This is a genomic window from Segatella sp., assembly GCF_977051555.1.
The window spans coordinates 1-46,217 of record NZ_CDRSSE010000025.1 but is presented as its reverse complement, the minus strand read 5'-3'; the positions used below and the strand labels follow the sequence as shown (position 1 = coordinate 46,217).

Annotated in this window: 33 protein-coding genes, 2 tRNA genes and 1 pseudogene; 10 read left to right on the top strand and 26 right to left on the bottom strand. The window is 44.2% G+C overall.

Annotated elements, in window-relative coordinates:
- Positions 1 to 441 precede the first annotated feature (441 nt).
- The 3 genes from ACWJAO_RS07635 to ACWJAO_RS07625 all read left to right on the top strand — a co-directional run bounded on the left by ACWJAO_RS07635 (position 442) and on the right by ACWJAO_RS07625 (position 6,756).
- The gene (locus tag ACWJAO_RS07635; protein ID WP_449139810.1) at positions 442 to 3,519 is read left to right on the top strand and encodes a SusC/RagA family TonB-linked outer membrane protein; all 3,078 of its coding nucleotides are present in this window, start codon (positions 442 to 444) and stop codon (positions 3,517 to 3,519) included.
- Positions 3,520 to 3,541: 22 nt separating this feature from the next.
- Positions 3,542 to 4,999, top strand: a complete 1,458-nt coding sequence (locus ACWJAO_RS07630; RefSeq protein ID WP_449139809.1) for a RagB/SusD family nutrient uptake outer membrane protein — start codon at positions 3,542 to 3,544, stop codon at positions 4,997 to 4,999.
- Positions 5,000 to 5,193: 194 nt separating this feature from the next.
- The gene (locus ACWJAO_RS07625; protein ID WP_449139808.1) at positions 5,194 to 6,756 is read left to right on the top strand and encodes an AAA family ATPase; all 1,563 of its coding nucleotides are present in this window, start codon (positions 5,194 to 5,196) and stop codon (positions 6,754 to 6,756) included.
- 125 nt (positions 6,757 to 6,881) lie between these two features.
- On the opposite strand, the gene ACWJAO_RS07620 is transcribed toward ACWJAO_RS07625, so the two are convergent.
- The 11 genes and pseudogenes from ACWJAO_RS07620 to ACWJAO_RS07570 form a co-directional block, all read right to left on the bottom strand.
- Entirely contained in the window at positions 6,882 to 10,037 is a 3,156-nt protein-coding gene (locus ACWJAO_RS07620; RefSeq protein WP_449139807.1) for a glycoside hydrolase family 2 TIM barrel-domain containing protein, read from the bottom strand.
- 32 nt (positions 10,038 to 10,069) lie between these two features.
- Complete coding sequence (locus tag ACWJAO_RS07615; RefSeq protein ID WP_449139806.1) at positions 10,070 to 12,061, bottom strand: glucosamine-6-phosphate deaminase; 1,992 nt, start codon at positions 12,059 to 12,061, stop codon at positions 10,070 to 10,072.
- A 67-nt stretch (positions 12,062 to 12,128) separates the two neighbouring features.
- A complete protein-coding gene (gene nagB, locus ACWJAO_RS07610) occupies positions 12,129 to 12,920 on the bottom strand; it encodes a glucosamine-6-phosphate deaminase (protein WP_144155680.1) in 792 nt (263 codons plus the stop codon).
- A 102-nt stretch (positions 12,921 to 13,022) separates the two neighbouring features.
- Positions 13,023 to 13,172: pseudogene (locus ACWJAO_RS07605) on the bottom strand (ROK family protein); the annotation flags it as partial.
- Positions 13,173 to 13,246: 74 nt separating this feature from the next.
- On the bottom strand, positions 13,247 to 14,326 hold the full coding sequence (locus tag ACWJAO_RS07600; RefSeq protein WP_264901783.1) for a cyclically-permuted mutarotase family protein: 1,080 nt from the start codon (positions 14,324 to 14,326) through the stop codon (positions 13,247 to 13,249).
- 94 nt (positions 14,327 to 14,420) lie between these two features.
- Positions 14,421 to 15,971, bottom strand: coding sequence for a SusD family outer membrane lipoprotein NanU (gene nanU / locus ACWJAO_RS07595; RefSeq protein ID WP_288576595.1), 1,551 nt, complete (start codon positions 15,969 to 15,971; stop codon positions 14,421 to 14,423).
- Positions 15,972 to 15,989: 18 nt separating this feature from the next.
- A complete protein-coding gene (locus tag ACWJAO_RS07590) occupies positions 15,990 to 19,310 on the bottom strand; it encodes a SusC/RagA family TonB-linked outer membrane protein (protein WP_449139811.1) in 3,321 nt (1,106 codons plus the stop codon).
- A gap of 67 nt (positions 19,311 to 19,377) precedes the next feature.
- Positions 19,378 to 20,607: a sialidase family protein gene (locus ACWJAO_RS07585; protein ID WP_449139805.1), complete on the bottom strand. Its 1,230-nt coding sequence runs from the start codon at positions 20,605 to 20,607 to the stop codon at positions 19,378 to 19,380.
- A 12-nt stretch (positions 20,608 to 20,619) separates the two neighbouring features.
- The gene (locus tag ACWJAO_RS07580; RefSeq protein WP_144155694.1) at positions 20,620 to 21,807 is read right to left on the bottom strand and encodes an AGE family epimerase/isomerase; all 1,188 of its coding nucleotides are present in this window, start codon (positions 21,805 to 21,807) and stop codon (positions 20,620 to 20,622) included.
- A 25-nt stretch (positions 21,808 to 21,832) separates the two neighbouring features.
- The gene (locus ACWJAO_RS07575; RefSeq protein ID WP_287832501.1) at positions 21,833 to 22,750 is read right to left on the bottom strand and encodes a dihydrodipicolinate synthase family protein; all 918 of its coding nucleotides are present in this window, start codon (positions 22,748 to 22,750) and stop codon (positions 21,833 to 21,835) included.
- A gap of 44 nt (positions 22,751 to 22,794) precedes the next feature.
- Positions 22,795 to 24,030, bottom strand: coding sequence for an MFS transporter (locus ACWJAO_RS07570; RefSeq protein WP_287829936.1), 1,236 nt, complete (start codon positions 24,028 to 24,030; stop codon positions 22,795 to 22,797).
- Positions 24,031 to 24,374: 344 nt separating this feature from the next.
- Between ACWJAO_RS07570 and ACWJAO_RS07565 the strand changes: the two genes are divergently transcribed.
- On the top strand, positions 24,375 to 25,577 hold the full coding sequence (locus ACWJAO_RS07565; RefSeq protein WP_144155703.1) for an ROK family transcriptional regulator: 1,203 nt from the start codon (positions 24,375 to 24,377) through the stop codon (positions 25,575 to 25,577).
- Between the two features lie 453 nt (positions 25,578 to 26,030).
- Here the strand turns inward: ACWJAO_RS07565 and ACWJAO_RS07560 are convergent, their stop codons facing one another.
- Positions 26,031 to 26,480 (bottom strand): AAA family ATPase, encoded by a 450-nt coding sequence (locus ACWJAO_RS07560; protein ID WP_449139804.1) that lies wholly within the window; start codon positions 26,478 to 26,480, stop codon positions 26,031 to 26,033.
- 347 nt (positions 26,481 to 26,827) lie between these two features.
- Here ACWJAO_RS07560 and ACWJAO_RS07555 point away from each other — a divergent pair, with 347 nt between their 5' ends.
- Positions 26,828 to 27,532 (top strand): porin family protein, encoded by a 705-nt coding sequence (locus ACWJAO_RS07555; RefSeq protein WP_449139803.1) that lies wholly within the window; start codon positions 26,828 to 26,830, stop codon positions 27,530 to 27,532.
- A gap of 92 nt (positions 27,533 to 27,624) precedes the next feature.
- Here ACWJAO_RS07555 and metG read toward each other — a convergent pair whose 3' ends face one another.
- The 12 genes from metG to prmC form a co-directional block, all read right to left on the bottom strand.
- On the bottom strand, positions 27,625 to 29,691 hold the full coding sequence (gene metG, locus ACWJAO_RS07550) for a methionine--tRNA ligase (RefSeq protein ID WP_144155712.1): 2,067 nt from the start codon (positions 29,689 to 29,691) through the stop codon (positions 27,625 to 27,627).
- A gap of 882 nt (positions 29,692 to 30,573) precedes the next feature.
- Complete coding sequence (locus tag ACWJAO_RS07545) at positions 30,574 to 32,124, bottom strand: YifB family Mg chelatase-like AAA ATPase (RefSeq protein WP_449139802.1); 1,551 nt, start codon at positions 32,122 to 32,124, stop codon at positions 30,574 to 30,576.
- Positions 32,125 to 32,166: 42 nt separating this feature from the next.
- The gene (locus ACWJAO_RS07540) at positions 32,167 to 33,174 is read right to left on the bottom strand and encodes a DUF4369 domain-containing protein (protein ID WP_449139801.1); all 1,008 of its coding nucleotides are present in this window, start codon (positions 33,172 to 33,174) and stop codon (positions 32,167 to 32,169) included.
- 17 nt (positions 33,175 to 33,191) lie between these two features.
- A tRNA-Leu gene (locus ACWJAO_RS07535) sits at positions 33,192 to 33,277 on the bottom strand.
- A gap of 20 nt (positions 33,278 to 33,297) precedes the next feature.
- Positions 33,298 to 33,370 (bottom strand) — tRNA-Gly (locus tag ACWJAO_RS07530).
- Between the two features lie 103 nt (positions 33,371 to 33,473).
- Positions 33,474 to 34,100 carry a hypothetical protein gene (locus tag ACWJAO_RS07525; RefSeq protein WP_264910410.1) on the bottom strand — a complete coding sequence of 209 codons (627 nt, stop codon included), beginning with the start codon at positions 34,098 to 34,100 and terminating at the stop codon, positions 33,474 to 33,476.
- Positions 34,101 to 34,118: 18 nt separating this feature from the next.
- Positions 34,119 to 35,456, bottom strand: a complete 1,338-nt coding sequence (gene argH, locus ACWJAO_RS07520; protein ID WP_287798138.1) for an argininosuccinate lyase — start codon at positions 35,454 to 35,456, stop codon at positions 34,119 to 34,121.
- A gap of 14 nt (positions 35,457 to 35,470) precedes the next feature.
- On the bottom strand, positions 35,471 to 35,932 hold the full coding sequence (locus tag ACWJAO_RS07515) for an SRPBCC family protein (RefSeq protein ID WP_117587246.1): 462 nt from the start codon (positions 35,930 to 35,932) through the stop codon (positions 35,471 to 35,473).
- A 19-nt stretch (positions 35,933 to 35,951) separates the two neighbouring features.
- Complete coding sequence (gene pyrE / locus ACWJAO_RS07510) at positions 35,952 to 36,584, bottom strand: orotate phosphoribosyltransferase (protein ID WP_006848066.1); 633 nt, start codon at positions 36,582 to 36,584, stop codon at positions 35,952 to 35,954.
- 112 nt (positions 36,585 to 36,696) lie between these two features.
- Positions 36,697 to 37,338 carry a ComF family protein gene (locus ACWJAO_RS07505; RefSeq protein ID WP_449139800.1) on the bottom strand — a complete coding sequence of 214 codons (642 nt, stop codon included), beginning with the start codon at positions 37,336 to 37,338 and terminating at the stop codon, positions 36,697 to 36,699.
- A 139-nt stretch (positions 37,339 to 37,477) separates the two neighbouring features.
- On the bottom strand, positions 37,478 to 38,005 hold the full coding sequence (locus tag ACWJAO_RS07500) for a regulatory protein RecX (protein ID WP_181975270.1): 528 nt from the start codon (positions 38,003 to 38,005) through the stop codon (positions 37,478 to 37,480).
- A 40-nt stretch (positions 38,006 to 38,045) separates the two neighbouring features.
- Positions 38,046 to 38,924 carry a peptide chain release factor N(5)-glutamine methyltransferase gene (gene prmC / locus ACWJAO_RS07495; RefSeq protein WP_449139799.1) on the bottom strand — a complete coding sequence of 293 codons (879 nt, stop codon included), beginning with the start codon at positions 38,922 to 38,924 and terminating at the stop codon, positions 38,046 to 38,048.
- 88 nt (positions 38,925 to 39,012) lie between these two features.
- Between prmC and ribD the strand changes: the two genes are divergently transcribed.
- Complete coding sequence (ribD, locus tag ACWJAO_RS07490; RefSeq protein WP_449139798.1) at positions 39,013 to 40,050, top strand: bifunctional diaminohydroxyphosphoribosylaminopyrimidine deaminase/5-amino-6-(5-phosphoribosylamino)uracil reductase RibD; 1,038 nt, start codon at positions 39,013 to 39,015, stop codon at positions 40,048 to 40,050.
- Positions 40,051 to 40,150: 100 nt separating this feature from the next.
- The gene (locus ACWJAO_RS07485; protein WP_022121547.1) at positions 40,151 to 40,309 is read left to right on the top strand and encodes a hypothetical protein; all 159 of its coding nucleotides are present in this window, start codon (positions 40,151 to 40,153) and stop codon (positions 40,307 to 40,309) included.
- Positions 40,310 to 40,818: 509 nt separating this feature from the next.
- On the opposite strand, the gene ACWJAO_RS07480 is transcribed toward ACWJAO_RS07485, so the two are convergent.
- Complete coding sequence (locus ACWJAO_RS07480) at positions 40,819 to 41,697, bottom strand: sensor histidine kinase (protein ID WP_449139797.1); 879 nt, start codon at positions 41,695 to 41,697, stop codon at positions 40,819 to 40,821.
- A gap of 54 nt (positions 41,698 to 41,751) precedes the next feature.
- Positions 41,752 to 42,270 (bottom strand): DNA-binding response regulator, encoded by a 519-nt coding sequence (locus ACWJAO_RS07475; protein WP_117664044.1) that lies wholly within the window; start codon positions 42,268 to 42,270, stop codon positions 41,752 to 41,754.
- 184 nt (positions 42,271 to 42,454) lie between these two features.
- Here ACWJAO_RS07475 and ACWJAO_RS07470 point away from each other — a divergent pair, with 184 nt between their 5' ends.
- The 3 genes from ACWJAO_RS07470 to ACWJAO_RS07460 form a co-directional block, all read left to right on the top strand.
- Positions 42,455 to 44,797: an ABC transporter permease gene (locus tag ACWJAO_RS07470; protein ID WP_449139796.1), complete on the top strand. Its 2,343-nt coding sequence runs from the start codon at positions 42,455 to 42,457 to the stop codon at positions 44,795 to 44,797.
- A 48-nt stretch (positions 44,798 to 44,845) separates the two neighbouring features.
- On the top strand, positions 44,846 to 45,526 hold the full coding sequence (locus ACWJAO_RS07465) for an ABC transporter ATP-binding protein (RefSeq protein WP_294717034.1): 681 nt from the start codon (positions 44,846 to 44,848) through the stop codon (positions 45,524 to 45,526).
- Between the two features lie 173 nt (positions 45,527 to 45,699).
- The coding region (locus ACWJAO_RS07460) for a TolC family protein (protein ID WP_449139795.1) at positions 45,700 to 46,217 on the top strand (518 nt) is incomplete at its 3' end.

Below are 46,217 nucleotides of genomic sequence, written 5' to 3'. Positions count from 1 at the left end.
CTACACTCTATCACATACTGCATATCATTGTTGAAAAAGCTTCAATGGACCACGGTTACGGTTTCATGGTATGAAACATTTTGTTTTATACCATGAAACTGTTTGTTTCAAGCGGAGAAACACTTCGTTTCACCCTGTGAAACGAACCGACACGTACTTAATCTATTTGTTCTACGTATTTAAGCAATACGCTCTACCCGTCAGATGTCGGTATAGATAACTTAAGAACCTTATTGTTTCTGTTCTTACAAATCGTTGTCTTATTGTAGCAATAATATTCATTTTGCAGCAATATGGTAAGGTGAAAGTGTTAAAAACTGACTTTTTTATGTGCGTTATTAAATTTTTCTTTCAAAATATTTGCAAATATCCGAAAAATAATCTAATTTTGCAGCCGATTATTATAAATTTATAAATTATTATCTAATAAAGAGAGAGATTATGTTTAAAAGAATCGCTTTATTTGTGGGGGGGGCAATTCTCAGTTGTGGAGTAGCCTTTGCCCAAACATCTGTTACCGGTAAGGTAGTAGCTTCAGAGGATGGTGAGCCTGTTATTGGCGCATCAATCAAAGTAGCTGGTACTAATACGGGTACTGTTACGGACGTCGATGGAAACTTCAGTTTGAATGTTCCAGCCGGCTCCAAGTTGGAGATTACCTATATAGGTATGAATCCACAAACTGTTAAAGCAAGTTCTAACATGAAGATTGCTTTGACTTCTGATAACAAAACCCTGGACGAGGTCGTAGTTGTAGCTTATGGTACAACCACTAAGGCTTCCTTTACAGGTTCTGCAGCTGTAATGAAGGACAAGGATATGTCTGCAGCAAAGTCTTCACTTGTTAAGTCACTCGAGGGTAAAATGGCTGGTGTCAATCTTGGTGCTTCTACAGGTGACCCAGGTTCTGACCAGAGTATTTTGATTCGTGGTATTGGTTCTATCAATGGCTCTACTCAGCCTTTGTTTGTCATTGATGGTGTTCCTGTATCAAATAGTGATATGGAAAATGCTGGTGGTCATACCCGTTCTCAGTCTATTTTGTCTTCTATCAACCCAAATGATATTGAAAGCATGACCGTATTGAAGGATGCTGCTGCATCTTCACTCTATGGTTCTCGTGCAGCCAATGGTGTCATTATCATTACTACCAAGAGAGGTAAGGAAGGTAAGACACATGTCAACTATGATATGCAGATGGGTTGGAGTAATATTGCCAAAAAGAGTGCATTCGAGACCATGAATAGTGCTGAGTTGAAGGAGTATTGGACTGATGCAGTCAAGAACTATTTTGAAATGTATCCAAATGTATTGAATATATATTATCCTGGTATGGATGCTTCTTCAGCTGCTTTAGCAGAAATTAAATCTGGTTATTTTAATAATTATGATTCTAATGAGACAACTGACTGGTTTAAGGAAATTTACCGCACAGGTTTCACCACAGACCATCAGATTTCTATTGATGGTGGTAATGACCGTACGAAATTTTTCACCAGCTTTGGCTATAATAAGGTGAATGGTACTGTAAAGGGTAGTTCTTTTGACCGTTATAGTGGTCGTTTGAATTTGGAACATAAAGTAACAGACTGGTTCAAGGTTTCTGCAAAGGAAATGCTTTCATTTACCAATACTTCTGGTTTCCGTGATCAGGGTGACCAGAAACAGGGATTTGGTACAAGTTCACCAATGTCTGTTCTTTTCTCAATGGACCCTACTGCCAAGGTAAAGAATGAAGATGGTTCATATAATGCAAGTGCTTCTTTCTCATCTACAATCTCTAATCCAAACTTGATGTTTGGTGATGTAAAAGATCAGGGCGATCGTTCAGAGACATTGGATGCAGAATTGATGCGTAGTTTGACTAATGTTGAAGGTGAATTGAAGTTGCCATACGATTTGACTTTACGTTCAGTCTTTGGTTTCGACTATATGAGCAACAGTATCCGCGAGTTCTGGGCTCCAAAGAGTGTAAATGGTAAGGCTCAGAATGGTATTGGTTCTCGTAGCGTTTATACAAGTAAGACTCTTACTTCTTCTACAACATTGAATTATAATCATTCATTTGGTAAGCATAATCTTGCTGCAATGGCTGGTTTTGAGACAGAGAAGCGCGACCTGTTGATATTGTATGCTTCTGCTCAGAATTATGCAGCTGCATTGCCAGAGTTGTCTAATGGCCAGTCTAATAGCAACTCCAGCATGAGCAATACTGCTGCAATGATGTCATGGTTGGGTAGCTTAAACTACAACTATGATAATAAGTACTATTTCTCTGCAAGTTATCGTCGTGATGGTTCTTCACGTTTGGCATCAGACAACCGTTGGTCTGACTTCTTCTCTGTATCTGGTGCTTGGCGTATCAGCAGTGAGGAATTCTTGAAGGACAATGATTTGTTCAGCGATTTGAAGCTTCGTCTTTCTTATGGTACTAATGGTAACCTGCCTACAGATTATTATGGTTATATGGGTACATATTCTACTTCCGGTGGTTATGGCTCACAGCCAGCAATTTTCTGGGGTCAGATGGCTAACGAAAAGTTGAGTTGGGAAAAATCTCACAACTTCAATATCGGTTTGGATTGGACTTTGTATAATCGTGTTACATTGACTTTCGATTATTACAACAAGTTGACAAAAGACCTTCTTTTCCAGATGCCAGTATCATACGTAACTGGTTTCAATAGTTATTGGAATAATATTGGTGAGTTGAAGAACCAGGGTCTTGAGTTCTCTATCAGTTCTCAGAATATTCGTACCAACGATTTCTCTTGGACAACAGATTTCAATTTGACAAAGCAGAGCATCAAGGTAAACAAGTTGCCTAATGGTGACGATGTTCAGTATGGTGATGGTAATATGTACTTGCTTCGTGAGGGTGAGTCTATGCATACATTCTATTTGCCAAAAGCTAAGGGTGTAAACTCTGAGACTGGTTTGATGGAATTCTGGATAGACCCAGAGGATGAGTCTAAGGGTGTAACACCTGAGTATTCAAAGGCAGGCAAAACTATTGTCGGTAAAGGTGTTCCTGATTGGATTGGTGGTATGACCAATACTTTCCGTTACAAGGACTTTGATCTTTCATTCATGATTTCTTATCAGTTTGGTGGTGATTTGTTCGATTATCCAGGTTACTTCTTGACTTATAGCGATGGTGTTCGTATGGGCACATTCAATATGTCTAAGCGTGTAGCAGGTAATTATTGGAAAAAGCCAGGTGATGTAGCAGAGTTCCCTAAGCCAATTATGAGTAATCCTTATCGTTCAGATAAGTTCTCTTCACGTGAAATTATCTCTACAGATAACATTCGTATGCGCGATATTACTATTGGTTGGACTGTGCCATATTTCAAGAAGTATATCAGCAATTTGCGCGTTTATTTCCGTGCAACCAATCCTTTCTTGATTTACAATGCAGCCAAGGATTTGGATCCAGATGTAGATGTCAATGGTTATCGTCAGACTGATACTCCAACAACACGTCAGTTCCTGTTCGGTCTCAATTTCAGTTTTTAAACAATAATAGAAGATTATAAATATGAAAAAGATATATTTAGTATTGGGTATTGCTGCAAGCATGATGTTCTCTTCATGCAGCGACTTCCTCGATAGAGAACCTTCTACAGAACTACCTGCCAACTCTGCTATTAAGAGTACTTCTGATTTGCAGAATGCCGTCAATGGTATTGGCTATGTCCTCTCTGGTTCTTTGGTTGGTTATGATAAAATGTCATACGCCTCTGAGTTTACTCTTTTTGGTGATTTGCGTACTAACGATTTCATGGCTCCTTCTTCACAGGGACAGACAGATGAAATCCGTCAATATGTTTATTCTCCTAACGGAACATATCCTGATGCAGGTTATCAGATTTTCTATAAGGCATTGTCAAATGTAAACAGTGCTTTGGAAGCTGTTCCTAATGTGGAAGGTAAACAGGCTACAATTGACAATCTCAAAGGTCAGTTGATTGCTTGGCGTGGTTTGCTGCATTTCGACTTGGCTCGTATGTTCTGTTACATTCCAACAACAGTGGATAATCCTTCAAACTCTTTGGGCTTGGTTTTGGCAGACAAAACTTTCCCACAGGGTTATAAGGGCGTTCGTACTGATTTGAAAACAACTTACGACTACATTATTCAGCAGTTTACCGATGCACTTCCTTTGCTGAGCAAAACTTCTGATGTAGGTTACTTTAACTATTATGCAGCTTTGGCTCTTCGTGCTCGTGCTTACCTTTATGCTGGTGAATACACCAAGGCTCTCGCTGATGCTAAGGAGGTAATAGACTATTCCAATGACAAGAATTCCGCATTGGAACTTCTTTCAAGAAGTAATTATATTTCTTCATGGGCTAGCGAAGGCGCAGCAGAGTCTCTTTTTGAGATGAAACTTTCTTCTGAGTATAATGCTCAGCGTTATGGTCCTGGCTATTATACAGATGCAACAGGTTATCCTGAGTGCGCTTTCAATACTAAGGGCTATTTGTATAAGTATCTTTCTACTCATCCAAAAGACATACGTTCTCGTTTGATTAAAGATCAGACAGATGCTAAAGTGTATGCGGCTGCAGCAGGTTATTATCCTGCCAAGTATCCTGGTCAGAATGCTAATATCTACGTAAATAATCCAAAGATTATTCGTCTTTCTGAGGTTTATTTGATTGCTGCAGAGGCTCAGTGGCACATTGACAATCCTGGTTCATACACTTTGACTGGAACAAGTGCTGCCGCAGCTAAATACATCAATGCTATTCAGAAAAATCGTATTGAAGGATATGAGGATGTTACATCTGTAACTCTTCAGGATATTCTTCATCAATATGAGATTGAGTTGTTCTGCGAGAACCAGATAACTTATGCATATTGGCGTAATCACCAGAGTGTAACAAGTAGCAATGAGGTAGAAATCAAATATAACGATTATCGTACGATTTTACCAATTCCTCAGGCTGAGCGCGACTACAATAAGGAACTGCAGCAGAATCCTAAGTATTAATATTGCAAAAGGATAAGCTAAGTTTCATAGATTTTGATAATATTTTTAATCAAGATATAGGAATGCCATGAGTGGCATTTTCTATAAATCTCTCGGGAGAGGCTGGCTGTGAAGCTCGCCTCTCTTTTTTTGTCTTTTTATTTGCGTATCTGATATTTTATTCGTAACTTCGCACCGTCTAAAGAAATATGGCTATGGAAGAGATAAGAAAATACCCAGTAGGAATGCAAACTTTCTCTGATATACGAGAGGGTAATTATGTGTACGTAGATAAGACAAGGTATATTGTCGATTTCTTGCGTAATGGTTCTAAATATGTGTTTCTGAGTCGTCCAAGACGATTCGGTAAGTCGCTTTTTGTCTCTACGCTCCAGGCATATTATGAGGGCAGGAAGGAACTGTTTGATGGTTTGGCACTTGGCGAATATGAGAAAGAATGGGTGAAGCATCCTGTTCTTCACTTCGACATGAGTACTGCCAAAAATCAGACACCCGAAGGGTTAGAAGAGATGCTGGGCTACATGCTTTCAGAATACGAGCAGGTCTATGGACGTGACGAATTGGCGGTGCAGCCGAGCCAGCGTTTGCAGTCTTTGGTAAAGCGTGCCTATAAGAAGACGGGTCAAAAGGTGGTCGTTTTGATAGACGAATATGATGCTCCTCTCTTGGATGTCGTACATGAGAAGGAAAGTTTGATGCCATTGCGCTTGGTTATGAGGAAGTTCTATAGCCCATTGAAATATCTCGACCCTTGGCTGGAATTTACCTTTATCACGGGTATCACCAAGTTCTCTCAGTTGAGTATCTTTAGCGAGATCAATAATTTGGATAATATCAGCATGTTCGATCAGTATTCTGCTATCTGTGGTATCAGCAAGACTGAACTACTGACGGCGATGAAGCCTGATGTTGAGTTGCTAGCCAAGTCTTTGGGAAAAACTTTTGATGAAACGGTTGCCGAGTTGAGTTCATATTATGATGGTTATCATTTCAGTAAAAAATCAGAAGATGTGTTTAATCCGTTTAGTCTGGTTAAAGCGTTGAGAAGTAAGGAGATAGCAGCTTATTGGTTTAGTTCAGGTACTCCTGCATACATTATCAACACTTTACGCAAACATCATGTGGGGGTGATGGATATAGAACAGAAATCCGTAGGGGTGGATGATTTCGATGTCTCTCCTGAGCAGATGACTTCTGCTTTACCATTGCTTTATCAGAGCGGGTATCTTACCATCAAGAAGTATAACCCTATCTTGCAGAGTTATCAGCTGGATTATCCAAACAAGGAAGTGCGTGTAGGGATGGTTCGTTCCTTGGCTCCTAACTATCTCTCTCCAATATCGTTGAACAATAATAGTTTCATCTTCGACTTTTTGGAGCAACTATATAACAATAATATGGATGGTGCTTTGCAGAAAATGCAGGCTTATCTCGCCAGTATCTCCAATCGACTTGCCAACAAGAACGAGAAGGACTTCCAAACGGTCTTTTATCTCATTTTTAATTTGATGGGTGCTTACATCTTGGTGGAGGAGGATAGTGCAATAGGCAGAGCAGATGCCGTGCTTCACATGCCGGATACAATCTATGTGATGGAATTGAAGTTTGATAAGACGGCTGAGGAAGCTTTGCAACAGATTGATGACAAAGGCTATCTCATTCCTTATTCAGCTGGCGGCAAACGAATGGTAAAAGTAGGAATCAACTACGACAGCCAGAAGCGAACCATTGGTGAATGGAAGATAGTAGAAGGGTAAATATAGAGGATAAGCATGTACAAAACGCACAGAAACAGAAAAGCGGTGCCGCCTACAAATCTGCAGGAAAGCACCGCACAATCTAACCCTATTCACGTACAAAAAAAGAATTCTTCATGTTAAAACTACTTTGCCTTGATGACGAAGCGGAATTCGCGGTCGCCATAATGCATGCGGTATTTCTCCATAGGCTTAGACATCCAGCTGTCGATGCAACCTAAACCGTACTGGCGCTGCTGGATATGTACCTGTGTCAAACCCTTGTCAACCAAATCACCGCTATGCTGTCCCCAAGCATGCTCCTTTTTATCGCCAGAATCCAAATCCTCAATAGAATAAGGAATGGCACTGCACTCCATCGGAGCATAACCCTCGAAAGTAATACCCTTGCCTGATGCAGGATTGAAGATGGAGAAGTAACGGATATCTGTATGGTTGCCACTCTCCTGAGGACGAATATAAGGATAATACTCATCCTTTACATCCGACTCATATTTGCCAATAAAGGTAGAAGAATGACGGTCGATATAATTCTCCTCCGGACCACGGCCATAATACTCCAACTTAGAGAATGATGCAGGCAAATCCAATACCATACCATATCGGAACAAGTCAGCTATCTTAGCTGCTTTATCCGTGGTCATCTTCTCGGTAACAGAAACCTCACCTACCGCATTGATGCGATAACGAAGTACCAACTCAGCCTTCACCTCAGGCATTTCAAAGGTAGCCGTCAAAACAACACTATCCTTCATCTCACTCTTGTCGAATGACTTCAAGTTCATTACAGGATTTTTCCATACCTTCAACTCCTTCTGCAAAGAAGCACCATAATCATTATCAGTAGGAGCACGCCAGAATTCAGGCTTCATGCTCTCGCGGAATTTTAAGATAGGCTCACCGTCCACGTCAAGATAGTCTATCAAACCCGTCTTCTTGCCTATAGTAACCGACATTCTCTTGGCAGAAACCTTCACATAGCTATTGGTTTCTTCTACCTCTATATTGCTAGTACTCTGGAGTTTCCCTTTCTTACCAGAAATCTTAGTAGAAGTCGTTGCAATAGGAGTATCTACCTTATCAAACTGATATTCATTGATGACAAACTGCTGGCGGGCTATCACCTGTCCTTTCTTTACCAATGGTTCTGTACCATCGCTGGCAAAGGCAAAATTGACTGTAATCTCCTCCTTACCGTGTTCAGTCTCTGCTTCAGCAATAGCATACTTCAAAGCATCACTCTTCACCATTTTAGTTGTCTGAGGAGCAATACCCTTAGTCTCAGGAATCTCAACAGTAGATAACTTCACGCCATTGGCATAGATAGTTGCAGTAAGGTGCAGGTCGTCAATATTCTTGAAGAAATTCTCATTATAGATATTGAAAGCACCATTCACGGCATCCAGATCCTTGATCCATACATTCTGATGCCAATACTGGATTTCGTAGGCATGCGGATTCAAACGGCGGTCTGGAGCAATAATACCATTGCAATTGAAGTTGTAGTCACTGGCAGGATAACGCCCATAGTCGCCACCATAGGTAAAGATTTCCTTGCCTGTAATCGGACTCTTGTCACGCAGACCCTGATCTACAAAGTCCCAGATGTATCCACCCTGATACTTAGGATATTTGCGAATCAGATCCCAGTACTCCTTGAAACCGCCCTCTGAGTTACCCATCGCATGAGCATACTCACATTGGATATAAGGTTTTACGCCATCACTCTTGCAATATTTCTCACTCTCCTCGTAGTCGATGTACATCGGACAATGAATATCGGTCTTACTGTCATATCCACCACGCTCATACTGCACAGGACGAGTCTGATCATAGGCTTTCACCCAGTCATAGGCCTTCTCGAAGTTGATGCCATAGCCACCCTCATTACCCAAACTCCATACGATGATGGAAGGATGGTTGATGAAAGTCTTCACATTACCCTCGTTACGCTCGATATGAGTCTGGAGGTATTCAGGGAACTTGGCGAGAGATTTCTCACCATATCCCATACCATGAGATTCAAGGTTTGCCTCGGCAGTCACATAGATTCCATATTCATCACAGAGGTCATACCAGCGAGGATCATCAGGATAATGACAGGTACGAACAGCGTTGATATTCAACTGCTTCATAATCTTAATATCCTGAATCATGCGCTCCACACTGACCACATAGCCACCATCAGGATCCATTTCATGACGGTTAGCACCCTTGATTAGGACAGGCTTTCCATTGACCAGGAGTTGTGCATTCTTGATTTCCACATTGCGGAAACCTATCTTTTGAGGAATGACCTCCGATACTCCCTGCTTGTTTTTCAAAGTGATGAATGCCTTATATAAATAAGGTGTTTCTGCAGTCCATGCCTTCACCGCAGGCACCTTGATAGTACCCTGTACACCAGAAGCCTCAGTAATCTTCTTGCCATCCTTATCACACAATGTAAGAGTAACATTAGCCTTACCACCCTTCAAGGCTACCTGATAGTTCAGGACACCATCCCGGTATTGATTTTCCAAACCTGCATCCAGACGGATATCGGCTGCATGAACTTTCGGACGGGCATAGAGATATACCTCACGGGCAATTCCTGTAAAACGCCAGAAGTCCTGATCCTCAAAATAAGAACCATCACACCAGCGCATCACCTGCATGGCAATGAGGTTTTTGCCTGGTTTCAGATATTTGGAGATATTAAACTCGGCAGCCACCTTGCTGTCTTCGCTATATCCCACATACTTGCCATTCACCCAGAGAGTCAAATTGCTGGTAGCAGAACCTACATGGAAATATACATCCTTGCCCTTCCAGTCTTTAGGCAGGTCAAAGGTGCGGCGATAGGAACCCGTATAGTTGTTGAGTTCGCTGATATAAGGAGGATTTGGGTCAAACTGGGTAGCCCAGGCATAACCGATATTCTTATAGGTAGCGTCGCCATAGCCATTCAGTTCAAACAAGCCAGGTACTGGAAAATCCTTCCATTGAGAATCATCAAAGTTGGCAGCGAAAAAATTGGCAGGACGCTTGTTGTAGTCCTTGACGAAATTAAATTTCCAAGTGCCTTCCATAGAAAGGTAGTTGGCAGATTTTTTCTTCTCGAAAGCCTGAGCCTTATCCTGATTCTCGAAAGCAAAGAACGCAGCACGGCGAGGAGCACGATTCTGCTGATTGACATCTACATTATGCCATCTGCTGGCATCTTGCGCCCTTACTTCGCCATGACCATAAAGAACCATGGAACCCAATAGGGCAAGAAACATGAAATTTCTTTTGTTCATATTCATGAATATTTATGATTTAAAAACAGGTTTTACAATGGCTTGTACTCCACGAAAGCCTCCATGGCCTCATAGCATGCCAGACCCAACTGGTCGTAGAGCGATGCTGTAGCACGGTTACGGTCCTCGGCTCTCTGCCAGAACAGGCGCTCATCATTACCCAAGAAAGGAGCACTCTCCATCTGCGACTGATGCTTGAGGATAGAGTTACGCTTTGCCCGCAACTCCTCAGGGCTCAATGGAACACACATTTCGATATTCTCAATCTCCCATTCTGCCCAGGCACCACGATACATCCAGATGCGGCAATCCTTCAACCATTCTGCACCCGCTTTCTTCTCTTCGTCGATAGCTGCCAGAACGGCATCGGTACACTTCTTGTGGGTTCCGTGAGGGTCAGCAAGGTCGCCGGCTACATAAATCTGATGCGGCTGCACCTTCTGCAACAGAGCTCTCACTATCTCTACATCCTTCTCGGTCATAGGCAACTTCTCTATCTTGCCGCTCTCATAGAATGGCAGGTCGAGGAAGTGGACATGGTCAAGCGGAATATCATTATAGGTACAAGCGGTACGAGCCTCACCACGGCGAATCAATCCCTTGATGGTCAGGATATCTCTTGTATCGAAGTCACTCTCCTTCTTCTTGGCAAAGAAGGTCTTGATTTCCTTATATTTATTAGAGATGATGCTGTCTTTTGAGTCTGCAAAAAGCTGGTTGAAACCATTGATAAAGTGCATGAATCTTGTTACTTCCTCATCACCCACAGCAATGTTTCCTGATGTTTCGTAAGCTATATGCACATCGTGGTTCTGCTGTACCAGTCGACGGATGGTTCCTCCCATTGAGATAACATCATCATCTGGGTGTGGAGAGAACACGATAACCTTCTTAGGGAATGGTGTTGCACGCTCCGGACGATAGGTATCATCGGCATTCGGCTTACCACCTGGCCATCCGGTAATGGTATGCTGCAAATCATTGAAAATCTTGATATTGGCATTATAGGCAGAACCATAGAGAGCCAGAAGCTCGCTCAGTCCGTTCTCATTATAATCCTTATTGGTCAACTTCAGGATAGGCTTACCGAGTTTCTGGCAGAGCCATACCAGTGCAGAACGCACCAATTTGTCTGTCCATTCGCATGATGAAACCAACCAAGGGTGCTCAATGCGGGTAAGATGTGCAGCTGCGCTCAAATCTAATACTACCTGTGCGTCTGGGTGCGTCTGCAGGAAAGTAGCAGGCAGGGTGTCTGTGATGTTGCCCTCTATCACCTTTTGCATAATCTCAGACTTTTCGTCGCCCCATGCTGTGAGGAATATGGTCTTGGCTGTCAGGAGAGTACCTACACCCATCGTGAGTGAACATGGAGGAACCTGCTCCTTGGTCTTGAAGCTGTTTTCCATCTCCTCGCGTGACATATTGCCGATGAGGATGAGACGGGTGAGCGACTGGATGCTTGAACCCGGTTCGTTGGCTGCGATATTACCCATGCGGCCGATGCCGAGGATAGCTACGTCGAGACCGCCGAAGGTCTTGATGCGCTGCTCATAGAGGCGACAGGTGTCCTGTACAGCTTCCTGTGCAATGCAGCCATCGAGAGTGAAGATATTCTGTTCTGTAATATCCACGCGGTCGAGAAAATGCTCCTTGAGCTGGTTGATGCTGCGGATAGAACTGTCATTGCTGAGTGGGTAATACTCGTAGACATTGAATACCACTACATTGCGGAAGCTCAGATTCTTCTTCTCGTAGCGGCTTACCAATTCATCATATACAGGATTGACAGAGAGGCCTGTGCCCAATGCCATCACGTAGTATTTGCCTTCGTGCTGGGCAGTCTTAATGCCCTTCTCAATGGAATCGGCAATATGACTACAGCCTTCGCTTACAGACGCGAAGATATCGGTATGAATTTTCTCCATGTGGGAGATTTCAGAGTATTCCACGGTCGTTTTAGGCTTGTAGAATTCCACAGGTACCTTGTTGAGTACAATTTGTGAACTAAGATTTAATCTCATAACGTAATATATTTATGTAATGTAATATATATTGATGATGTTGGATTTTTCTCGGTCGAGTGGTCTGTTAGATATTGTCCTTCTCGATGTCCTTGAAATAGCGGTAGGTGCCCACCTTCAACTCGTCTGTAGCCATTTCATCACAGATGATGATGCCGTGCTTGTGGAGCTGGAGTGCGCTGATGGTCCAAGCCTGTGTAACAGGACCTTCGATGGCAGCGTGGAGAGCCTGTGCTTTGTTGTGACCATTGCAGAGAATCATCACCTCTCTTGCATCCATCACGGTGCCTACACCTACGGTAAGAGCCAATGCAGGAACAGCCTCTGGATCGTTGCCGAAGAAGCGTGAGTTGGCGATGCGGGTGTCGGTGGTGAGAGTTTTCACACGGGTGCGTGAGGTGAGGGAAGAGTAAGGTTCATTGAAGGCGATGTGACCGTCAGGACCAATGCCGCCGATGAAGAGGTCGATACCGCCTGCATCCTTGATCTTCTGCTCATAGCGTTCACACTCAGCCTCGAGGTCTTCTGCATTACCGTTGAGAATATTGATGTTCTCCTTAGGGCAATCGATGTGATCGAACAGATTCTTTGCCATGAATGAGTGGTAGCTCTCTGGATGAGACTCTGGCAAACCTACGTATTCATCCATGTTGAAAGTAATGACGTGCTTGAATGAAACCTTGCCTTCCTTGACAGCCTCTATAAGCGCTGCATACATGCCCATTGGGGATGAACCGGTTGGTAAACCGAGTACGAATGGACGCTCTGCTGTTGGAGCAAACTTGTTGATTGTCTCTACTACGTGATTGGCAGCCCATCGTGACAGCTCATCATATTTTTTTTCAATAATTACGCGCATAGTCGTTAGTATTAATGATTTTTTTAACTATAAATAATGTATTTAACTGATTTATTGTTGTTGAATCAATTCTAATTTTGTCGCAGCAATGAACCCGATAGTCTCTCTGCCACAGCCGCATGGTCTTCCGTCAAGATTCACCAACATGTGTCCCAACTCACCGGCAAAACCGGCACAACCATAAATCAGCTGTCCGTTAGCCACGATAGCCGATCCTACGCCTGTTCCGAGGGTGAGTTCTGCAAAGTTTTTTCTTTATATTTATGATTTAAAAGCAGGTTTTACCTTTTTATAGAACAGTTACCTATCTGCAACTTTCATCCTTTTTATTTCGTGATCAAATCAACTCTAATAATCCCCGCAGACCGAAGTCCAGGTTTTAATTCACCTCCTACATAATATAAAGTTTTATCATGTAAGGCTACTTGTGCACCAGCCCGTGCCAACAAATGACTTTCTGCTACAGGAGTATTCCACTGTTCTGTGTTCAAATCATAAGCCAAAAGGCAATCGTTAAAACGATACCACGCGATATCTTTCTTAAGATAATTCTCCTTTGCTACAAGAGAATATTTTCCACTAATGGCATCCAAGAAGATTTCTTGATTGACCCCACCAGCACAGATCACTTTGGAAGTATTTGGAGAAGAATTCACAATCATAGCCGTAGCACCAGTCAAGGTTAGTTCCTTACCCTGCAAGTTTTTAGGTGATGTCAGCGATGTCCATCTTTTTGCAAAGAGATCATAACTCAAACCAGATGTGAACACAACGCTAGAATCACTATTTTCATAAAAACCTCCCCAAACATAGATAGTACCATTGTTGGCAGCACATACGGGCTGTACTCTAGGATAACCTGGCATTTGTTTTTCATATATCCACTTATTATTCTTTACCATATCCAGTCTGAGTAAGGAACTTGACGGATGTCCATCCTGATTACCACCAACGACAAAGAGTTGATTTCCCATGACTGTCACACCACTATTGTCCACTGTACATGGTAAAACTGGCAAAAAATGCATTATTGGTTTATCTGCTTTCTTATCCAGTTGGATACTTAATACGGTTCGCAAACTGTGTTCAGAATTGCACCCACCAATAAATATCAGACTGTCGTCCAAAGTTACTACTCCACCATAGGCTGCTGGTTCAGGTAAATTACCAATCATTTTCCAATTAAGAGAATCTACATTTTCCGCTATCTTTGCGGCATAGATACCTGAATAGTACTTTTTCTTACCAGGCTCCGGAAAATTACAGCCGCCTGCGACAATGAGGTAATCGCCAATGAAGCCAGCGTAGCAGGCCGAGACTCCTAGGTCATACCCGGCCTCCCCTGAGGGGAAGCCAGATATGAGTTTTATATTTGAGAATTGTGTTTCAATATTTGATTTCATCATACTACAACTATTTATAATTACCGCTATAGATAAAACTAAAAACGACGTAATACACTTCATTTTAAGATGAAATTAACTATATGTGCCACCTAATTTAATTATTATATCCCTCTGTCTGTTTCAAAAGACTATTCTCACCCAAAGAATTTTGATCAATAGGCCACAACAATCGTTTGGCGTTGGCTGAAGTATACTTAGTACAATATTCAGCACCCATCAAGCGAAGGTCATACCAACGTTTTCCCTCGAGTAAGAACTCACGGCAACGTTCTTTCAAGACAGCCTCAATAGGATTGGCATCACTACCCACAAACGGGTTGTTTGCATAAAAAGAGTTATCGGTATCATTTGGATAAGCCAGCTGATCTTTATGTTCTGCAAAATATTCCTTGCCGTATGCTCTTTCACGAACTGCATTGATTTCGGCTGAAGGATCTTCGTTTAACAGAATCTTTGTCTCTGCCAATAACAAAAGTGCATCTGCGTACCGATAGATAGGATAGTCTTCAAGAAAACTACGATAAGAATTGCCTGGAAGAGATACGCCTATGAATTTATACTGAACCACTCCCACATACTGCAAACTACCATCAGCATTTTTTGTATAACAATCCTTCAAGCTATACTGTCGGCGGGTATCTCCTTCACGGAACAAGTCCTTATATAGCTTGGTGTTGAGTGGAATATATACTACACCACTCATGTCACTCATCTCACTCTTGCTCATTTGGGTACCATCAGAAAGATAATAGTTTTCCATCATCATCTGATTCATCACAAGATTGTAACGCAAAGCATCATTAAACATATTATACTCATCTCGTCCATTATGAATAGCAAAGATGATTTCTTTATTCTCTTTATTATCAAAAGCGAATACCTGACGATAATTGTTCTCCAAGGCTACATCTGCCGTTTTTAAGCTTTCTAAAGCAGTCTTGGCTATTGTATAATCACTATTACCACCATTCATCTGCTTACCGCTCCACAGATATACCTCACCCTTCAGTACCTCTGTAGCTGGATGAGACCAGTAGACTCTGCCATTGGTAAAACTCATGTCTGCACCATACGCATCCTCAGAAGCCTTGATGTCCTTTTTGATTTGTTCCATCACCTCCTGTGCAGAAGCCTCTGCCTTACCCATATTGCCGATGTCTACCTTGTTTCCTGTTGTGTAATCGAGCCAAAGCACCGCTTTACCATAGGTTCTGAGCAGATGGAAATATAGATAAGCTCGCATACCATATGCCGCACCAAGATATGTTTTTCTCTGCGCCTCGTTCAACACATCTGTATTTTCTGTGTGCGAAATCATAAGGTTTATCTGGTTGATGATGGTATAAACCCCACCGAAATCAGTAACTTCTGGGGTTGTGGCATTGAGCGTATTATTGAATAAGTTATTGTAATGTACAGCCTCACCTGAGAATGGTGTACCGGCATAGAGGTTTGTACGCAATTCTCCCCATTCATAGAATTGGAAACTTTTTTCCCTGAACAAGCCTTGCAAACCTACATTGAAGGCTGCAAATTGAGCCTGATCCTTCCAGTACTTGCTATCGCTGATGCTACTTACTGGCTCCAAGTCCATGCAGCTTGTCAAAGACAAGGCTGCAAGGGCTGTAATAAATATATTTTTAATCTTCATGTTAAAGACGGTTTAGAATGTTACATTAAGTCCGAAAAGAAGGGTGAGAGGAGTTGGATAACGCCCCACGTCTACACCTTTATAATAGCTATCGAGTTTTGGCTCAGGAGAAGCTCCGTCATATCCAGTGATATAGAAGAGATTCTGTCCTGTGATATAAGCTGAAGCTTTGCTGATGCCGATATGAGTAAGCCACTTAGTTGGAATGTTCCAGTTAAGGGTTATCTCTCGCAGTGCAAGGTAATCTCCCTTTTCATACATTCTTGAACTATGGCCATCAATATCAGTGCCATCACTCTCACGACTCAGATTTTTCTTGTTCAACAGATCTGCGTATGAATAGGCAGGATAGTCTGAGTTTGGATTATCTTCGCTCCACATATCCTTTACTAAAGTAATGTTGTTAAACTGTCCCTGATACTGACCCATAGAACGAGCTTTCAGATGATTATAGATCGTATGTCCAAGAGCATAATCGAAACGTGCATAGAGAGATACGTTCTTATAGGCAAGCGTGGTAGAGAAACCACCTGTAACATTTGGGAAAATATTACCCAATACACTCTTGTCCAAAGAGTTGATTGTACCATCCTGGTTTACATCCTCCCAGCATACATCTCCTGGTTCGATAGGTTTCCATCCTGCACTTGTTGCATATGTCTTACCTGTGGCTGGATTGATTTCATTAGCAAGACCAGGACCATACAATTTTGCAACCTCATCGATACGCATGTTGGCATGAGCTTTTACATCATCCCAATCCTTGAAAATATGTTGCTGCTTATAACCAACGATGTCACCCAACTTACCACCTTCTGCGTAACCTCCTATCCATTTGGTTACCTGCTTGCTATTAGCATCTTTCTTTGTGCCATTTGCCACTTCGTAGCCATCAAGTTGATTGTTTGGCTTATCACTGTTAGGCAACTGCAAAATCTTATTGGCTACAGAAGTTAAATTGGCACTGATATCCCACTTGAATCCCTTAGGATTATTGAGAATATTAGCTCTTATTTCCATCTCAAATCCAGTATTGCGCAACTTACCGAGATTAGTCTTCATCGACATAAAACCAGTATATGCAGGCAAGTTGAGGTTGGTCAACAAATCATCTGTGGTGCGGTTATAATAATCGAGAATAAAAGCCAAGCGATTGTTCAAGAACCCCAAGTCAAGGCCGATTTCAAGAGAACGACTCTGCTCCCATCTCAAACCTGTATTCAGCAATGTAGAGTTGTAATAGGCAGTCTGCCCATTATAGGTTTTATCCTCTATCTGCTTATATACACCATAGATGGCAAAATCATCAATGCCATTCACGTTACCATTCACACCATAACTGATACGAGGTTTGATATTGGTGATGATATTGGAAATCTTAGAGTTTTTCCACCATTCCTCCTGAGTTACATTCCAACCTGCACTTACTCCAGGGAAGAAACCCCATCGATTATCCTTCAACTTTGAGATACCGTCATAACGTGCCGTAAAAGACAGCAGGTATTTCTGTTGATAATCATAATTGATGCGACCGAACAAGGACTCAATACGATAACGAGACTTGTAACTGTAAGTTTTACTTCTAGTGGCACCTGCGTTCAATGTAGGAATGTCATCTGTAGGCGAATTCTGAGTCTCTGCAGAGAAATCAAAAGTATTGTGATCGAAATACTCACCACCAATCATGGCATCCACATTATGATTTTCAGCAAAAGTATCTTTATAATTGAGTGTAGTATTTATCTGCACATTCGAAAATCTAGAAATTTCTGCCACTGCCGTTCTCACGTTGTTAGGGACATTTGAAGTTTGCGGCTGAAAACTCTTATCAAACTTTTCATTTTGATAGTCATAATGATAGAGTGACGCATTCGCACTCCAAGTGAGTTTCTTAGGAATGATATCCAAATCCCAACCCAAGTTATAAGTTGATTTGCGTGTACTGTTCTCACGTGTCAAACGAGAACGATAGTAATCTGGATTACCATCACTGGTACTCCAACCTGGTGCAGGAGATCCATCCTCCAAATATGGATTCCAAGTAGGGCGCTGTGAACGTGTGCGATAGAAAAACTCATATTCTCCAATCCAAAGTTCTGGTTTCTTTGCCCAACTATAAGTGGCACCTGCCTTCACATTCAAAATAGGCAACACTTTATAACTGGCATTCACGCTACCATTGAAACGCTGGTAACCTGTTCCACGAACCATACCATCCTCATCATAATAGCCTAAAGATGTGAAGAAAGTTCCTTTATCTGAACCACCAGCCACACTAACATAATGGTCTTGAGTGAGGGATACATCACGGAAGGAAGCATCGTCAAGTTCACCATTGTAATCTTTATAGATGAGGTCCTTGCCTGTCACAGGGTCTTTCATCTGTAACCAACCCTTTGACAGCAAATTTTTGTTGGTGTCATCAAGAAACTTGACATCACAAAGATTAGAATTGGTACCATAACCTGTTTGGTTTTCCAATTTGTTGGCACCAGAAACATTAGCATACCGCTGATACCCCAAGCGATTATAGTAGATGTAATCATGAGCATCTAACATGTCATAGCCCAAACGCGCAAAGTTCATACCGAGCTTACCCTTGTAGTTAACAGTAGCCTTACCTTGCTTGCCACTTTTCGTCTGTACGAGAATTACACCGCCATTGGCACGGGCGCCATAGATAGCTGTAGATGCGGCATCCTTTAATACTTGAATTGATTCAATATCAGCAGGATTGATATCTCCCAAACTTTCACGAATGATGCCGTCAACAACAATCAAGGCACCATCTGAACCACCATTGATGCTGGCACCACCACGAAGGGTGATAGTCGGTTCAGAACCTGGCTGACCTGTAGTCTGGGTGACACGAAGACCAGTCACGCTACCTTGCAAGGCTGAACCCGCATTACTCACAGCTGCCGTCTCTAAAACGCGATTGTCCATCTTGGCGATAGCCGTAGTCAAAGTACCACGCTTTTGCTGACCACCATAACCTGTTACAACCACCTCTGCCAAGGTTTGCTTGCTTTCACTAAGTTTTACTTGAAGCGGCTGGCCGTCATACTTGATTTCCTGAGTATCGTAACCAATGTAGGATATCACAATGATGTCACCATTCTTCACTCCCGGCAAGGAAAATTTACCATCCAAGTCGGTTACAGTTCCGTTACTTGTACCCTTGATGATAACGGAGGCACCGATTACGGTTTCCCCAATTTCATCAACAACTACACCTGTGCAAGAGGCCGATTGCTGTGTGGCATTAACAGTAATGCCACTTGTACCTGCCAATGTTGGAGTTGCCCCCAAGCATCCCAGGGATACTGCCATTGCTAATTGTTTTAAATCTGATCTCATATTAGAGGTTTTTGGTAATATAAAAAGATAATTCTTATTGTTATTTATACTGATTATTTGTAATCTGTTGTATACTCAACTTTACAAAACGAATATCATAGTAATCATCTGACTCGGTTTCAGGATGTCGGAAAGCATTTTCCTCCATGAGGAAAAGAATACTGCCATCCTTCGATTGAACCATGGTAGAATAGGCAGATGATGTGTCACTCACTTGATAAGATCCCTCCCAGTCTTTTGCTATAACTTCTGGTGAGACATAATCTTTTGGAGACTCCAACACTTTATAGAAAATGCCTACATGAGAACGCTGAGGGCCTAATGGGATACTCTGCAGAAGAAGTTTTACCTTCTTGCCATTTTTTTGGGCATCAGCCAACAGTATTTCTCCATTGCAAGCATTACTGCTGCCTGCTACTCCATTGTTTTCTTTATGGGATAGCACAGTATTTCCCCATATGCCAGTTGCCTTTTTCGGGTTTTCATACTTGTAAATGTTGAAAAGGCGACCGCTAGCAATACGACTACTTAGCAAGACATTCCCATCAGGCAACTCCTCAATCTTTGCCTCATCGCCCTTAGGGGCCGAATCAGCAACATTGTTACCCAACAAAAGCCAAGTTTCGCCGAAATTATCACTATATAGAACACGATTACCCTCACGTGTTGCTAAGACGGCATAGATACGATAGTATTTACCAACCTTAATCAAACGGCTTTGGCAGATTCTTCCACTTGCGAAGAATGCTTGCTGAACATCTGGCATCAAGTCATATATTTCCTTTGTTACATCAGTTCCTTTCCAAGTCTTTCCTTCATCATCACTATAATATCTGCCCATCATGAGAGGTTTCTTGCGATTACTTTCCCAGTAACTTATACCTCCTGAGGCACACATCATGAGAATTCTACCCGACTTTTTGTCCACCACCGTTGCGGCATCTCCATGAGCACAGTCAAAACTTGTTGGGATTCCATTCCCGCCTTTAGCCACTATCTTCTCTGTACTAGTCCAGTTCTGTCCGCAATCCTTACTTTCTTTCATTACTATATCCAGATGTCTGCCACCACCAATATCCTGGTTTTGGTAGCGATGATCTGTGAAAGCAATATACTTGCCGGATTTACATTCCACGATGGAAGGTATTCGATATTGTCCTTTTGCATTAGAAAAAACTGTGACTGATTGACCAAAGAGTGTCATTGGGAAACTGATGCCCAACACACTTAACAGCATAAAGACAGAAAAGTTTTTCTTACATATTATCATATCATTTATAGTTTACAAATTACTATTTAATATCTCTTGGCACAACGTGTATGCCTTTATCATCATTCTCGGAATGTGAAACGGTCCCTTGAAGAGATTTCCTTTGGCAGGCTGTGCTACGGTGCCATCTCTGTGCAGATAGCCATACCATTCGCCAAACTCATTATCAGGGAAGTGGGCATAAGTCCACTCGCTGATGCGCTCATGACGATAGAGATATTTCTCGTCGCCTGTGGCGAGGAAGCTATAGAGACAAGCAATGATAGTTTCGGTCTGTGGCCACCAGAATTTCATATCCTGCGAATAGTCTTGTGATGGCAGGTTGCGGCAGTCACGGAAGTTGATAATACCACCATACTGCTTGTCCCACCCCCAGTCCCATGACCAGTCGAAAATGGTGAGAGCAGTGTCCAGAATGTCCTTATCCCATTCACGGTTCTTAGCTACGTCCATGAGGAACCATGAGGTTTCGATGCAGTGACCGGGATTGATGGTGCGCCCCATGCAAGTGTCTATAAACTCGCCATTTGGACCTACCGACTCGAGCAGCGCCTTAAATTCCGGGTGCATGAAATACTTGCGCAACTTGGCTATCGATTCATCAATCTGGCGGTTGATGTTAGGATCTTCGATAACTTTGAGCAAACGTGAACCTACATTGATAAGAATCATTACAATGCTGTGTCCTTGCAAATCAACTGCTGGCTCATATTTTGGTGTTAGAAACCCCGGTGTCTCAAGAAAACGCTGTGTGTCCTTAAACAGATTAAGAGCTTTTTCTGCATATGTCTTGTCACCTGTAGCGAGCGCATATTCGGACATGGCGATGGTTGCAAACGTCTCGCTGAACACGTAACGACGCTTGCGTAGCGGCGTGCCGTCTTCTGTTACAGAGAAGAACATGTGACCATCAGTGTCGAAACAGTGACGCTCAATAAAATCGAGGGTGGATTTTGCAGCGTTGAGCCATTCTTGATTGTGCTCCACGTTGTTGTAAGCGTAGGCACAGATGAAGGCGAAGCGTCCCTGGAACCACACACTTTTAGTGGTATCAATCAAAGATCCGTCACGGTTAACACAAGTGTAGACACCGCCATGCTTGCGGTCAAGACCATGTTCCATCCAGAACGGCATGATATTCTCTATAAGATCTGTTTTATAGGATTCTGCCCATTGTTTGATATATTCCTTGATATTCATTATTATTGATTTTTGCTGATACTACTTAAAACTGATTGCAACGTTCAAAGAAGTGGATAGCTTCCAACTCTTTCTTCATAGCCTGCTCTTCCTCATCGGTCATGTTGCGGAATGGAGTACGATTTGGACCCAAATCGAAGCCAATCAGCTTCATGATACGCTTACCGCCTACGATGTTACCACGGTAGTGGCAGATAACGTTGATAACCTCCTGAGCAAAGTTCTGCTTCTCACGTGCAGTTTCGATGTCGCCGTTCTTCCAAGCCTCAATGATGCCAACCAACTCTTTACCATTGTAGTTGGTCGTACCACCGATACCACCCTGTGCACCACCCTGAGCCAGACTAGGGAGAATGGTCTCGTCCTGGCCATGGAGCATGTCGTACTTGCCATTCTTGTAAAGACGACACTGGTTATATTCATATAAACTCTCGAAGGTATATTTAATACCAGCAAAATTAGGAATTCGTCCATCTACAGCCTTTAATAAATCGAGCATTGGCAAATAAGCACCATTGAATGCAGGTATATGGTAGTAGTAGAAAGGAAGTTCTGGTGCGGCAGAAGCTATCTCCTCGCAATACTTTACAAGTTCTTCGATACGGCCGATGTGCGGGAATGGAGGAGCCATTGAACCGATACCCCAAACACCTAACTTCTGTGCGTGCTCTGCCAAACGACGGCTTTCACGGAGGCAACAGCTGCCTACATGGACGATAATTTTGAAGTCCTTTGGAGCTACGTCTACCCATCTCTCAGCAAGGAGCATTCTCTCCTCGGTGGTCAACATATAGCCCTCGCCTGATGAACCATTGATAAACACACCCTTCAGACCGTTCTTCTGAAGCATCTTGGCATAAGCCTCGATAGGTTCTAAGTTCACATCACCGTTAGTATAAAAAGGAGTAAACGGTGCATCAATAAGTCCAATGATCTTTTCCATAATTATATATATTAATGTAAGTTAGTTAAAATTTTATCGTTTTTTTATTCCAAGTCATCTGTCTTTGGTTTCAAGCAAGCCAACTGAATCGTCAGTGCTGCGATAACCACTACACCCAATACGGCAAAAGCCAGCCCCAGATTACCGCCATCTGAGAATTTACCCATTACCTGAGTAACCATTGCTCCAGCAAACACGCCAACCATGTTCATGATACCATAGGCAGTAGCCCTGTATTTCGCCGAAATAATCTGGCAGAGAATAGGCATATTATTGGCATCAAACATGCCATACCCGACGCCGAAGAGTAAACCGGCTACCACAACTGCTACCACATTGTGACCGAAGCCCAAGAGGAATAGGGCTGGAATCGTCATACCTAATCCGATAGCACTAGTATAAACACGACCGCGGATATTCTTGCGAACCCACTTGTCTGAAAGCACACCTCCGAAGAGGACTCCAAACAAAGAGGAGATTGCGATGGTGATGGTTGACAGCGGACCAGCCTCTGACATAGGTACATTCAAGTTCTCTGCAAACAAAGTCGGAAGCCAGTTCTTGGTTGCCCAACCAGGGAGAGAAGGAACTGCGAAATAGAAGAGGATAACCCAAAATGTCCAAGTAGAAAATACAGCAGATAAGCCTTGTAATAATCCGCCCTTTGTGGATTTTCCCTGCTGAACTTCAGTCGTATTTACTGTATCCTTGTTTTTATCGTGCAACAACAGAAGCAACACGACAGAATAAGCAATTCCGAGAATGCCAAACCAGTGGAATGTGGTGTGCCAGGAGAAGGCTGCTGCTACGGTAGCACCAAATCCTCCGATAGCCTGACCGACATACAGACCGGTCATGTGAACACCGATAGCCAGAGATCTTGACTTTCCTTCATGCCAGTCGGCAATAAGGGATAAGGCAGAAGGGATGTAAAGAGCCTCACTAATACCCATCATCGCTCTCAACATGTAAAGTTGATGGAAACTAGAAGCATATCCCATCAGGTAGGTCACCAGAGACCATACGAAGAGACTGCCTACTACTAATTTCTTTCGACTGACTCTATCAGCCACGATTCCGGCAAATGGACTCACAATACCATAGATCCAAAGGAAGACTGCCATCAAAGCGCCAAAGGCTTCAGCCTGCTGCAGTTCCACGATATCAAGCTTCATTGCAGCCTGCATGGTGGATAGCATCTGACGATCCATATAGTTGAGAAGAGCTACAACCCAAAGGAGTGCTACAACTAACCAAGGATAAAACTTTCTACTCTTCATTTTATCATTATTAGATTGTTTATTAATTTCGGTGCAAATATATAACTAATTTTATTAACCTCCAAATTATTATGAAACTTTTTTTATTAAAGTGATTAAATAATTTAGTTTAATTTATTTGTGAGGCATATTTTGCCTAGTATACCTTATTATATTATGTGATAGAATTAATTAATTCTTTGTTATCTAACAATATTGATACCATGACATCTCTGATGGCGAGGAGTTAAATACAAAATACTTGTTATTTTACGCATTTAGATTAATTAACGTATCCTTAATTAAAAAAATAAATTTATTTATTTACCTTTGCAAGGTAATTGTAGTTAATAATAAAATGTAGTATGTTAAAAGATATAGTCAATAACACAAAATGGTCCGCTTCAAAGTCGGCTTTAATGAGGCTGCTTATAGAGCGTGGAGGACAAACTATTGCCGAACTTTCCAAAAGTTTAGGAGTCAGTATCCCATATACGACTAAGACCCTGAACGAACTTATAGAAATCGGTCTGGTACAGGAAACAGGAAAAAGAGCCCACTATTCAAAGAGGGCTCCTAAAGAGTATGATTTAATTGCCACTTCGGGCTATTTTCTTGGAATAGATACAGGAAAAGATTACCTTACTTTAGGAATTTGTGATTTTTGTGGTAATATGGTAACTCAGCTAGAGAGAATAGACTTTGTATATGAAGATACCCCAGATTGCTTTGAAAGTCTCATAGCAATAATCAACACTTTCATAGAGAAAGAAGGCTTCAAAAAAGAAAATATACAGAATGCATGCATGAGCATTGGCGGCAGAGTTAACCCAGAAATTGGTTGCGCATACAATTATTTCACTTGTATAGAAAAACCATTGGCTGATATGCTCTCTCAGAGCCTGAATATACCAGTATGCATTGACAACGACACTCGGTGCATGACCTACGGAGAATACCTCAGAGGCGTCTGTAAGGGTGTTAAGAATGTCATTTTTGTTAATGTGAGTTGGGGAATTGGTATCGGTATTATCATCAACGGCAAATTATATTTTGGCAAGTCGGGATTTTCTGGGGAAATTGGACATATGCATATATACAATAATGGCATAATTTGTCATTGTGGAAAGACTGGATGCGTGGAAACTGAGACTTCTGGTTCTGCACTACAACGTAAGATGAATCAGAAGATACAGAATGGTGGCATATCTGTCCTCTCTGACAAAGTGTTGAATCAACACCAAAGTCTAACACTCCACGATATTCTCGAAGCCATCAAGAAAGAAGATGTGATGAGCATTGAGACGTTACAAATGATGGCAGTAGAATTGGGTACAACCCTTGCTGGTGTCATCAATATATTCAATCCTGAGATGTTGGTTATAGGAGGAGACCTATCGGTTACTGGTGACTACATAACACAACCAATATGTATGGGAATCAAGAAATTCTCTCTCAATATGGTGAACGAAGATTCCAAGATAGAAACATCTACTCTGAAAGACTGTGCAGGATTAATAGGTGCATGCTTAATGGCAAGAAGTAAAATGTTACAGGAGCAATATTAAGCGTTTATGGCAGCGTTAAGGTCATAATCATTTGGGGGACTCTGCCTTAGATTAACAGCTTTACTGCTGTAGTCCGCAAAGGATTTTGTGTAGTTCCGTACTTGCATTTTGAATAAAGTGTTGGAAAATATTTTGTCTATGCTGATAGCTTGCTCGTATGTATTGACCAGCTCTGCAGGTCTTGTTGCATGTATCGGAGATAATTTGCAAAACGGAAGTATTGCTGATATTGCGAAGTTATAGTTTAACCGTTGCAACATTTTTAATTATCAATCCCCTATTTTGTAGTAAGACTAATTGTTCATATATATATAGGTTACTTGTCGTAGCTCATATACCTAAATAAAAAGCAAAGTCCCACCTTAGTACGCATCGTTGAGAGGCGTACTAAGGTGGGATTTGTTACTGCAAAAATATGGTTTAAAATCGTATTATCCAAATATTTCTAAGAAATCAGCTTATCGGGTAGATGATGGCTTGCCGAGCTTGTGGGCACATTTGTACTTCATCGAAAATGATGGCTGATTTGCGTGGCTCCAAGATTACTTGGTAGATTGATTGGAGGCGTAAAAATATGTAGTTCAACTCCATGAGGTTGTCAAACAGCAGTTTCACTTCCTTAGATGCTTGTACGAAATCTATAAGGATATAGCTTTTGTATTCATTTTCTGCGAAAGCTTTGGCTGCCGTTGACTTTCCTACCCGGTGTGCTCCTTTGAGCAAGAGAGCTGTGCTACCATTTCTCTCTCGCTTCCATTCGAGCATTTTGTCGTATACTTTTCTTTTAAATATTCTTTTTCTCATAACTTGCTGATTTTGAGCGAAAAGATACATATAAGTTCCAAATCCCCCAAATGTTTTTGCTTGAAATGTTCCAAATCCCCCAAATGTTTTATGTTTCAATAGGGATGAGGAAAACTTTCTCAAAAAAAACACGGACAAATTGAATTTGTCCGGACAAATTTGTCCGGCATAATATAATCTGTTGATTATAAGAAGATTATGAAACTGCCGGACAGACATCCGGACAAATTCAATTTGTCCGTGTTATATTTTTAGGTCATAAATGCAGGTTTGGCATGGCGTAAACTATGATTTATGCTCCAGAAAACGGTGAGTTGGAGGGAAGAAAACTATGAGTTAGGATTTTTAACACTTTACGAGAACAGGTCTTTCATGGAGAAAAATGGCTGTAGGATGCAATATTATCCCTTGTTTCTTGTTATTATGATATACAAACTGTTGTGGAAATGAAAAAGAAAATAGTTATAATGATGGTGCTGCTGCTTGCTGTTGTGGGAGCAAAGGCACAAGAAGTGGAGAATCCGGTAGGCAGATTCTCGGTAATTCCTCGTATAGGTGTAACTCTGGCTAACTGGAGCGGGTTGACTCTGGAAACTTTGGAGGGAACCTCGCTAGAGTCTAAGTATCAGGCAGGATTCATGGGTGGCGTAGATGTGGGATATCGCATAAATAAGAGCCTGGGTATTACGCTGGGGGCTTATTATGCCCGACAGGGTATGCGCTTCCCTGACTGCGAGTTGACTGAAAATGCTGACAAAGGGGAATATACAGGTATTAAGAATCAGCATGTGATTCTCGATTATATCCAGGTGCCGCTCATGCTGAAAGCCTATCTTGTAGAGGGCTTGTCGGTGAATGCAGGCGTTCAGGTGGGATTCCTTTGTGGCGACGGCAAGGTTAAAAGAGAGGAAACTAACCTTCAGAAGGACAAGAACGGGTCTATTACATACAAGGATATGCAGGAGACCGAAGCTACTTGGCCTGCCAAGAAGGTGGATGTGGCTATTCCTTTGGGCTTGAGTTATGAATATATGAACGTGATTCTGGATGCCCGATACAACGTGAGCCTGACCAAGGCTGGCAAGGGCGACTGGGATAACAGTAAGAACAAGGCTCTGACCTTTACCGTAGGTTATCGCTTTACATTATAAAAGAATATTTGGATAGAAATAAGAAAAGCCTCAAATCCGCAAAGGATTTGAGGCTTTTACTATATCTGATAATCAGATGATTCTATGATTCTTTATCCTACCTGGCTTCCTGGCTTAACCTTGCCAAGGAGAGAAGTTACATTCAAAGAGCCGTCGAAGTTGACTGCACTCAGAATCATACCCTGACTCTCGATGCCCATCATCTTACGAGGAGCAAAGTTGGCTACGAACAATACGTCCTTGCCGATTAGCTGCTCTGGCTCGTAGTAGGCTGCGATACCTGAGCAGATGGTGCGCTCTACGCCAGAACCATCGTCGATGGTGAACTTTAGGAGTTTCTTAGACTTCTTTACCTTCTCGCAGTTCAGAATGTGACCTACGCGGATATCGAGTTTCTCGAAATCATCGAAGCTAACCTCTGGCTTGATAGGAGCAGCCTGATAAGAAGCCTCCTCGTTAGCCTTCTTGGTGTCAGCGAGCTTCTGGAGTTGTCTTTCGATAACCTCATCCTCAATTTTCTCGAAGAGCAATTCAGGCTCACCGAGCTGGGTACCAGCCTTGAGCAAATCTGTGCTGCCGAGCTGAGTCCACTCGAAGTTAGGCATATTGATCATCTTGCGGAGCTTCTCAGAAGAGAATGGCAAGAATGGTTCGAAGGCGATGGCGAGGTTGGCAACCAACTGGAGGGAGATGTTCAAGATGGTCTCCACACGCTTAGGATCGGTCTTCCAAACCTTCCAAGGCTCACACTCTGTGATGTATCGGTTACCGATACGTGCCAGGTTCATAGCCTCTTTCTGAGCCTCGCGGAACTTGAATACGTTAAGATACTGCTCTACCTTCTCCTTCACGTCCTTGAACTCAGCGATAGCCTTTTCATCTACCTCCTGCAATTCACCACAGGCAGGAACTACACCGCCCCAATACTTCTTGGTGAGCTGGAGGGCACGGTTTACGAAGTTACCGTAAACGGCAACCAACTCAGAGTTGTTGCGCTCCTGGAAATCCTTCCAGGTAAAGTTGTTATCCTTGGTCTCAGGCGCATTGGCTGTCAATACATAGCGCAATACATCCTGCTTGCCTGGCAAATCTACGAGATACTCGTGCAACCATACAGCCCAGTTGCGGGATGTTGAAATCTTATCATCCTCCAGGTTCAGGAACTCGTTGGCTGGTACGTTGTCTGGCAAGATATAGTCGCCGTGAGCCTTCAGCATAGTAGGGAAGATGATGCAGTGGAACACGATATTGTCCTTACCGATGAAGTGAACAAGACGTGTTTCAGGATCCTGCCACCACTTCTGCCATGTTCCCCACTTTTCTGGATGAGCATCGCAAAGCTCCTTGGTGTTTGAGATGTAGCCGATAGGTGCATCGAACCAAACGTAGAGCACCTTTCCTTCTGCACCCTCTACTGGAACAGGAATACCCCAATCCAAGTCGCGGGTCATGGCACGTGGCTGAAGATCCATGTCCAACCAGCTCTTGCATTGGCCGTAAACATTGGTACGCCACTCTTTGTGGCCTTCCAGAATCCACTTCTTCAACCAATTCTGATACTTGTTCAATGGAAGATACCAGTTCTTGGTAGGCTTCTTTACGAGACCATGACCAGGGTTGTTCTTGTTGGTAGGGTTGATGAGCTCCTCAGGAGAGAGGGTAGCACCACATTTCTCGCATTGGTCACCATAAGCACCCTCTGCACCACAGCGAGGACAAGTACCTACGATATTACGGTCGGTAAGAAATTCGCCTGTTACCTCGTCGCAGAACTGCTCCTCTACCTTTTCTTCCAATACGCCCTTGTCATAGAGTGTGCGGAAGAAGTCTGAAGCAAACTTATTGTGAGTAGGCGAAGTGGTACGGCTGTAAATATCAAAAGAGATACCGAAGTCCTCGAAACTCTTTTTGATGAGGTTATGATAGCGGTCAACCACCTCCTGTACGGTAATTCCCTCTTTCTTGGCACGGATAGTAACAGGTACGCCGTGTTCATCGCTACCGCCGATGAAGACAACATCCTGCTTCTTGAGGCGGAGATAGCGAACATAGATATCGGCTGGCACGTAAACACCTGCCAGGTGACCGATGTGCACACCACCGTTGGCATAAGGCAAAGCCGCAGTAACGGTGGTACGTTTAAAGTTCTTTTGTTCCATATTAGCTAATATATTTTTGTTATTTGGCTGCAAAATTACAAAAAATGTTGGAGATAAGAAAGAATTATCGTCGCTTTTTCTTTCTTTTATATATAATAAGGTGTAAAAAGCAGAGTTCTTCAGGGTATTGAAGGTAAGGAATGGGGAGGACCGGATACGAAAAAAGGCTCTTTGCATCTCTGCAAGAGCCTCAAATCTTGTACATTTCCATCAGACTCCTCCCTGATAGGACTGTACCTAACATTATCATTTACTTTTCGAAGAACTTACTCGTTCTGACAACTTATGTTGTTGACCTTTTACAATCTAATTACCTTAGTATGTAGAAAACTTCCACCTTAATATATCTTTAATCTATAGAGAGATTTCTTACATTACGTTCATGTAGGCAATAACGGCCAACTCTGCGAGAAGAATTACGAAACCAATCTTCTTTACTGCGTCTGTAATTTTAAAAATGCAATCCATAATCTTAATAGTTTTGTTGTTAATAATTGAACCAGCGTTGTGCTAGCTTTCTTTTTTCGTTTGCAAAGGTAATGCATTTTTCTATCCTGTATGGGGTAAATTTTATCAGAATTAGTGATTTTCGTAAATTTAAAAGCTAATTAAAATCAATTATTACACCTTAGAGAATAGAAATTACCCCATCTTAGACGATTTTGCTATTCGTTTTTGTCTGTTTTTTGTGGTACTTTTGTCTTTATGGGGTAATATTTTCGTAATGACAAAAGAAAATAGCCATTCTAAAACAGGTTTATAACTATTTTAAAATGGCTATTCTTCTTTTTTTCTCCCTTTTTTTCTTTATAAATCCAACTTTTTAGAGAGAATGATAGGAAAAATCTGATTATTATCCTTTTATATATTTCTTCTTTATGATTATATATGTCCTCTTTCTGCCCAATCGCCTCTGTCGAGGGTTCTGTATCCCACGGCTTCTGCTATATGGTCAGGCTTAATCTGCTCGCTTCCTGCCAAATCTGCAATAGTGCGCGCCACTTTCAGGATTCTATTGTAAGCTCTTGCTGACAACGAAAGTTTCTCCATTGCCATTCGGAGCAGTTCTATGCCCTGTTCATCGGGTTCGGCAAACTGATGAATCATTCTTTCGGTCATCTGGGCGTTGCAATGGATGCCTTTATAATCCTTAAATCTTTCGGCTTGAACTTCTCTTGCCTTGATGACTCTTTCTCTGATCTTAGCACTTGGCTCACCTGGTGCAGCCTTTGAAATATCCTGGAAAGGAACAGGACTAATCTCGCATTGGATGTCGATGCGGTCGAGTAACGGACCCGAAATCTTGTTCATGTATCTTTGAATCTGACCTGGCGTGCAGACGCAGCGATGTGTCGGATCACCATAATATCCGCATGGACAAGGGTTCATACTTGCTACAAACATGAATGAGCAAGGATAATCTGTAGAATATTTCGCCCTGCTGATGTTGATGTGGCGGTCTTCCAATGGCTGACGGAGTACTTCCAGGGTGGTTTTATTGAACTCTGGGAGTTCGTCGCAGAACAGAACGCCATTATGAGCCAGCGATATTTCTCCCGGTTGTGGCGAAGTTCCACCGCCTACCAGAGCCACTTGCGAGATGGTATGGTGAGGAGACCGGAACGGACGTTGGGAAATGAGTGATACATTCTTGCCCAGTTTGCCTGCAATGGAGTGAATCTGTGTTGTTTCCAGACTCTCAGAGAGCGTGAGAGGGGGGAGGATGGACGGTAAACGTTTTGCCATCATCGACTTTCCGGAACCTGGAGGACCTACCATAATCAGGTTGTGTCCGCCAGCCGCAGCCACTTCGAGCGCTCTTTTCACGTTCTCCTGACCGCGAACATCGGCATAATCGTATTCACAATGTGTCTGGTTTTCGTAAAATTCCTTGCGGGTGTCAACGATTGTAGGAGAAGGATTGCTTCTGTCGCTCATGAATTGTATGACTTCGAAAAGCGTTTTCATGCCGTAAACCTCAAGGTTGTTTACGACTGCCGCTTCCCGAGCGTTCTGTTCCGGCACAATCAGTCCCTTAAAGTGCTCTGCTCTGGCTCTGATAGCTATCGGCAGGGCACCTTTGATAGGCTGGAGCGTACCGTCAAGGCTCAACTCGCCTACCATCATGTACTCTTTCAGATGATCTTCGGGAATGTTGTTGTTGGCGCCTAGAAGTCCGATTGCAAGCGGCAAGTCGAAACTGCTGCCCTCTTTCCTGAGGTCAGCTGGAGCCAGATTGATAGTGATGTCGGCTATCGGAAATTTGAAGCCGCTATACTGGAGAGCTGCTGAAATTCGGTTACGGCTCTCCTTGACCGCCTCGTCGCCTAAGCCTGTGAGGTGGTACATGACGCCTCTGTTGAGGCTTACTTCTACGGTTACAGTAGTTACTTCTAGTCCGTTAACTGCTGCACAATATGTCTTTACTAACATATAGGCGTGCTTTTTATGGGTTCTTGACTAGCTCGAAAGTATTTATTTTAGCAGTTGATCGAGCTTATTGTAAAGCTCTTGCTTTTTCATGCCTCGGGCGATGATTTTACCATTTTGAAGTATGATGTTGTCAGGAAGGTTTTCCAATCCCAACTTCTTCAAGGTCTTGTCTTCCAGCATTTCGCCGTTGCAGATGGTGGGGCATGCGATAGAGTCGCGCTTGATGTTGTTCTTGCATTCGCTCTTGCTGGCATCCAGACAGAAAGACATCAGCTTAAGCTTGCCGTTCGATTTTTTCTGACGGCTCTTCAGTTCGCGCTGCATGTCCTGGCTGTCATAGTTATAGGTAGCCCAGGTGTAGATTACGGCAACCGGAGCGCTGCTCATTTCTGTACTAGAAACGAGTTTTCCGTTGATATCGTATGCTGTAAATGAAGGCAGGGTCGCACCGGTGCCTACATTCTTCATGGTTTCTGCCAACTGCTTCATCTTAGCCAACTGTCCGTTTTTAGGCTGTTCCTTCTCTACGATATTGATGAGTGAGAGCGCCTTGCGGTAATCAGGTTGTGTAGAAGTGATGAAGTATTTTTTAATCAGATAGATGCTGCACATAGAATTCGGATGTTCTCTGACGAAGTCTTCAGCATGCTTTTTAGCCTCAGGTGGCGTATCTTTCAGGATGTTCTGGCGGAATTTTGTCATCAGTTCGTTATCCTCGGTTCCGCTTACCTCCATTTCCTTAAGGTGCGAAGCATCTGCCTTGATTTCTACTGATTTGCCCGATTTTGCGAAAATAGGCTGCTCAGAGAAATTAGGGAAAACAAGCATAATGGTAAAATCTTCCTTACATTCGGTTTCGAAAGTAAAACGACCGCCTTCTACCTTGATGGTGTCAACGCCTTCGAAGCCCCCGTCAGGACTGTATACATAAAACTCGCCTTGATTCATGTTGAGAAATTTGCCTTCAAACTTGAAATGCCCACCGCTAACACCACATGATGTTAAGACCAGCGTAATGAATAAAATGAGGATGTAAGCAAATTTTTTCATAAGGAAAAACTTTAAGGTGCCGCGAGCGGGACTCGAACCCGCACAGCCATTACTGGCCAAGGGATTTTAAGTCCCTCGTGTCTACCAATTCCACCATTGCGGCATGGTAAACGTTAAGAGTTGAGCGGAAAACGGGACTCGGACCCGCGACCCCAACCTTGGCAAGGTTGTGCTCTACCAACTGAGCTATTTCCGCGTTATGTGGGTGCAAAGGTAATGCTATTTCTTTAAATCTCCAAGCGATTTACATTTTTTAAGACAAGAAAGCGCCATTTTTTTCGTTTGCCCTCCATTTCTGCTTAGTTTCCTACATGTATATCGCTTCCTGTACCATGGTAATCTACTATATATTTCATCAGCGCCTTGTCGTTTTTGCTCTTTCCGCCGCTTGTGATGGTTCCGTTTTCCAGGCTGTAGATGCGTTTACATTTGTCGCAAATTACCGATTGGCGGTTGCCGGTCCATTCCAGCGGATAGTTGGTTCCACCATATTGTTCCAGGCAGTTTGGACATTGGCGGTCCCAGGCTACATGTCCGCTGAAGTTGGATAATCCCATGATGAAGCCGTTCTTTTTGGCATCTTTAGGGTCGTTGCCCGCTCCCAAATAGGTATAGTTGGCATAATTCTCCTTCGCTGTAGAGAGGATGATGGTTTCCGTCTGGTTTTTCCCATCGTTTAATGTAGAATAGATATTCCAGGCTCCATTCACCTTTTTGGCGCTAACCATCGTGTAGACGCCCGTTCCGTTGAGGGCTGTTTCCAGACTTGTGCCCGGATGGTATTGCGACTTGAAATAGAACTGGCAGGGATATTTGGTGCTGATGCTGTTTTCTGCATCGCACGAACAAAGTAAGAGCATAGCTATTCCAGCCATGCTCTTCACCTTATTATATATATATACCTTATTATATATGCTATTCTTCATACAGAAACCTTTCTGTCTTTATTTCAGAAGATTCTTCTCGGCATTCTCCATGCGCTCGAAGTGGAACTCAGAGAGGGTCTGCTCCATCAGCGCCTGAATCTTGTCGTTGCAGAGATTGCCGATGCTGCCTTCGTGAGTATGATGAATATCCTTGTTTGGCTTGAATTCGCCAGCCTCGATTTCCAGTCCTACCTTCTTGTAAGCATCGCGGAATGGCATTCCGTTGGCTGCAAGCTGGTTCACTTCTTCTACTGAGAACATAGGGTCGTAGCGAGGATCGTCAAGAATATGCTCGTTCACCTCCATATTGTTGATGATGTAGGCAGCCATCTGCAGACAGTCCTTCAACTCGTCGAAGGCAGGGAGGAACACTTCCTTGATAATCTGAAGATCGCGGAAATAGCCTACTGGCAGGTTGTTCATGATGAGCATTACCTGCTGTGGAAGGCTCTGGAGCTTGTTGCTCTTGGCGCGAATCAACTCGAATACGTCTGGATTCTTCTTGTGTGGCATGATGCTCGAACCGGTGGTGCACTCCTTAGGCAATTTCACGAAACCGAAGTTCTGACAGTTGAACATGCAGGCGTCGAAAGCCATCTTTGCCAAAGTTCCTGCCACGGTAGCCATGGCGAAAGCCACGTTGCGCTCCATCTTTCCTCTGCCCATTTGTGCGTAAACCACATTATAGTCCATGCTGTCGAAACCGAGAAGCTCGGTGGTCATGGTGCGGTTCAGAGGGAATGAACTTCCATAGCCGGCAGCACTACCCAACGGGTTGCGGTTGGTCATGCGGTAAGCAGCCTGAAGGAAGAGCATATCGTCGGCAAGTCCCTCAGCATAAGCGCCAAACCAGAGCCCGAATGATGAAGGCATAGCCACCTGCAGATGGGTGTAGCCCGGCATCAGCACGTCCTTATACTGGTTGCTCTTCTGAATCAGCTCATCGAAGAGAATCTTCACGGCGTCCACAATCTCCTTCAACTCATGACGGGTGAAGAGTTTGAGGTCTACGAGAACCTGGTCGTTGCGTGATCTACCCGAATGAATCTTCTTGCCCATGTCGCCCAGTTTCTGGGTGAGCATCAGTTCTACCTGGGAATGAACGTCTTCCACGCCGTCTTCTATTACGAATTCGCCCTTGTCGGCGATGGCGTAGATGTTTTTCAGTTCGGCAAGGAGCTGGGTGAGTTCATCTTTCTCCAGGAGTCCGATGCTTTCGAGCATGGTGATGTGTGCCATACTGCCCAGCACGTCATACTTGGCGAGATAGAGGTCGAGTTCGCGGTCTCTTCCTACGGTGAATCTTTCAATTTCCTTGTTTACTTCGAAGTTCTTTTCCCAAAGTTTATGTGCCATAATTTCTTTATTTATTAATCCTGGTAAGGAATCATTGCAAGCGCATCAGCAATTTTTTCGATGCCTTCCTGCAATGGCTTCTTCACCATACCCTTGATAAACATGTTAAGTTCTGCCTTGATGGTGAGTTTCATTTTGCATGAGAATTCGCCTGTAGGGAGCAGCTGAATCCAGAAGTTGAAAGGAACAGGGCTGTTTTCTGTTTCAAACTTGATGGTCTTAGGCTCCTCGCGGTCGATGATGCGCATCTTGATTTCACCCACCATAGGTGCTGTGATAGAGATGCTGTCGCTATCAAACTTGAGGTCCTTCAGCTTTTCCATTTCCTTTCTCTTGTCCTCAGGAATCTGGTCTTTCACCTGCTCGAAGCGGTCTTTGAGCATCTGCAGGTTGTTCAGATCGCTCAATGTACGGTAAACAGATTCCTGCTTGTGAGGAATCTGTTTGATATTACTTTCGAATGTACTTGTACTCATTATTGATGGGTCAGCTTGATTACTTCTTCCAGTTAGCTGGGTCCTTGCGCCACTCGTGGAGCAACTCTACGTCTTCCTGTTTGATATAGCCAGTCTCCAGAGCCTCTGCCACTACGTGCTCATAGTCGGTCAAAGTAACCAGCTTTACGTTAGCATCAGCAAAAGCCTTCTCGGCGATAGGGAAACCATAGGTGTAGCTAGCTACCATGCCCACAATCTCGTTGCCGTTCTTGCGGAGAGCTTCTACTGCCTTGAGAGAGCTGCCGCCGGTAGAAATCAGGTCTTCTACTACCACAACCTTAGCCTTAGGGTCGAGCTGACCTTCGATGAGGTTCTGCATACCGTGATCCTTTGGTTTAGAACGAACGTATACGAAAGGCATGTTCAGTTCGTCAGCAACCAAAGCACCCTGCGCGATGGCACCAGTAGCTACTCCGGCTACAGCATCAGCCTCTGGGAACTGCTCCAGGATAGCGTGAACGAGCTCAAGCTTTACATAATTGCGGAGTTCTGGGAATGAGAGAGTCTTGCGGTTATCGCAATAGAATGGTGACTTCCAGCCAGAAGCCCATGTGAATGGATCATTAGGCTGCAACTTGATAGCCTTTACTTTCAATAACTTAGATGCGAATTCTTTCTTCAGTTTGTCCATAATCTTTAAAGGATTAAATTATTATTAATTATTTTGCAAAGGTACAATGATTTTTGCACACGGCGGCTATATTTAGGGTTAAAATGTTTTAACTCTCGGCAAAAAAGGGTCTTTAGTCGTGTGCGAAACCTACAGTCAGCACGCTTATCTTCATCTTTCCGGCTGCTTTTATCAGGGTTTCCGCACAGGAGATGATGGTGGCTCCGGTGGTGCATACGTCGTCGATGATGAGGATATGTTTGCCTTCAAGTTGCGTGATGGGGTGCTCCCCCTGCCCGTCATGATAGGTTGCTGCGGCTTCAAAAACCTGGCTCACGTTTTCCTGTCTTTCCTGCCGGTTCTTGTGGGTTTGGCTTTCGCTAAACTTTTTCCTTCTTACGGCATCCTTGATGATGGTCAGATGGGTGAGTTGCTGGATGCCTTTGGCGATGAGAAGGCTCTGGTTATAGCCGCGCTCTTTCTGTCGTTTCCTTGTGAGCGGGATGGGGATGATGGCGTCTATTCCGTCGAAGAACTGAATGCTTAACCCCTTCTTTGCCAGCATTCTGCCCAGATAGATTCCCATTTCAGGATGATGCATGTATTTCAGCTGGTAGACGGCTCTTGCCGATGTGGCATGACTGATGTGACGGAAGAGGGCGCAGCAGCGTTCGATGGGAATCAGATGCCAGAAGAGTTTTGCCATCTCGTTCTCGTAGGGCTGCTCCCAGGTATCGGTTCTCGGCATGCGGAACAGACATTTTATGCATATCATCTCCTCCCCGCCAGCGAGCACATTTCCGCAGATGGCGCAGGTTCGGGGGAAGAATAAATCTAATATGTCTCTTAACAGGCTGGTACGCATGGCTTTACTCTTAATTTTGAGGTTTGGATATTGAACTTGATGCTTTGCTTTAGAATTCCTCTTCGAAATCGATGTCTCCCAGATCTTCTTCCTTCATCCGGTCGATGCATTTGTGGATAACCTCCATGCTGTATCCTCTTCCCAGGGCAAAGCGGATGAGTTTCATCGAGCGTTCATAGTCGTTCTTTGCCTTGATGGTTTTATATTTGTTTTTCATCAGGGGCAGGAGGGTTTCCATATACAGGTCGTCTTCAATCTCTTCGAAGATAGGGTCGGAGATGTCCTTCGGAATATGTTTCATCCACAGCGCCTGTTCCACCTTCCGGCGTCCCCACTTGTTGTATTTTATCTTGTCGTTGATAAAGAAGCGTGCGAAACGTTCGTCGTCGATGAATTTCTTCTCGGTCAGGAATTCCATGTTTCTGGCGATGGCATCTTCGGGCAGTTCCCACTTCTTCATCTTGTCGATCATCTCTTGCGAGCAATGTTCGGCTTGGGTGCAGAGGGTGGTGAGCTTCAGGAGCGCCTGCTGCTCGGTCATCGGCTTTTTATACTTTGAACTTTGAGATTTGAACATGATGATTTTACTTTGAACTTTGAGATTTGAACATTGAACTTTATGATTTGCCGGCTCGCATCATTCTCTGCTTTCCGAAGGCATCTTCCTTTGTATCAATAGCTTTAAAACCCAATCCTTCCAGCATTTCCCTTGTTTCTTTTTCATAGATAGGATTGATTTCGAAGTATAATGCACCTCTGGATTTGAGGGCAGAAGAGGCATATTCGGCGATGGCTCTATAGAACTTCAGAGGCTCTTCATCGGGCACGAAGAGGGCGATTCCAGGTTCGTGTTCCAACACATTCTTCTCCATATCCGCTTTCTCCTTTTCGCAGATATACGGGGGATTGCTCACGATGATGTTCCATCTTCCGGCATCCGATGTTTCCGCCAACTTCAGGGCATCCTGATATTCTATTTTTACGTTACCGGCATCCAGAAGCGCAACATTTCCCTGTGCTATCTTCAAGGCATCTTCCGAAATATCCCAACCCGTAACCTCCGAGCCGCCGATGTCCAGTCCCAGCGTAATGGCGATGCAGCCCGAACCCGTACAGATATCCAGGATGCGGATGGTGTTTTCTTCCTTCTCTCCTTCCGTAATCCCTTTGTTTTCAGTCGCATCTTTTTCTATCCACTCGCAGAGTTCCGCCGTTTCGGGTCTCGGAATCAGCACGCCCGGCTCTACATGGAAGGTTCTTCCTGCAAAGTCAGCTTCTCCCAGAACATACTGTACAGGTTCGCCTTTTTGCAATCTTCTGATAATTTCTTCCAGTTTTCTTTCTTCATCTGCAGATAATTCATTAACTTTGCCGCAGATTATGTCGGTCAGCGTCATTCCGTACTTCACATCGAGCACGGTGCGGACGATAGCCTGTGCTTCGCCCGCCTCATATAGAGTGGTAATGGATTGCCAAAGTTGTTGATACGTTTTCATCTCTAAATCGTATATTATGATTTGATTTGAGAGCAAAGGTACGACATTTTATCGAAAAGTAAGTAAAAAACGAAGAAAAGTTTTAGATATGGAACAAAATAATGTTTCTTTTCAGAATGTGAAGACGGGCGAACCGTTGTCGCAAAAGGAAATAGACGAAATGTTTATGCGCCGCTGTCTGCAGCTGGCGAAAAACGGAAGAGAGAATGCCAAACCCAATCCGATGGTGGGAGCCGTTATCGTGAGTGGGGATGGCAGAATCATCGGCGAAGGCTATCATGTAAGGTGCGGAGAGGGCCATGCTGAAGTCAACGCCTTTGCTTCTATTAAGCCCGAGGATGAGCATCTGTTAAGCCAAGCTACCATCTATGTGAGTCTCGAACCCTGCTCTCATTACGGCAAGACGCCGCCTTGCGCCGATTTGATAGTAAGAAAAGGAGTAAAGCGATGCGTTTGCGGCTGCGTAGATCCCTTTGCCAAGGTTCAGGGCCGCGGTATCCGCAAGATTCGCGAGGCAGGCATCGAAGTAACAGTAGGCGTTCTGGAGGCGGAATGTCTCGAACTCAACAAGCGCTTCATCACCTTCAACACCCATCAGCGTCCTTACATCATCCTGAAATGGGCGCAGACCGCGAATGGCTTTCTTGATAACGGGGGTAGGGGTATGGCTATTTCCTCGCCTTTCACCAAGATGCTCTCCCACAAGTTGCGTGCTGAGAACGATGCCATCCTCATAGGCCGCGTAACCGATGAGCGCGACCACAGTCAGCTCAACGTTAGAGATTGGAGCGGCAAGGACCCGATGCGCCTGGTCATCGACCGCCATCATCCTTGTTTTGAAGGTCTGGATTTCTCACGGGGCAAGACGGAAGTGTTGCAGCAAATCATGCAGTACTTATATAATAATAAGGTACAGTCGCTGATAGTAGAGGGAGGCGCCATCACCCATCAGGCATTCCTTGATACCGGACTTTGGGATGAAATCAGGGTAGAAACGTTGTTATCCACATCTGTGGAAAACGTGGTAACTGCCGGAACACCAGCGCCAAAGCTCCCTCATAACGTCCGGTTAATCAGCCACGAGGCGTATGATGGAAATGTTATCAACACCTATGAGCGGATGTAATCTTCTCATAGATTTGCTTTTTCCTTCGCCAGCGATTTTCAACAGATTTAGTGGGGCGTATGCCCAATTTAACATTCAACACTTAACATTCTAAAAAAAGATGAGTAACAGATTTACATCGCGCCTGAGCGATGACGACGATTTCAAGCGAGACGAACTGATACGTAAGATAGAGCATTCGGTAGAGCAGATGACGCTCTCAGAACTGGAAGCCCTGTCCTACGATATGTTTACCAAGGGTTATATGGAGGATTATTAGATTCTCTTTAATCGGGAACAGCCGATGAGAGAAACGAAAATAGCCAACTGGCAAAACGTAGACAGCCGACTAGCGCATGTGTTGCTAGTCGGCTGTTTTACTGAAACAGTTATCTAAAACGCTTTATTTTGTTTTCGTATAAGCTTCCTGCCAAATACTCTTCACTCTTCACCTTATGCTCGGAACCCCCTGTGTTTATCGGCATTCCGAGGGGTGAAGAGTATTTGGGTACTCTTCACCCACTCTTCACCACTCTTCACCTTCAGGCGTATCTTGCGCCAATTCTCTTAGCGGTTTGCAAATCCGCCAAAACAGAGTGGTGAAGAGAGGTGAAGAGTGGGTGAAGAGATGAAAAGAACTCTTCACCCTTCGGAATGCCGATAAACACAGGGGTTCCCGGCCGAAAGGTGAAGAGTGAAGAGTATTTTGATGATAGCTTCGTATTCTTCAATTGTCGTCATGATTTTTATGTTGTTTCGTTGTTTTGAAATGTGAAAATGATAGGAGCGTTATCCGTTGTCCTGCTTTTCCAGATAAAATGTAACATGGTAGCCCGAGATGGAAGTATCGGAGAGTCCCAGTTCGATGTTTTGCATCATCAGCATCTGGCGGGAGAGGGATAGTCCGATGCCCGTGCCGGAAGATTTGGTGGTGAAGAACGGAATGAAAATCTCTCTAGCCACATCGGCAGGAATCGGTTCGCCGTTGTTGCTGAACAGCAGGATAGAACGCTCGTTTTGGCTTATGCGGACATCGATGTCGGTAGCATGGGCTTCGATGGCATTCTTGATGAGATTGATGAATACCTGGCGCAGCATGTTGCGGTCGGCTTCCAGCGTAGCATCTTGGGGAAGGGAAATGTGCCAGCTGATGTCGGGATAGAGCGCCTTGATGCTTTCCATGAAAGAGGCAAGCGGAAGGGGTTCTACGACGGGAGCCTGAAGCTGGGTGAGCTTGCGGTAACTATCTACAAAGTTGGTGAGCGACTTGCTGGTGTCGTGAATCGCCTGAATGCCTTCCTCGTATTCGCTTCCCTTGATCTGCGGGTTGCAGAGATAGGCTTGGCAGATGCTGGAGATGGGAGCCGTGGCATTCATGATTTCATGGGTAAGCACACGGGTCAGCTTTTGCCAGGATTCCACTTCGTGCCGGGCAACGAGGCGGGCAATATCGCCCTGCATGTCGTTGAGTGCCTGCTGCAAGGCTCTTTCGCCAGGCAGCAAGCCAGAAGTGGGGAGGCGGAAGGCGTAATCGCCATTTCTTACAGCCTCACGCATCAGGAAGGCACGCGCCTTCAGTCTTCGTTGATGGCGAAAGAACAGATAGATGAGGCTGCCCAGGATGAGGCAGATTCCACCTATTAAATATATAAGTTTAATAATAATCATAAAATAGCTCTAATACATTTGTCTCTTAACTTCTTTAACTTCCCCTACAAGGCGTCATCTCTTCAGTTTTGCATAGAGGGTTTGTCGGGTAATGCCGAGCATTTCGGCTGCACGCGAGATGTTGCCGTGGCATTTATCCACAACCTTCCGGATGTAGTCGTTCTCGAAGTTCTCCAAGGTTGCCACTTCTGTATTGTTGTCGATGGCGTCCTTGAGCACCCTTATCAGTTCGTCATTATCCCAGGGTTTGGTGACAAAATCGGCGGCTCCGCTTTTCAATCCCTTGATGGCTAGCTGCACATCGGCAAAGGCGGTGATGAGCACCACGGGGATATGGGCGTGGAGCCGGCGGAAGGTGCGGAGCCAGAGTAAACCGTCCTGACCGCTGTTCACGCCAAGCGAGAAGTTCATGTCGAGCAGGATGAGATCTACCTGCTCCTGTTGCAGCAACGTGGGGGCTGTATCGGGGCGAGACAGGGTGAGAATCCGTTCGAACGTATTGCCCAGACAGATCTTCAGCGCCGTGAGTATCGACGGATTATCGTCGATGACAAGAAGGGTTCCGTATTTCATATTTTCTTTTTTGTTTGCAAAAGTACGCTTTTTTCCTGAAACGGCAAACAAAAACGGCGCTGTTGTGTGATAATCATACAATAGAGTGTATGAATTTCATACAATCCACCTTTCGGGCTGGTGAAAAACTTGGCAGAAAACGGGAGAAGCCGTAACTTTGCAGCAGTTTTAAATAAATGAGTATATGATGAAAAGTTATGTGAAATTCTTATCACGCAACAAGCTTTATGCCACCATAGAGGCGTTGGGTCTCTCGGTGGCGCTGGCTTTTGTGCTGATTCTCGTTTCTTATGCTACTGCAGAGTACCGTGTGGGAACGAATCAGAAACTGGCGAAGGAACTCTATGTAGCAGGTTCCGGTGATTATCTCGGAATGACCTGGGGTACAGCTAAGGAATTCTTTCCTTCCATCCCCGAAATCAAGGGATGGACAAGATTTGGTGAATATTACGCTCCGCAGGGAGCCATGATAGATGGACAGTATTATGAGGCAAAATATCTGGCTATCGACCCGAACTTCTCTCAGTTCATGGGTTACAAATGCCGTGGTTGTGCGCCTGACCATCTCCTTTCGGATACTCATCAGGCGATGGTCTCGGAATCGTTCGCCAAGAAAGCCTTCGGCAACGCTAATCCTATCGGCCGCACCATCCAATGCGGTAAGTTGCAATTCAAGGTAGTGGGAATCATGGAGGATTTCGACCGTGAAGACCTTTTTGCCCCATACGATATTTTCGTGTCGATAAAACTGATAGAAGCTGAGGCTCAGCCGATGGATCAGTTTGGCGCCTGCGTCACGGTGGCACGGCTGGCAAAGGAAGCCGACCCCGAAAAGGTGAGACAGACCTTGCTCGGCAAATACATAAATTATTGGAAAGAATGGAAGAAGGAGTCGGATGGAGCCAACTTCATGTGGGGTTGCCAGTTTGTAAGATGGGACCAGATTCATTTTGCGGATGATGATATCGAGATTTTCAAGCATGGCAATCGTTCTCTCGTGAATATCCTCCTGGTCGTAGCGCTGGTTCTGCTGCTTTCTGCCTTGTTCAACTACATCAATCTTACGGTGGCTCAGATTGGCAACCGTGCGAAGGAGATGGCTACCCGAAGGCTGCTGGGCGAATCGGTAGAGGGCGTGATGCTTCGTTATCTCAAGGAGTCGGCGCTCTTTACGGCAGTCTGCTTCCTGCTGGGCTTGCTGATTTCCTGGGCATTCATCCCGTTGTTCAATTCGATGTTGGATACGAAAATCGACCTGTTCCATTCCATCGACCTTCTGTGGTTCCTGCCGTTGGCTTACGTCATCATTTCCATCTTTGCGGGAATCCTTCCTGCCATCGTGGTTTCCCGTTTCAATCCGATAGATGTGGTGAAGGGAACCATCCGCATGCGCAGCAAGATGTGGTTCAGCAAGATATTTATCGTAGCCCAGAACGTCATCAGCATCACGCTGGTAGTGATGGCGATAACGATGATGCTCCAGATGAAGCATCTTGCCGATTTGCCGTTGGGTTATCAGACGAAGGATATTGTTTCCATCTATTCTTCCTTGGATGGTTCGCCTGAGAAGATGGCTATCCTCAAGAACCGATTGAAAGCGCTTCCTGAGGTGGAAGAGGCAACTTACGGCAAAGCCAATCCTATCAGAAGCTGGGGAAATGGCGTGCATGATGACAACGAAAAACTGATAGGAATGCTCCGTATGTTCATGGCTGATTCTACGGCGATGAAGATGTTGGGATTCAAGGTGATTGAACAGTATTGCGAGCCAACCTATGGCAAGATTTGGGTAACGGAAGATGCGAAGCGTGCCTATGGTGTTTCTGCCCACAAGCCTTGGTTCGGAATGAGAATGAAGGATGGAAAGCATGAATACGAGGTTTGTGGCGTGATAGCCGATTACCATAGTGGAGATGCGCTGAGCGAGAATGAGAAAACGGAGCATAATGCCATTGGAGTCATTACCCCGCAGCAGGGTGGATGGTCTGTTCTGGTGAAAACCCGTGGCGATCATGCCCAGGCGCAGCTGGCAATCCGGAATACATGCAAGCAGGTGGCTAAGGAACTGATGGGCGTTCCTACGGAAATGGAGGTGGAGTATTTGGATGATACGCTGAAGAATAACCTCAAGGACAAGCATAATATGATGGTGCTCATCATCACCTTCATGAGCATCTCTATCCTGATTTCTGCCCTGGGTCTCTTTGGAATGTCGGTTTATTACGGCAACCAGCAGAAGCGCCAGATTGCCCTGCGCAAGGTGATGGGTGCTTCGATTGGGGATGCAGCTTGGCAACTGGCTAAGAGATTCCTCGTCAGTTCGCTGGTGGCTGTGGTCATCGCCATCCCTATCTGCGTGAAGCTGATGCAGACTTATCTTATGGATTTCGTCCATCGCATCTCCTTCCCTTGGTGGGTGTTGCTGGCTGGCGCCGTCTTTACCTTATTGATAGCCTTTGTTTCGGTTATCGGCTGCACCCTGCGTACGGCGATGTCGAATCCGATAGACAGCATCAAGGCTGAATAATGAGTCATAAACTTTAATAAGATTTCTAACGATAAAAAGTTTCTTACGATGATACGAACAGAGAATTTAACTAGAATATTCCGCACGGAAGAGGTGGAAACCATCGCCCTGAACGGCGTAAATATAGAAGTAGAAGATGGCGAGTTTATCGCCATCATGGGTCCTTCGGGATGCGGCAAGTCAACCTTGCTGAACATCCTGGGCTTGCTGGATAGTCCTACGGAGGGCAAGTATTGGCTGAATAACGAGGAAGTGGGTCACCTGAAGGAACGTGAGCGTACCGCCTATCGCAAGGGTCGCATCGGCTTCGTGTTCCAGAACTTCAATCTTATCGACGAACTTACCGTTGAGGAAAATGTGGATTTACAGCTGAAATACCTCGGAGTAGGGAAGGCGGAGCGCAAGGAGCGCGTGCTCGAAATATTGAGAAAGGTGAAGCTGAGTCATCGTGCCAAGCATTATCCTCACCAGCTTTCGGGCGGTCAGCAGCAGAGGGTTGCCATCGCCCGTGCCGTGGTGGGCAAGCCTAGCATCATCCTTGCCGATGAGCCTACGGGTAATCTCGATTCCAAGAATGGTATGGAGGTGATGCAGTTGCTCAGCGAACTGAATGAGGAGGGAACCACCATCGTGATGGTGACGCACTCCAAGCACGATGCTACCTACGCCAGTCGCATCATCAATCTGTTTGATGGACAAGTGGTGGATGCGGTAAATGAGCAGCTTTAATCTTTGGTTTCGAATGATTAGCTTTGAGCAGCGTTTCTGTCCAATAATTAGACGCCGGTGTCTAATTGTTGGACAGTTTGTTTAATGAGGGTTTTTATCTAATGGCTTGATTATCAGGAGAAGTGATGTTTTGGCACGGCTCTTGTCCTTATCATGCCAAAATGAAGAAGATTATGAAAAGAATAGGAATATTGATAGGATGGTTGGTCTGGGCGGCTGGTGCCTCGGCACAGAGCTGGAGCCTTGACGACTGCATGAAGTACGCCGTGGAGCACGCCACGGAGGTGAAGCGGGAGGTGGTAAACGCCCGCCAGCGCAAGCAGGATTACCAGCATGCTGTGGCAGGATTCCTGCCTACCGTTACGGGTGGCGTGCAGGGACAGTACGCCTGGGGTCGAAACATCGATCCGGAAACCAATACTTATAATAATGTAACGACATTCAACAACTACTATCAGCTTTATGCCGAACTGAATGTCTTTGATGGTTTCGCCACCATCAACGCCTTGAAGCAGGCAAAGCTGAGCCGTGATTATTCTGCCACGGCGATGCAGAAGATTCAGGACGACCGAGCCATCGATGTGATGCAGAAATATGTGGATGCTGCCTATGCTGAGGCAAGTATTCAGATAGCAAGCGAGAAACTGAACGAAAGCAAGCGGATGCTGGCTAAGATGAAGCGCCTGTATGA

What these genes read in the sequence shown, in the direction of transcription:
- ACWJAO_RS07635 (WP_449139810.1), top strand. Translation starts at nt 442, where the DNA reads ATGTTTAAAAGAATCGCTTTATTTGTGGGGGGGGCAATTCTCAGTTGT.
- ACWJAO_RS07630 (WP_449139809.1), top strand. Translation starts at nt 3,542, where the DNA reads ATGAAAAAGATATATTTAGTATTGGGTATTGCTGCAAGCATGATGTTC.
- ACWJAO_RS07625 (WP_449139808.1), top strand. Translation starts at nt 5,194, where the DNA reads ATGGAAGAGATAAGAAAATACCCAGTAGGAATGCAAACTTTCTCTGAT.
- ACWJAO_RS07620 (WP_449139807.1), bottom strand. Translation starts at nt 10,037, where the DNA reads ATGAACAAAAGAAATTTCATGTTTCTTGCCCTATTGGGTTCCATGGTT.
- ACWJAO_RS07615 (WP_449139806.1), bottom strand. Translation starts at nt 12,061, where the DNA reads ATGAGATTAAATCTTAGTTCACAAATTGTACTCAACAAGGTACCTGTG.
- nagB (WP_144155680.1), bottom strand. Translation starts at nt 12,920, where the DNA reads ATGCGCGTAATTATTGAAAAAAAATATGATGAGCTGTCACGATGGGCT.
- ACWJAO_RS07600 (WP_264901783.1), bottom strand. Translation starts at nt 14,326, where the DNA reads ATGATGAAATCAAATATTGAAACACAATTCTCAAATATAAAACTCATA.
- ACWJAO_RS07590 (WP_449139811.1), bottom strand. Translation starts at nt 19,310, where the DNA reads ATGGCAGTATCCCTGGGATGCTTGGGGGCAACTCCAACATTGGCAGGT.
- ACWJAO_RS07585 (WP_449139805.1), bottom strand. Translation starts at nt 20,607, where the DNA reads ATGATAATATGTAAGAAAAACTTTTCTGTCTTTATGCTGTTAAGTGTG.
- ACWJAO_RS07580 (WP_144155694.1), bottom strand. Translation starts at nt 21,807, where the DNA reads ATGAATATCAAGGAATATATCAAACAATGGGCAGAATCCTATAAAACA.
- ACWJAO_RS07575 (WP_287832501.1), bottom strand. Translation starts at nt 22,750, where the DNA reads ATGGAAAAGATCATTGGACTTATTGATGCACCGTTTACTCCTTTTTAT.
- ACWJAO_RS07570 (WP_287829936.1), bottom strand. Translation starts at nt 24,030, where the DNA reads ATGAAGAGTAGAAAGTTTTATCCTTGGTTAGTTGTAGCACTCCTTTGG.
- ACWJAO_RS07565 (WP_144155703.1), top strand. Translation starts at nt 24,375, where the DNA reads ATGTTAAAAGATATAGTCAATAACACAAAATGGTCCGCTTCAAAGTCG.
- ACWJAO_RS07555 (WP_449139803.1), top strand. Translation starts at nt 26,828, where the DNA reads ATGAAAAAGAAAATAGTTATAATGATGGTGCTGCTGCTTGCTGTTGTG.
- metG (WP_144155712.1), bottom strand. Translation starts at nt 29,691, where the DNA reads ATGGAACAAAAGAACTTTAAACGTACCACCGTTACTGCGGCTTTGCCT.
- ACWJAO_RS07545 (WP_449139802.1), bottom strand. Translation starts at nt 32,124, where the DNA reads ATGTTAGTAAAGACATATTGTGCAGCAGTTAACGGACTAGAAGTAACT.
- ACWJAO_RS07540 (WP_449139801.1), bottom strand. Translation starts at nt 33,174, where the DNA reads ATGAAAAAATTTGCTTACATCCTCATTTTATTCATTACGCTGGTCTTA.
- ACWJAO_RS07525 (WP_264910410.1), bottom strand. Translation starts at nt 34,100, where the DNA reads ATGAAGAATAGCATATATAATAAGGTATATATATATAATAAGGTGAAG.
- argH (WP_287798138.1), bottom strand. Translation starts at nt 35,456, where the DNA reads ATGGCACATAAACTTTGGGAAAAGAACTTCGAAGTAAACAAGGAAATT.
- ACWJAO_RS07515 (WP_117587246.1), bottom strand. Translation starts at nt 35,932, where the DNA reads ATGAGTACAAGTACATTCGAAAGTAATATCAAACAGATTCCTCACAAG.
- pyrE (WP_006848066.1), bottom strand. Translation starts at nt 36,584, where the DNA reads ATGGACAAACTGAAGAAAGAATTCGCATCTAAGTTATTGAAAGTAAAG.
- ACWJAO_RS07505 (WP_449139800.1), bottom strand. Translation starts at nt 37,338, where the DNA reads ATGATATGCATAAAATGTCTGTTCCGCATGCCGAGAACCGATACCTGG.
- ACWJAO_RS07500 (WP_181975270.1), bottom strand. Translation starts at nt 38,005, where the DNA reads ATGTTCAAATCTCAAAGTTCAAAGTATAAAAAGCCGATGACCGAGCAG.
- prmC (WP_449139799.1), bottom strand. Translation starts at nt 38,924, where the DNA reads ATGAAAACGTATCAACAACTTTGGCAATCCATTACCACTCTATATGAG.
- ribD (WP_449139798.1), top strand. Translation starts at nt 39,013, where the DNA reads ATGGAACAAAATAATGTTTCTTTTCAGAATGTGAAGACGGGCGAACCG.
- ACWJAO_RS07485 (WP_022121547.1), top strand. Translation starts at nt 40,151, where the DNA reads ATGAGTAACAGATTTACATCGCGCCTGAGCGATGACGACGATTTCAAG.
- ACWJAO_RS07480 (WP_449139797.1), bottom strand. Translation starts at nt 41,697, where the DNA reads ATGATTATTATTAAACTTATATATTTAATAGGTGGAATCTGCCTCATC.
- ACWJAO_RS07475 (WP_117664044.1), bottom strand. Translation starts at nt 42,270, where the DNA reads ATGAAATACGGAACCCTTCTTGTCATCGACGATAATCCGTCGATACTC.
- ACWJAO_RS07470 (WP_449139796.1), top strand. Translation starts at nt 42,455, where the DNA reads ATGATGAAAAGTTATGTGAAATTCTTATCACGCAACAAGCTTTATGCC.
- ACWJAO_RS07465 (WP_294717034.1), top strand. Translation starts at nt 44,846, where the DNA reads ATGATACGAACAGAGAATTTAACTAGAATATTCCGCACGGAAGAGGTG.